The following is a 56,440-nucleotide window of genomic DNA, read 5'->3' on the forward strand; positions in this document are numbered from 1 at the left end:
CCCTACCCGGGCCTGCGCGCGACCTTCTCCACCCCGAACGGCCTCCGCGTCCTGACATGATCCGCCCCGCCCGGGCCGAGGACGCCCCCGCCCTCGCGGCGCTGCTCAATCACTGGATCCTCCACAGCGCCGTCACCTTCAACCCCGTCCCCAGGACGGAGGCCGACATCCGCGCCATGATCGCCGACAAGGCGGCGGGCGACCAGGCCTTCCTGGTCGCCGAGGATGCGGGGCGCCTGATCGGCCAGGCGAGCTATGGCCAGTTTCGCGGCGGCGCGGGCTACCGGACCTGCATGGAACACTCGATCTCGCTTCAACCGGACTGCCGCGGCAAGGGCACGGGCCGCACCCTGCTGACGGCCATCGAGGATCACGCCCGCACCCGCGGTGCGCACCAGATGATCGCCGGCGTCTCAGGCGAGAACCCGGACGGCCAGGCCTTCCACGCCCGGATGGGCTATCGCGTGATCGCCACCGTTCCCGAGGCGGGCCACAAGTTCGGCCGCTTCCTCGACCTTGTGCTGATGCAGAAATTCCTCTGACAAAGGCACCGGCGCGGGATATGGTCGGCCCATGTCGATCTGGACCCGCATCACCGAGGCCCTCGCCGCCCTGGCCAAGGGCGAGCCCTTGTCCGTGGTCTTCGACCGCCTGCGCAGCGCGCCGGCGCCGGAACAGTCCGTCGGCTTCACCATCGCCGTCCTCGCGCTTGGCGCCAAGATGGCCAAGGCCGACGGCACCGTGACCCGCGACGAGGTCACCGCCTTCCGCCGCATCTTCACCTTCCCCGAAGGCGAAGAGGAACACGCCGCCCGCGTGTTCAACCTGGCCCGGCAGGACGTGGCGGGCTTCGATGCCTATGCCCGCAAGATCGCCCGCCTGTTCAACCCGGACGGCCACCGCATCTGCGCCGACGACCATCATGTGCTGGTCGACATCCTCGAGGCCTTGTTCCAGATCGCCATCGCCGACGGCAGCTACCATCCCGGCGAGGACGCCTTCCTGACCCATGTCGCCGAGGAGTTCGGCCTTGACGAGCGCTGCTTCCGCATCGTCCGCTCGCGGCTGGTGGAAGGCGCGCCGCGCGATCCCTATGACGTGCTGGGCCTGCCGCGCGATGCCTCAAAGGAGCAGGCTCGCAAGGCCTGGCGCGATCTGGTCCGCGATACCCACCCCGATGTCCTGCAATCCCGGGGCGTTCCGCCCGAGGCGATGAAGCTGGCCGAACGCCGGCTTCAGCTCATCAACGAGGCCTGGCGCAAGATCTCGGCCAAAGAGGCGGCATGACCGCCCGTCCCCTGCGCCTTGCGACCTACAATGTCGAATGGTTCAACGCGCTGTTCGACGACGCGGGCAGGATGCTGGAGGACCGCGAACCCTCGGCGCGCTACCATGTGACCCGGGCCGAACAGCTGGGCGCGCTGGGAATCGTGTTCACCGCGCTCGACGCCGACGGGATCGTCATCATCGAAGCGCCCGACACCAACGGCCGGCGCTCCACCGTCAGGGCGCTGGAGACCTTCGCCCGCGCCACCGGCCTGCGCGCGCGAAAGGCGATGATCGGCTTTCCCTCGGACACAGAACAGGAAATCGCCTTCCTCTACGACCCCGACCGGCTGACCGCGCGACATGATCCCGTGGGCGAGCCCTCCACCACCTACGGCTCGCAGGACGCACCCCGCTTCGACACCACCTTCCGCTACGACCTCGACACCGACAACGTGACCGAGGCGATCCGCTTTTCCAAACCGCCGCTGGAACTGGCCGTCACCACCGCGAGCGGCACGAAGCTGCGGCTGATCGGGGTGCATGCCAAGTCGAAGAATTCGCACGGGGCGGTCGGGCGCGAGGCGCAGCTGCGGCTGTCGATCGAGAACCGCCGCAAGCAGCTGGCGCAATGCCTATGGATCCGGCAGCGCGTAGATGCCCATCTGAAGACCGGCGACAGCCTGATCGTGCTTGGTGATTTCAATGACGGCCCCGGCATCGACGAATTCGAGAAGCTCTTCGGCCATTCCGGGGTCGAAATCGTGCTCGGCACCTCGTCCGACCCGGCGCTGACCCTGACCGATCCCCATGCCGCCATGGCGCTGCAAAGCCGCGTCGGCTTCGCCCCCACCACGGCGCGCTTCTACCTCGCGCCGCAGAAGCGTTACTTCGAGGCGCTCCTCGACTTCATCATGGTCTCGCCCGACCTTGCGACGAAGGGCCCCGAATGGCGCATCTGGCACCCGTTCAACGACCCCCGGATCATGGAGATCCCCGAACTGCGCGAGGCCTTGCTGCAAGCCTCCGACCATTTCCCGGTGACGATCGACTTTCCCCAGTTGTGATTTGAAATGCGGCCGCGCGATGCCCATATTCCCCGCATGAGACTCGCGCTTGCCCTTTGTCTTGCCGCCGCCCCGGTCCTGGCCGAGGAGCCGCCCGCCGCGCCCAAGGCGACGGAGGAGGGCTTCAGCCTGATGGAAGAGGGCATGAAGCTGGTCCTGCGCGGCATGATGACCGAGATGCAGCCCGCCCTGGACGAGATGGGCAAGGCGCTGGAAGAGGCGGGCCCGGCGCTTCAGGGTCTTGGCGCCGAACTGGGGCCGAAGCTGCGCCAGCTGATCGCGCTGATCGACGACATCAAGAACTACGACGCGCCGGTGATGCTGCCGAACGGCGACATCCTGATCCGGCGCAACGTGCCCCTGGTGCCGAAACTGCCGCCGCTCGACCCCCAGCCCGGCCCGAACGGCGAGATCGAGCTTTAGCCGGCCACCCGCGCAAGCGTCGTCGCAAGATCGCCATAGCCGGTGAAGCGGCGTTCGTAGTCCAGCCCCAACCGCCGTGCGCAGTCCGCAGCCTTCGCGTCCAGCGCGGGATCATCCAGTTGTGCCTGATAGACCAGCTTGCGGTAGTTGCCGAAATACATGTCGCGCAGCTCGGGGTGGCGATCCAGGCCCATCGGCTTCCAGACGAAAGCATCGAACTGCCGCACCAGGAAATCGGTCAGGTAGAAGGCGTCGAACTCTTCCTCGGCTCGGGCGGCGAAGGCGGCGTTACCCTCGAAGAAGGCATAGCAATGCGGACCTTCCACCATCTCGACCCCCAGCCTGTCACAGGCTGCCTTCAGAAGCCCCCCGGTGCCGCAATCGGCATAGACGACGAAAATCGTCTCGTAGTCCCCCCGCGCCTTCTCGACCGCCACCTTGACCGCCGGGACGATCCGGTCGGGCCAGAGATGCAGCTTGGCCGGCAGGCAGTGCAGGTCCATGTGCGACCAGCCGTTCGCCGCCTTCAGGGCCAGGATCTCGTGCGCCAGCGCGCCGCAGGCGATCAAGAGGATGCTGCCCTGACGCGCGGGGGCAAGACCGGTTTCGGACAGGGTGGTGTCATCCATCGCCGGCGCTCAGCGCCCGACCCGGGTCCAGGTCAGGATCAGGCTGGCGGACAGCGTGGCGAACAGAAGGGCCGCGAGAGGGATGCCCGACCAGACCGCCAGCCACAGCGTCAGCCCGGCGGCCAAGATCACCAGCGCGATCAGTCCAAGGAAATGCGTCAAGGGCATGGTCCGTCTCCCTGACTCTCAATCTGCGCCCGCGCCGGCCCGCTTGCAAGGCCCTCGCTCGTCACAGGCCCGTGTCGTCACGGGCCTGTGGCGCAGAGGTCAGCCGTTCAGCTGGTTGTGCTTGCGCGAGACGAACTGCTTGGCGGTTTCCACCGCCACCGCCGCATCCCGGCAATAGGCGTCGGCACCGATCGCCTTGCCGAATTCCTCGTTCAGCGGGGCGCCGCCGACCAGAACGATGTAATCGTCGCGCAGGCCCTTTTCCTTCATCGTGTCGATCACGACCTTCATGTACGGCATGGTCGTGGTCAGCAGCGCCGACATGCCAAGGATGTCGGGCTGTTCCTTTTCCAGCGCCTCGATGTATTTCTCGACGGCGTTGTTGATGCCGAGGTCCACCACCTCGAAGCCCGCGCCCTCCATCATCATCGCGACCAGGTTCTTGCCGATGTCGTGGATGTCGCCCTTCACCGTGCCGATCACCATCTTGCCCATGCGCGGCGCGCCGGTCTCGGCCAGCAAGGGCTTCAGGATCGCCATCCCCGCCTTCATCGCGTTGGCGGCCAGCAGAACCTCGGGCACGAACAGGATGCCGTCGCGGAAGTCGGCCCCGACGATGGTCATGCCGGCGACCAGCGCCTTGGTCAGCACGTCGTAGGGCGCCCAGCCGCGCTCGATCAGGATGTTGACGCCTTCTTCGATCTCTTCCTTCAGACCGTCGTAGAGGTCGTCGTGCATCTGCAGCACAAGCTCGTCGTCCGAAAGTTCGGACAGGATGATCTCGTCATCGTCGGCCATTGCGGGTGCTCCAAGGCGAAAGGGTCTGGTGTGGTGATGGTCGCAAAGCGGCCCGGTCACTATTCGGCAAACGACATGCCCGGGATGAAAGCCGACAGCAAGCGCGAATATGGCGCGTCTGATACGCTTCTGCTACAAGGGTCCTGTTCCAGCAAGAGGTTGCGATGCTGCGCGCGTTCTGCCTGTCTGTCGCTTGCATCGCGCTGGGGATTTGCGCCATCCCGGCCCAGGCCCGGATCGTGGACCGGACGCTCCTGCCGCTGTCGATCTTCGCAGGCGGTCACTGCGACCGCAAGCCCGACGAACTGCTGCCGGCTCCGGGAACCGAGACCGGGACGATCGACCACAACTTCAGCGGCTTCGACTTCGTGACCGAAGGCGACATCCTGGTGCCGGCCATCGGCCTTGGGTTCGGACTCCGCGTCAAGCTTCCCGGCTACGGCCCCGGAACAACCCTGACCATCACCATCAAGGGACCGAACCAGGATCTCAGCACCTGGGACTTCGCCGTTTCGCAGACGGGCTATATCGAGGTCGGCCGCCTGCCGATGCCCGGAAAGTCCCTTCCCGAGGGCCGCTATGTCCTGGGCATCCACGATGGCGACAGGTTGCTCATCGCCTATGACTTCGTCATCGCCGGGATCGACGACGAAGGCCTCTGCTTTCCGCTGGTCTCCTGAGCCCCGGATCCTGAACGGCGATCTGCCGGCAATCCGTGCTTGGCGGTGTTTGCATTTTGTTCTAACCTCGCGGCATGAGCGGCCCCTCCTCCATCCTGCCTGGCCAACGCCTCCGCGCGCGGGGGGCGGACAGCAATGCCAGCGGCCGGTTCGAGGCGACCGCGCGCGTGGCCTTCGACGACGGCTGGGACCTGGCCGAGGAGGACCGCCTTGTCGAAACCGAGGTGCGGCAGGAACGGCCACGCTCCGCGCTGACCTTCAACCGCTCGCCGGATCTGCCCTTCGACCGTTCGATCAACCCCTACCGGGGCTGCGAACACGGCTGCATCTACTGCTATGCCCGGCCCAGCCACGCCTTCCTGAACCTCTCGCCCGGACTGGACTTCGAGACCCGCCTGATCGCCCGCCCCGGCATTGCCGAGGTTCTGGACCGCGAACTCCGCCGCCCCGCCTACAAGGTCGCGCCCATCGCCATCGGCACCAACACCGACCCCTACCAGCCCGTCGAACGCGACCTCGGCATCATGCGCGAGGTGCTCCGGGTCCTGGCCGCCTTCCGCCACCCGGTCTGGATCACCACCCGCGGCACCACCATCGAACGCGACATCGACCTGATCGCGCCGATGGCCGCTCAGGGGCTGGCCGCAGTCTCGATCTCGGTCACCACGCTGGATGCGGACCTCGCCCGGCGGATGGAACCCCGTGCCCCCGCGCCACGACGGCGGTTGCAGATCATCCGCCGCCTGGCAGAGGCCGGGGTGCCGGTGCGTATCCAGGTTTCGCCGCTGATCCCGGCGCTGACAGATCACGAACTGGAATCGGTGATGCAGGCCGGCCGCGACGCGGGCGCGCGTTTCGCCAATTCCATCCCCCTGCGCCTGCCGCTGGAGGTGGCGGGCCTGTTCCGCGACTGGCTGGAAGCAACCTTCCCAGACCGCGCCTCCCGCGTCATGGGCCGGGTGCGCGAGCTGCACGGCGGGCGCGACTACGACCCGGAATTCGGCACCCGCATGCGCGGCCAGGGGCTCTGGGCCGACCTGATCCACCGCCGCGCCGAGCTTGCGCGCAGGCGCCTGGGTCTGGACGAGGGCCTGCCCGCCCTGCGCTGCGACCTGTTCCAGCCGCCGGCACGGACGGGCGACCAGTTGACGTTGTTCTGACCGTTTCGGCCGCGGCACGAATCTTTTCGAAAAGATTCGCGCCCCGGTCCCCCTGTCTCAGCCCCGCCGGCCGCGCCGCTCGCGCCGGCCGGCACCCGCATCGTCGCCCGTTCCGTCCGAGGCCGAAGAGAAGGGGCCCAGCTTCGCCTGGATCGCTTCCAGCGTCGGGCGGTTGCCCCTGGGCCGGCTTTCCAGCGCCACGCGCATCGCGCGCAGGTGTTCGGGCATGGTGCCGCAGCAGCCGCCGATGATCCGCACCCCCGCGTCGCGCGCCATCACGGCATATTCCGCCATCAGTTCGGGCGTGCCGTCATAATGGATATGCCCGTCGTGATACTTCGGGATGCCGGCATTGCCCTTTGCGATGATCGGCCGTTCCGTCCCGGTCGCGGCAAACCCCAGAACGGTCCGCAGCAGGTCAGATGCGCCGACGCCGCAGTTCGCGCCGAAGGCGATCGGCGGGTTGATCAGGCGTTCGACCATTTCGGCCAGTGCCGCCGAGGTCACGCCCATCATCGTCCGCCCCGCGGTGTCAAAGCTCATGGTGCCGCACCAGGGCATGTCGGCGCGCAACGCCGCATCCGCTGCCGCACGATATTCCTCGGGGGCCGAGATCGTCTCGACCCACAGCACATCCACTCCGCCTTCCTTCAGCGCCTCGGCCTGTTCGTGGAAGATTTCCACCGCCAGTTCGTGCGTCAGCGTGCCCATCGGCTCGAAGATCTCGCCCGTCGGGCCCATCGACCCCGCGACGATCACCGTCCGCCCGGCCTTGTCGGCAATCTCGCGGCCGATCTCGGCGCCCACCCGGTTCAGCTCGCGCACGCGGCCTTGCGCATTGTGCAGCTTCAGCCGCGCCGCATTGCCGCCGAAGGTGTTGGTCAGGAACAGGTCCGACCCCGCCGCCACCGCATCGCCGTAAAGCTTGCGGATGTTCTGGGGCTTCTCGACGTTCCACATTTCCGGCGGCTCGCCCGAGGACAGTCCCATGTTGAACAGGTTGGTCCCCGTGGCCCCGTCAGCCATCAGCCAGTCACGCGAGGCAAGCATCCGGGTCAGGGCGTCGGTCATGTCAGATTCCTTCAAGGCTCGCTGGCTTCCCCTCTGCCACGGGTTGCGGGCCGAGGCAATTTCATATTCTGCATGGTGTCTTGCGGTCTGTCTCAAATCGGTCGTTGCCCGGCCGGACCCGTGCCTTGACCCGACCACCCGCATCCGGACAGCAAAAAGGCGCGGCCCCGGAGGTCCGCGCCCGGTCTCAGGCTGGAGGCTCCGGCCTCAGAACTCGCTCATCAGCTGCGCCTTGGCAACCGGCAGGAGTTCCTTCAGCTTTGCGCGGATCTCGTCGGCGCTGGCCTTGCCGGCCAGATCGGCCACGACCTTGCGCACCACGTCCTCCGAGCCCGCCTCCTCGAAGTCCGAGCTGACCACCTCGGCCGCATAGGCGGCCGCCTCGTCGCCGGTCTTGCCCATGAGCTCGGCCGCCCAGAGCCCAAGAAGCTTGTTGCGCCGCGCCTCGGCCCGGAACTGCATCTCGCTGTCATGGGCGAACTTGGCCTCGAAGGCGTTTTCGCGGTCGTCGAACGTGGTCATGGGATCCCCCGACTGTCTGGCGTTTCTTCCCATATGCCCATCCGGCCCGGTCGCCGCAAGCCCCTTCGGCCGGGCTTGCGCGGGTCTGCCCACGGCTCGCGCCTTGCGGGTATCGGCCCCTTGGACTATAGCCCAAGGAAAGCGGCTTGAAGGCGCGATCCTTCCGCCGCGACCCCCGGAAAGAGTGAACCATGGCACGGCGCAAGAAGGTCTACGAAGGCAAGGCCAAGATCCTTTACGAAGGCCCCGAGCCCGGGACTCTGGTGCAGTATTTCAAGGACGACAGCAGTCCGTCGGTGGCCGCCCCCTCGACGCTGGAAGGCAAGGGCGTGCTGAACAACCGGCTGTCGGAATTCTTCATGTCCGGGCTGAACCAGATCGGGGTGCCGACGCATTTCATCCGCCGGCTGAACATGCGCGAACAGCTTGTGCGCATGGCCGAGATCATCCCGCTGGAAGTCGTTGTGCGCAACTTCGCCGCGGGGCCGCTCTCGTCCCGGCTCGGTATCCCGGAAGGTGCGCAACTGCCGCGGCCGATCGTGGAATACTATTACAAGGACGAAAAGCTGAACTCGCCCCTCGTGGCCGAGGAACACATCGTCGCCTTCGGCTGGGCCAACCAGCAGGACCTCGACGACATCGTGGCGCTGGCCCTGCGGGTCAACGACTTCCTGTCGGGCGTGATGATGGGCGTGGGCATCCGGCTGGCGGATTTCAAGATCGAGGTCGGCCGGATCTGGGAAGGCGACTTCATGCGCCTGATCGTCGCCGACGAGATCAGCCCCGACAGCTGCCGTCTCTGGGACATGCGCCAGCCGGAGCGCCCCGACGGCACGATCCCCGACCCGCAACCGCTGGGCGATGTCTATACCGAACTGGCGCGGCGCCTCGGCGTCCTGCCCTCGAACGTTACCCACACGATGAAGCCCACGCTCATCAACTGAGCATACCATACCCACCGCAGCGCCCGACCGCGCGGTGCCGGTCCGCGGGCAGGTCGCGCAAGGACCCGGCATGACGGACTATCTCGCCTTCCTGCGCCGGAACCTCCGCTGGCTTGTCGCGGGGTTCCTGCTGACCTGGGCTTCAAGCTTCGGGCAGACCTTCTTCATCTCGGTCTTCGCTGGCGAGATCCGCGCCGCCTTCGGCCTGTCGCACGGGGAATGGGGCGGGCTCTACGCCGGGGCGACCATGGCCTCGGCGGCGGTGATGGTCTATGCCGGCGGGCTGACCGACCGCTTCCGGGTGCGCCGGATCGGGCCGGTGATCCTGTTCGGTCTGGCGCTGGCCACCTTCCTGATGGCCATGGCCTCGGCTGTCTGGGCGCTGGCCGTCGCGGTGTTCCTGATGCGCCTGATGGGCCAGGGCATGATGAGCCACAGCGCCATGGTCGCCATGTCGCGCTGGTTCGCGGCGCAACGCGGCCGGGCGGTGGCCTTCGCCGGGCTCGGCGTCGCGGCGGGCGAGGCGCTCCTGCCGATCCTCGCGGCAAGCCTGCTTCTGGTCCTCGACTGGCGCAGCCTCTGGCTCTGCGCGGGCCTCCTGCTGGTTGCGCTGGTCCCGGTGCTGAACGCGCTCCTGCGCCAGGAACGCACGCCGCAATCCTTCGCCGCCGAAAGCCGGTCGGCCGGCATGCGGGGCCGCCAGTGGACCCGGGCCGAGGTCCTGCGGCACTGGCTCTTCTGGCTCCTCCTGCCCGCCGTTCTGGGGCCGCCCGCCTGGAACACCGCCTTCTTCTTCCATCAGGTCCACCTGGCCGAGGTTAAGGGCTGGGCGCATGTCACGCTGGTCGCCCTGTTCCCGGTCTTCACCCTGACCGGCATCGCCAGCATGCTGGCCACCGGCTGGGCGGTGGACCGCTTCGGCGCTGCGCGGCTGGTGCCGGTCTATCTCCTGCCGCTCGCTGCGGGCTACCTGGTCCTATCCCAGGCCGCGACGCCGACGACGGGGGCGCTGGCCATGGTGCTGATGGGGTTGTCGGTCGGGGCCAATGCCACGCTGTCCGCGGCGCTCTGGGCGGAATTCTACGGCACCGCGCATCTGGGCCGGATCCGGGCAATGACCGGTGCGGTCATGGTGCTCGGCAGCGCCATCGGCCCCGGCGTCACCGGCGCCCTGATCGACCGCGGCTACGACATGACCGTGCAATCGGTCTGGATCGCCGGCTACTTCCTCCTGGCCGCCGCCCTTGCCGGGGCCGGAGCCCTCGCCGCCCGCCGCGCCCTGCCCGCCCCCGCCTCCGCGCTTGCCCCGGAGCCCGGCCCGGGCTGAGCCCCCCTTGCCCCCTGCCCGCCCCTTCGCTAAGGACGGGCCAGACCAACCCCGGGAGGCCCCGATGAAAGCCCGCGTCACCGTCATGCTGAAATCCGGCGTCCTCGATCCCCAGGGCGAGGCCGTGCGCCACGCGCTCGGCTCGCTGGGCTTCGCCGGGGTCAACGGCGTGCGGCAGGGCAAGGTGATCGAACTCGACCTCGCCGAAACCGATGCCGCCAGGGCCGAAACCGCGGTCAAGGCAATGTGCGAGAAACTTCTCGCCAACACCGTGATCGAAAGCTACCGGGTCGAGCTTCTCTGACCGGGCGCCGCCCCCTCGGCTTTTGCCCTTTCCCAAATACTCCCGCCGGAGGCACCGCGGTTTCCCCGAAGACCGCCGCCGCCCGACCGCGCGCCATTCCCCTACCGCCGCAACGCCCGCAACCAGATCCCGTCCCGCGCCCTGACCGTCAGATGCGCCACGGGCACCGGCACCCGGTCGGGCAGCGCCTCGAACCGGAAGGCGCGCACGAGATGCGCGAGCATCAGCGTGCCCTCCAGCATCGCGAACCCCGCGCCGGGGCAGACCCGGGGGCCCCGCGAGAAGGGCAGATAGCCGCCCTGCGGCACCTCGCCCGCCCAGCGGTCGGGATCGAAGGCATCCGGCCTTTCCCACAGCCTTTCGTGCCGGTGCAGGTGCCAGGGGCTGATGACCACCTGCGCCCCGCGCCGGACCCTGCGGCCCCGGAACTCTTCCGGCCGCAGCGTCTCGCGCACCAGCATCGGCACCGGGGGATAGAGCCGCAGCGCCTCGCGGAAGACATCGCGGGTCAGGCGCAGGGCCCCAAGCGTGCCGAACTCGGGCCGCAAGCTTTCGGCCTCGGCCGTGACCCGCTCCTGCACCTCGGGGTGCGTGGCCAGCAGATAGAGTGACCAGGCCAGGGCCGAGGCGCTGGTCTCGTGCCCTGCCAGAAAGAAGATCGCCACCTGATCGACCATCTCGTCGGTCCCGAACCGCGCGCCCGTCACCGGATCGGGCGTCGTCATGATCTTGGTCGCCAGGTCCGCCGGCGCCGTCCCCGCCGCGATGGCTGCCGCCCTTTCCGCCGTCAGCCCCGCGATCAGCCCCCGGATCTCCCGCGCCGACCGCCGCGTCGCCCCCCGGTGCAGCCGCGGCACCCAGTGTGGCAGTCGCAGGAAGGCGCCGAGGTTCAGGATCGGCGCCGAGCGCTGATAGGCGCGGAATTCGTGGAACACCGCCTGCGCCACCCGGTCCTCGATGGGAATCGAAAACAGCGTGCGGAAGATCACGTCCGCCGCCGCGTGACTGGCCGCAAGCTCCACCTCCACCTCGCCGGTCGCCATCCTGGCCACCGCCGCCTCCGACGCCGCCCATATCGCCGGAAAGGCCTCGCGCAGCCGGCCACCCTCGAAGGCCGGGTCGATGATCCGCCGCTGGCGCAGCCACTCCTCGCCGTTGGTGACAAAGACCGACCGGCCCAGCAGCGGCCGCAGCCCTTCCGTCACCCGGTTCGACTTGGGGAAATCCTGCGGCCTCTCGTCCAGCACCCGGCGGACCAGCGCCGGATCGTTGCAGAGGTAGCTCTCGAAGAAGGGCGTGCGGAACTCGGCCATCCAGGCGCGATAGAGCCGCGCCGGCTGGGCCGACAGGATGTCGCGCCGGAAGGCCCGCAGATGGCCCCAGAGCGAAACCCGGTCCGCCCTGGGCACCGGTTTCGGCGGCAGCGGGGGGGTCACGCGACGCTCCGGTGCGGGCTCAGCGGCCGGGTGATCCGGCTGGCAGAGGGCTTGCGCCCCCGGAACCGCTCCGCCAGCGTCAGCGGCCCGGCCGTGATGCGGAAATAGTCGTAGTCGCCCGGCCGATCGAAGGCGCAAAGATACTGGAAATGCAGCCGGAAATAGCGCCGCCGCAGAGCCCGCCATGTCTCGGGGCGCAACGTCTGGCTGAAGGCGGCCGAGAGCACCAGCGGCCAGCGCTGTCCCTCGGGCGCGACACCTGTGACCGCCACCGGATCGCAGAGCGCAAAGCTGCACCCGTCTCCGGGGGCGGACACATCCACCCAGGTCAGTTCAACCCTTGTCGAAAGATAGGCCAGATCCCCGCGCAGCCGGCCCGCCCTCGGCAGGAACGACACCATCGGCACCACCTGCCCAAGGCTCAGAAACCCCAGGGCCGGGCGCCGCGCCGGCAGGCCCTCGCGGATCAGGTCGGCCAGGATCGACACCGCCAGATGCACGCCCGAGGAATGTCCGACCACCAGCACCTCATCCAGGTCCCGCTCCAGCGCCGCGCGGATGCGGGCCCGGAACTCGGCCATCCGACGCTCCAGTGCCGGCGGGTTCTCCCCCTTCAGCCCGGCGGTGAAGGCATAGTCATGCATCAGGTAATAGGCATAGACCCGGTGATCCATCGCACGGAAACCGCGCAGCGTCAGCCATCCGGCCAACAGCCCGAACAGGATTGCGACCCAGTGACCCGGTGATCCGGGCCCGACCAGCACCAGCCAGGCCCAGGCAACTGCCTTCGCCGCGAGGAAAAGGACCAAGAGGGCAATCACGGCCTGCAGGATGAGGACAGCAATCGGATACAGCGCCGCAATCATCGGCCCCTTGCGCAGCCGCATCAGCCGGTTGAGGGCGCCATGGCCGATATAGGCCCATGCCGTCCGGACCAGCTGCAGATAGGTCGCGGCGATGCCCTGCGCCATGGATTGCTGCACGAGGTCCGACCAGACCAGCACCTCGACCTCGGCCTCGACCTCCCGCCCCTCGATCCGTGCGGCGACCCGCCAGCCATAGGTCTCGCCTGCGCGGGGCTGGATCGCCAGCCGATAGCCCGAGATCGCGGCCTGTGCGGCGCCCTCGCTGCGGTAAAGCTCGCGGTAGCGCCGGGGCGGAAACGGGTCGTAGCCGGGGATGTAAAGGACATGGCGCCGGAAAACGCCCGCCTCTCCCGCGCTGTTGTCCTGTGCCGCCACGACCATCCTGCAAGTCTGTCCGCGCCACCTTAACGCCTCGCAAGGCAGAGGAAAGGCATGCGCGGCGGGATCAGCCCGGCAGGGGCAGGCCCAGCACCTCGTAGGTCTCCAGCATCCAGTAGCTGAAATCGGTGAAGGCCCCGGTCAGGAGCGCCAGCCCGACCACGACCAGAAGCCCGCCCATCAGCCGCTCGATCAGCTTCATGTGACGCTTGAGCCTTGTCATCAAGGCCATTGACTTCTCGATGAAAACTGCCGCCAGCAGGAAGGGCAGGCCCAGCCCGAGCGCATAGACGCCCAACAGAAGCGTCCCGCGCTCCATGCTGCCCTCCTGTGCCGCCAGCGACAGGATCGCGCCCAGCTGCGGGCCGATGCAGGGCGTCCAGCCGAAGGCGAAGGCCAGGCCCAGCACATAGGCGCCAAGCGCCGAACCGCCCCGGTCGCCCGCGTCCATGCGCATCTCGCGGTCGAGGATCGGAATGCGGAACAGGCCCAGGAAATGCAGGCCGAAGACGATGATGAGGACACCTGAAATCCGCGCCAGAAGCAGCTGATTCTGCAAGACGAAACTGCCGAAGGCCGAGGCGGTGAAGCCCAGGAGCAGGAAGATCGTGGACAGCCCCATCACGAAGAACAGCGCCGGCAGGATCACCCGGTGCCGGTCCACCCCGTCGCGCATCTCGCCGACCGAGATCCCGCCCATGTAGGCCAGATAGGGCGGCACGATGGGCAGTACACAAGGCGACAGGAACGACAGCACGCCCGCCACCAACGCGACCAGCATCGCGGGCAGAAGGGCAGCGTCGATGATCTCGATTCCGAGCATGTTCCTCCCCAGATAGCGGCTTTCCCTTGTCCCGTCACCGGGTCAGCCCGTCACATGCGCGTGGCCGGCCTGTAACCTTGCCCGCCCCCGGCGGCACGGTTACACCGCCCCTATGGCCGACTGGGACGAGATCGTGGATTGCGAGGGGCTTCTGTGCCCCCTTCCGGTGCTGCGCGCGCGCAAGCGGCTTCTGGCGCTGGCGCCCGGCCGGGTGCTGTGCGTCCGCGCGACCGATGCCATGGCCGCGATCGACCTGCCGCATTTCTGCGCCGGGGCGGGCCACGCCTACCTCGGCAGCCGGACCGAGGGCTCCGTCACGCTCCACCTGATCCGCCGCGGCTGACCGAAGACTGGTCAATGCCACCCGCACGGCTCGCCGCAGGTTGCACCCAGCGACGAGGAGATGCAGTCGAACGAGGAGCGTTCCTCAGCGGCCCAGAGACCACCAGCCCTTGCGCTTGGGCTTGGCGGGTTCCTCCGGCTCGGGTGCCGGGGCCCCGGCCTCGGCGGGATCGGCGACAACCGTCTCGGCCACCGCCGCCAGTCCCGGATCGGGCGCCAGCGCAGGGGCCGGTTCGGTCGCCGAAACCTCTGGCTCCGCCGCCGCAGGGGCCGGTTCGGCGGCCGCCGTCTCCGGTCCCGCCGCCTTGGCCCGCGACCGTGACTTCGGCTTGGCCGGCTCGTCGGCAACGGGGGTTGCCGCGGTCGGCGCTGCGGCCTTGGCACGGCTCGCCCGCTTTTTCGGCGCAGGTTTCTCCTCCGCCACCGTCTCGGCCACCGCTTCCGCCACGGGCTCGGCCACCACCTCGGCAGCAGCCTCGGCCACCGGTGCCGCGTCCTTCACCTCCGGCTCGGCCTTCGCGCCGCGCGGCCTGCGGGTCCGCTTCGGCCTGGCCGCGGGGGTCTCTTCGGCAACCTCCGCAGCGACCGGAACCACCTCGGGCTCCTCTGCCGGGACGACACCATCCGAGGTCTCGTCCTCGTCCTCCTCGCCGTCCTCCGCAGCCTCGGCCTCTGCGCCTTCGGTCACCGGCCCGCCATTCTCGCGCTGGCCACCACGCCGCCGCCGACGACGACGCCGCTTCTTGCGCCCGGGCTGGCCGTCGCCCTCACCCGCCGGGGCCGGCGCCACGGCAGCCTCTTCGGCGTCCTCGGCCTCCTCCTCGACCAGGTCGTCAAGGATCTCCTCGTCCTCCTCCTCGACTGGCGCGCCCATCAGGCCGGCATGGCCCGAAACGACCGGGGTTTCCGGCACCGCCCGGATCGCGGTCTTGAACTTCTCGATCGCATAGTCGGGGCTGACCATCATCGGATCGGCCTCGATCCGCACGCTCATTCCATAGCGTGCCTCGATCAGCGCCACATGCTCGCGCTTGTGGTTGAACAGGTAGTTCACGATCCCCACGGGCGCCCGCAGCAGAACTTCCTTCGACCTCTTGCGCGTGCCCTCCTCCTCCAGCGCACGCAGCACCGTCAGCGCCATCGAGTCGTCCGACCGGATCAGCCCGGTGCCATGGCAATGCGGGCAGGGCTGGGTCGTCGATTCCAGCATCCCCGGCCGCAGCCGCTGCCGGCTCATCTCCAAGAGGCCGAAGCCGGAAATCCGCCCGACCTGGATCCGCGCGCGGTCGGTCTTCAGCTTGTCCTTCAGGCGCTTCTCGACAGCGGCGTTGTTCTTCCGCTCTTCCATGTCGATGAAGTCGATGACGATCAGGCCCGCCAGGTCGCGCAGGCGCAGCTGGCGCGCGATCTCCTCGGCGGCCTCGAGGTTGGTCTTCAGCGCCGTCTCCTCGATCGAGCCTTCCTTCGTGGCCCGCCCCGAGTTCACGTCGATCGCCACCAGCGCCTCGGTCACCCCGATCACGATGTAGCCGCCGGATTTCAGCTGCACCACCGGGTTGAACATGCCGGCCAGATAGCCCTCGACCTGGTACTTCGCGAACAGCGGTGTCTGGTCCTGGTAGCGAACGACCTGCTTGGCATGGCTCGGCATGATCATCCGCATGAAGTCCTTGGCGGTGCGGTATCCCGCCTCGCCCTCGACCAGCACCTCGTCGATCTCGCGGCTGTAGAGGTCGCGGATCGACCGCTTGATCAGGTCGCCCTCCTCGTAGATCTTCGCCGGAGCGATCGACTTCAGCGTCAGCTCGCGGATCTGCTCCCAGAGCCGCATCAGGTATTCGTAGTCGCGCTTGATCTCGGGCTTGGTGCGCTTGGCCCCGGCCGTGCGCACGATCAGGCCGGCACCTTCCGGCACCTCCAGCTCGCCCGCGATCTCCTTCAGCTTCTTGCGGTCCACCGCATTGGTGATCTTGCGGGAAATCCCGCCGCCGCGCGCGGTGTTCGGCATCAGCACGCAATAGCGGCCCGCGAGGCTCAGATAGGTTGTCAGTGCCGCGCCCTTGTTGCCGCGCTCTTCCTTGACGACCTGGACCAGCATGATCTGCCGGACCTTGATCACTTCCTGGATCTTGTAGCGCCGGGCGCGCGGCCGGCGCGGCTGGGCGATCTCTTCGGCGATGTCCTCCTCGGCGATCGACTCGATCTCCTCGTCGGTGTCGCTGGCATGATCGACCGCGCGGTAGCCTTCCGAGCCGTTCTCGACCGACTCGTTGTGGTGGTCGTGGTCGTGGTCAAGGTCGTGGTGCGGCTCGGCGGCCTCGGCGATTGCGGCCTCGACCAGCGGTCCGTCCTGGGTCTCGTCCTCGCCAAGGTCGACGACATCCATCCCCGCCGGCCCCTCGGTCACGACATCGGCCGGCTTCACCGCTTCGGCCCGGGCCGGCGGACGCGGTCCGCGGCGGCGCGAGCGGCGGTTTTCCTCTTCCTCCTCCGCGCGGGCCATAGCCCGCTCTTCCTCGATCAGCGCCTTCCGGTCGGCGACCGGGATCTGGTAGTAGTCCGGGTGGATCTCGGCGAAGGCGAGGAACCCGTGCCGGTTGCCGCCGTATTCCACGAACGCCGCCTGAAGCGACGGCTCTACGCGCGTCACCTTGGCAAGGTAGATGTTTCCGGCAAGTTGGCGTTTGTTTACGGTCTCGAAGTCGAACTCTTCGACCTTGTTTCCGTCGACCACGACCACCCGGGTTTCCTCGGGATGGGTGGCATCGATAAGCATCTTCTTTGACATGTTGGTCCATTGCGCCCCGGGCGCAACAGGCCCCCTGGCGGACCAGCGGGATGAGTGTGACGGGCGGGGCGGCTTGTCTGGGCGCGGGCAGCGGGCACATGCGCCGATCCTCGACCCGGTGGGCCGAAGGGATCGCCTGGCAAAATGCTCACACGCCTCATCGCGGTTACAATTGAAGGGCCTTTCGGGCCCTCCACCTAAGTCAGCCAACAAATCCAGGGACTTGCGGGCAATGTGCACGACCTTGCGGCCGATCCGGCTCCCCCGGGGCGACACGTTCGGACGCGCCCAGGCCCCAGGGGAGAGAATTCTTCGGGCAGCGAACTGCCTTCAGGCGACCCTAGCGGCAAACTCCGACCAAGGGCAATGACGAATTTCACCGCGCTGTCATCGCCGCGTCATGCGGCGGATCGCGCGGTCAGCGGTCGAGAAGCCAGCGACATTCCGAGTCCGCCTCGCCGATTTCTTCCGGGCAGAGCGCCCGCATCGCGGCCTCCACCCCGGCAGGACCATTGTCGGCAGCCTGCGTGTTGCGCGGGGCCAGCGGGAAGGCCAGCGCGCGGTCCTGCAGGCTCAGGTCCAGATAGTCGGGCCGCAGGGCTGCCAGCGACAGGATGCCCTCGCCTGCCGGCAGGGGGGCCAGAAGCAGGCGCACGGCCTCTCCCGTCCCCATGCCCGCCAGGCCCGGGTTCCGGCGCAAGGCGGCCTCGACCGGTCCCGGCCCGTCCTCGCCGTAAAGCCACGAGGTCACCACCAGATAGTCGATCTTCCCCGCCGCCGCGCGGCGTTCGTCGGGGGTCAGGGCGCGGCGGAAGATCTCGCCCGTCGCGGGATCCTAGGACCAGGTCTCCAGCGGCAGGTCGGCCAGGGCGACCGGGCCGGACAGGTCCATCCCTGTCAGCGCCTCGCCCGGGACGACATAGACCGGCCCCTGGCCGCGCCGGCGCAGGACCTCGCCGCAGACCTCGTCCCGGCAATAGGGGCGCGGCGCGATCAAGAGCGGCTTCCGCTGGGCCAGCGACGGCGGATCGCCGACCACTTCCCGCGCCTCGACCGCCCGCAGCTTCCAGGCCTGCCAGCCCTGCGAGACCGCCGGCGGCCCCAGCGCCAGCAGGACCGAAAGCCCCAGTCCCCACAGCCCCGCCCGCCGCCATTTCGGGCGGATCAGCATGACCAGAAGCACAATCCCGATCAGCGCGTAGACCAGGATCGAGACGAGCGCCGCGAGGAGGTCGTTGGCGCAGGCCCCCAGGCACTCGGCCCGCGCCGGACCCGCCGCCGCAAGCGCCAGCCCCGGACCGATCCATCGCCTGACCGCCATGCGCAATCCCTCCCACCGTGCCTGTACAGCAAGGCACGACAGGACCGGTGGTCGCAAGCCCGGTTCTGCCCGGACCTCCTCGTGCGACTGCGTCTTCTCGTCGGAGGGCGTCGAGCGAGGAGCGACGCAGTCGACGACGAGCGGGTCTGGCCAGGCAAACAGGGTCAACAAACCCTGACTGTCCACGCCCAAGCCCTTGATTTCACATCAGGCCAGGGGCCTGTCCCGCGTGGTCAGACATAATCCCCGCGGCTCAGGCCATACTTGGCCATCTTCTCGTTCAGCGTCCGGCGCGGCAGGCACAGCTCTTCCATCACCGCCACGATCGACCCCTTGTGCCGCCGCATCGTGTTGTCGATCAGCATGCGTTCGAAGGCTTCCACATAGTCCTTCAACGGCTTGCCTTCCGTGGTCAGCGCCGGCCCCGAGGCCTCGTTCTCGGCCATCAGGAGGCTCGCGATCGACCCCGACCCGCGCCGGTTCTGCAACACCGCCCGCTCGGCGATGTTCACGAGCTGCCGCACGTTCCCCGGCCAGGGCGCCTGCAACAGCTGCGCCGCCTCCTGCGCGGTGACCTGCGGCGCCTCGCAGCCGTATTCCTCGGCGAACTGCTCGCTGAGGCGGGTGAACAGTTGCAGGATGTCCTCGCCCCGCGTCCGCAGGGGCGGCAGAAGGATCGTCATCGCCCCCAGCCGGTAGAAAAGGTCCGGCCGCAGCGACTGTTCCAGCGTGGTGTCGGGGGCGTGGCTGTTGCAGATCGCGATGATCCGCGTCTCGGGCGGGGTGCCTTGATCGTTGATGAAGGTGAGAAGCCGCGCCTGCAAGGCGCTCGGCATCGCCTCTATGTCCTCCAGCAGCAGCGTGCCGCCCCGCGCCTCCTCGACCAGCGGCAGCGCCCCGTCCTCGCCCGGACCGAACAGCCGCGCCGCCAGCTTGTCCTCGGACCAGGCCGCGCAGGAGATCGAGAGGAACTTCTTCGAGGCCCTTGGCCCCACCGCATGCAGAGCATGCGCGACCAGGGTCTTGCCCGTCCCCGTCTCGCCGTCGATCAGGACGTGGCTGTCGGCCTGGCCCAGGTCGAGGATATCCTCGCGCAGCCGCTCCATCGCCGGGCTGGACCCGATCAGCTTCTTCATGATGGTCGAGCCGTCGGCCAGTTCCTTGCGCAGCGCGCGGTTGTCCAGCGTCATGCGCCGGGCCTGGGTCGCCTTCTTCGCCAGCTCGGTCATCCGGTCGGGGTTGAAGGGCTTTTCCAGAAAGTCGAAGGCGCCCACCCGCATCGCCTCGACCGCCATCGGCACATCGCCATGGCCGGTGATCATGATGACCGGCAGGCCCGAATCCTGGCCCATCAGCCGCTTGAGGAACGCCATCCCGTCCATCCCCGGCATCTTGATGTCGCTGACGACGACGCCCTGAAAATCCGGTCCGATGACCTTCAAGGCATCCTCGGCGCTGGCATAGGTTTCCGTGTCGAACCCCGACAGCGCCAGCCACTGGCTGATCGACTGCCGCATGTCTGCCTCGTCATCGACGATCGCCACCTTCATTGCGCGGGCCATTGGGACCTCTTCATTCTGCTGCTTCCTGTCTGTTGCCGAGGATCGGCAATTGCATCTCGAACACCGCGCCGCCCCCGTCCCCGTTCCGCGCGGTCAGGCGCCCGCCCAGATCGGTCACGATGCCGCTGGAGATCGCAAGGCCCAGGCCCACGCCCTCGCCCGGCTTCTTCGTCGTGTAGAACGGCTCGAACAGGTTCTCGAGATCGTTTATCCCGTGCCCGTTGTCGCGCACCGTCAGCGTCGCGGTCTCCCCCGCCGACAACAGGATCTCGACATGCGGATCCTTGATGTCCTTCGTCGCGTCCAGGGCGTTGCGCAACAGGTTGATGATGACCTGCTCCAGCCGCAGCCGGTCGGCCATGACCATCACCGGCTGGCGCGGCAGTCCCCGGCTGATCTTGACGACGCGCGCCTTGAGCTGCGGTTCCATCATCGCCAGGGCCGATGAGACGCAGGCGCGAAGATCAACCTCTTCAAAGGCTTCTCCGCCCTTCCTTGCGTAAGACTTCAACTGCCGCGTGATCGCGCCCATCCGCTCGATCAGGTCATCGACCCGCTGAAAGCTGGACAGCGCCTCTTCCACGCGCTTGCGCTGCAACAGAAGCCGCGCGCCGGCGAGGTAGGTCTTCATCGCCGCGAGCGGCTGGTTCAGCTCGTGGCTCACCGCGGCCGACATCTCGCCCAGAGCGGCCAGTTTCGAGGACTGCGCCAGCGTCAGTTCCGCGACCTCAAGGTCCTTCTTCACCTTTTCGCGTTCCGCGATCGCGCGTTGCAGCCGCGCGTTCAGCAGCCGCAGTTCCGCCGATTCCCGCTGATAGGACAGCGACCGCGACCAGGCCCGGCGCGACAGGAGGTAGAAGGTGAAGGCCATCAGGATCGCGAACCCCATGATCTCCAGCGCCAGGATTCCGTTCACCTGCTCACGGACCGACCCATAGGCCGTGAAGGTGGCGATCTTCCAGCCGCGGAACGGCACCCGCGCCTCGGTCCGCATCACCGCCTCGCCGCGGACATAGGCGTCGGGCGGCTCCTGCGCCCATTCAGCCGTGGCCCGCAGCGCACGCGCGATGGCCGAGGGCGGATCCCGCAGCGCCAGTGCCTCGGTCTTGGGCAGGCCACGCCAGCGCGGCTCGGTCGAGAGCATCACCGTGCCCTCGCTGTCGGTGACCATCACCGCGTCCTGAAGGCCCGCCCAGGCGCGTTCGTATTTCATCAGATCGACGGATACGATGATGACACCAAGAACGCGCGAATCGGCGATGATCGCCCGCGAATACAGGAAGTCGAAGCCGCCAGCGTCGCGCTTGACCGGGGTGAAGATCGTCTCCTTGGTGCGCTGCGCCGTCACGAAATAGGCAGCATTGCGGTGGTTCGTGCCCAAGACATTCCGGTTCGTCGCGCCGACGACCCGGCCCGAGGCATCGACCAGCCGGATCGAGGCCACGCCCAGTTCCGTCTGCAGCGCGATCAGCTTGGCCGATGTGCCCGAGAAATTGCCCGCCTTCAGCGCCGAGATCAGGTCGGGGTCGTTCGACAAGAGAAGCGGCACGACCGAGGTCCGCTGCAATTCCGCCATCAGGTTCCCGGTATACAGCGCCAGCCGCACTTCGGCCCGGCCGCGCGTGTCGGCGGTGTAGCGGTCGGTCAATAGCCGGTTCGACACCAGCACCACCACGATAGCCAGCATGACCAGGAAGGCCACGGCCAGCTTTGCGCGCCAGGGCAGGCCCGGCGCGCTGGGTGCGATCGTGCTGGTATCGGTTGCAGTCATTTGGACAGAGTAGGCCCCGCCCGGGGTGGTCTCAAGCCGAAGGGGCTCAGGCCAGCGCCATCCCGCGCATCAGCGAGGCGAACAGACCCTTGCCATCCGCGCTGCCCAGCGCGGCCTCGGTCGCGCGTTCAGGGTGCGGCATCATCCCCAGCACGCGGCGGTTCTCCGACAGGACGCCCGCAATGTCGGCCATGCTGCCGTTGGGGTTCTCGGTGTAGGTAAAGGCGATGCGATCCTCGCCCTTCAACCGCGCCAGACCTTCGGCGTCGATGGTGTAGTTGCCGTCGTGGTGGGCAACGGGGATGCGGATCTCCTGACCCTTCGTGTAGGCGCTGGTGAAGTCGGACTGCACCGTCTCGACCCGCAGCGTCACTGTGCGGCAGACGAATTTCAGCGTGGCGTTGCGCATCAGGACGCCGGGCAGAAGGCCCATCTCGGTGATGACCTGGAACCCGTTGCAGATCCCCAGCACATAGCCGCCGCGTTCGGCATGCGCCCGGATCGCCCCGCCGATCGGCGACTGCGCCGCGATCGCCCCGCAACGCAGATAGTCGCCGAAGCTGAACCCCCCCGGCACCCCCACCACATCGACGCCGGCCGGCAATTCGCTGTCCTTGTGCCAGACCCGCTCCACCTCGAACCCCGCGCCTTCGAAGGCCACGGCCAGATCGCGGTCGCAGTTCGAGCCGGGGAAGGTGACGACGGCGGCTTTCATCGGGGCGACTCCCTGTTCGGACTGCGCGCCTGATAGCGCAGGTCGCCGCAAAGGGCCAGAGCTTGCACCCCGCGCCGCAGGTTCTAGGCTGGGGACATGCTGGATGCCGCCCCCCTCTCTGCCCTGCGCGCGATCTTCGCCGACCGGGCCTCGGTTGCCGAGGCCGTCCTTGCCGAACATGCGCAAAGCGAAAGCCTCGTCTCTGCCGGCCGCCCTGACGCCGTGGTCTTTCCCCGCACAACCGAAGAAGTCTCGGCGCTGGCCCGCTGGGCCACGGCGCATCGCGTGCCGCTGATCGGCTGGGGCGCGGGCACCTCGCTGGAAGGCCACGCGCTGGCCGTCGCCGGCGGGGTGGTGGCGGACTTCCGCGAGATGGCCGCCGTGGTCGAGATCCGGCCCGAGGACCGGCTGGTCCGCGTCCAGCCGGGCCTATCGCGTGAGGCGCTGAACCGCGAACTGCGCACCACCGGCCTGATGTTCCCGGTCGATCCCGGCGCCAATGCCTCGCTGGGCGGCATGGCCGCGACCCGCGCCTCCGGGACGACGGCGGTGCGCTATGGCACGATGCGCGACAATGTGCGGGGACTTGAGGTGGTGCTGGCGGACGGGCGGGTGATCCGCACTGGCACCGCCGCCCCGAAATCCGCCGCCGGCTACGACCTGACCGCGCTCTTCGTCGGCTCCGAGGGCACGCTCGGCCTGATCACCGAGCTGACCCTGCGCCTCCACGGCCAGCCCGAGGCGGTGATGACCGCCGTCGCCGCCTTCCCCTCGGTCGGCGCGGCGGTGGATTGCGTGATGGCCACGATGCAGATGGGCCTTGCCCCGGCGCGGATCGAGTTTCTCGACACCGACACCGTCGCCGCCTGCAACGCCTACTCGGCGCTCTCCCTGCCCCCTGCCCCGCAGCTGCTGGTCGAATTCCACGGCCACCCGCAGGGCCTGGCCGAGGACGTCAGCCGCTTCCGCGACCTTGCCGCCGGGTTCGGCGCGGCGGGCCTCGACTGGGCCGAGCGGGCCGAGGACCGCAGCCGCCTCTGGGCCGCGCGGCATGCGGCCTATCGGGCGATCCTCGCCTCGCGGCCGGGGGCACGGGCGGTGGTGACAGATCTCTGCGTGCCGATCTCGCGGCTGGCCGAGGCGGTGGAGGAAACCCGCGCCGACATCGCCGCCTCGGGCATCCCGGGGCCGATCCTCGGCCATGTCGGCGACGGCAATTTCCACGCGATCCTGATGGTCGATCCGGGGTCCGAGGCCGAGATCGCCACCGCCAAGGCGCTCGCGCAGCGGATGGCCGACCGGGCGCTGCGGCTCGGGGGCACGATCACCGGGGAACACGGGGTGGGCTTTGGCAAACGGCCCCTGATGGCGGCCGAACACGGAGAAGGCTGGGGGATCATGGGCGATCTGAAACGCGCCCTCGATCCCCTCGGGCTGATGAACCCCGGCAAGCTGGTGCCGGGGTAAGGCTCAGAAATAGGGATGCGGCTGGCGGAACAGGCCGCGGTCGATCTCGCGTTCGCGGCGTTCCAGGTCGATCCGCGAGACCGCGCCTTCCAGATAGGCGAGCTCGCGCGCGGTCAGCGCGCCGGGGGCCTGGGCCGGAAACAGGGATTTCAACAGGTTGATCATGGTGCTGCCCTTTCTTCTTTGGTCCGAAGATAGGACGCCGCAGCGCAGCGTTGTAGCGTCAGGGCGGCAATTCCGCCATGCACCTGACGCATAGACCGTTACAAACCTGCCGTATCTCGCGTCAAGCTGCCTGGCCTGCAAGCAAGGCCCGTGCCGCCGCCCGCGCGGCCTCGGTCACCGTGTCGCCGGCCAGCATCCGGGCGATTTCCTCGACCCGCTCCGCCTCGCCAAGGCCGCTGACGGTGGACAGGGTCTGATCCCCCGCCACCCGCTTTTCCACCCGCCAGTGCCGCGTGCCGAAGGCCGCGACCTGCGGGGAATGGGTCACCACCAGCACCTGCGCGCCCGCCGCCAGCGCCTTCAGCCGCCGGCCCACCGCATCCGCCGTGGCCCCGCCCACACCCCGGTCGATCTCGTCGAAGATCAGCGTGACGCCCGGATTGTCGCCGGTCAGGCAGACCTTCAGCGCCAAGAGGAAACGGCTGAGTTCGCCGCCCGAGGCGATCCGGTTCAAGGGCCCCGCCGGCGCACCGGGGTTGGTGGCGACGGTGAAGGTCACGGCGTCCACGCCCTCGGGTCCCGGCTCGCCCGCCGCGATCTCGGTCGCAAAGACCGCACGTTCCATCTTCAGGGGCGCGAGTTCCGCCGCCATCGCGGCATCGAGCCGCGCCGCCGCCGCGCGCCGCGCCGCCGTCACCCGCGCCGCCTCGGTGGCATAGGCCGCCTCGGCCTCGTCCACCGCCTTGCCAAGCCTGGCAAGCCCCGCCGCCCCGCCGTCGATCGCCGCCAGCCGCGCCCGCAGGCCGTCCGCGAACCCGCCCAGATCGTCCGGCAGCACCCCATGCTTGCGCGCCAGCGCCCGGATCGCGAACAGCCGCTCCTCGACCCGCTCCAGCTCTCCGGGATCGAAGTCCAGCGCCTCCAGCGCGCGCTCCACCCCGGACTGCGCCTCGCCCAGTTCGATCAGCGCGCGGTTCAGCGCCTCCAGAGGCGCGTCGAGCCGACCCTCGGCCTTCTCCGCCGCCCCGTCCAGCCAGCGCAGGGCGTCGCGCATCCGGCCCTCGGCGCCTTCTTCCGACAGCGCGGCCAGGGCGCGGGCCACGTCCTCGCGGATCCGCGCCGCGCCCTGCATCAGCCGGCGCCGCGCATCCAGCGCCGCATCCTCGCCCGGCTCGGGGCGCAGCCTGTCCAGTTCTGCCACCGCATGGCGCAGGAACTCCTCTTCCGCCGCCGCCCGCGCCAACGCGCCCTCGGCCTCGGCCAGGGCTGCCCGTGCCGTGCGCTGCCCCGCCCAGGCGGCACGCAGGGGTGCCAGATCAAGGCCCGCATAGGCATCCAGCAGCGCCCGATGCCCGCGCGGGTTCAAGAGGCCCCGGTCATCGTGCTGGCCGTGCAGCTCCACCAGCCGGTCCGACAGGTCGCGCAACACCTCGCCCGAGACGCGGCGGTCGTTGACCCAGGCAGTCTTGCGCCCGTCGGCGCTGTTGACCCGGCGCAGGATCAGCTCCTCTTCCGCCTCGATCCCCGCCTCCTCAAGCACCTCTCGCGCGGGATGGGCGGGGGGCAGGTCAAAGGCCGCCGTCACCTCGCCCTGCGCCGCGCCCTGGCGGACCAGTTCCGCCCGACCCCGCCAGCCCAGCACGAATCCCAGCGCGTCGAGGAGAATCGACTTGCCCGCCCCGGTCTCGCCGGTCAGCACGTTCAGCCCCGGGCCGAGATCGAGGCTCAGCCGGTCGATGATCAGCACATCGCGGATCTCAAGCGCGCGGAGCATGGCCGCCCTCGTAGGGTGCGCTACAGCGCACCATGACTAGAGCCACTCGCCCCGCACCATCTGGCGGTAGATCGTGCGCAACCAGCCTTCGCCCTTGGCTTCCGGCGACAGGCCCCTGCCCTTCAGCAGGCGGAAGCTGTCCTCGTAAAACGGCGAGGACTGGTAGTTGTGCCCCAGGATCGCCGCCGCCGTCTGCGCCTCGTCAGTCAGGCCCAGTGCCAGATAGGCCTCGACCAGCCGGTGCAGCGCCTCAGCCGTGTGCGAGGTGGTCTGGAAGTCGGCGACCACAGTGCGGAAGCGATTGATCGCTGCGGCATAGTGCCTGCGCTTGAGGTAATAGCGCCCGACCTCCATCTCCTTCGCGGCCAGCTGGTCGAAGGCCAGGTCGAACTTCAACATCGCCGAGCGTGCGTACTCGCTGTCGGGATAGGTCTCGATCACGTCGCGCATGCCCTTCAGGGCCTGGAAGGTGACACCCTGGTCGCGGCCGACATCGTCGATCTGGTCGTAGTAGGACAGCGCCATGAGGTAGAGCGCATAGGGCGCGTCCTCGTCGCCAGGGTAGAAATCCAGGAACCGCTGGGCGGCGTCTCGGGCCTCCGGGTATTGCTTGGCCTTGTGGTGGGTGAAGGCCTGCATGATCAGCGCGCGCTTGGCGTATTCCGTATAGGGATACAGCCGCTCGACTTCCTGGAAGTAGATCAGTGCGTCCTTAGGGCGCTTGCTGGTCTCAAGCTCCAGCTCGCCCTTCTTGTAGATCTCTTCCGCAGTATAGTTTTCCAGCCGGAGCTGGTTGCTGCCGCCGCCTGCACAGCCGCTCAGCAGGGCAACCAGAAGCGCCGTCTTGAGGAACCCCGCGCCGAGCCTTCTGCCTGACATTCTTCGCCTATCCAACCTCAGCCCGGGCAGTTTGCCCTGTTCTTGGCTCGTGTGTTCGGCCCGTCCTAGCACAGAAAAATCCGGCGCGCAAAACGCCTTTGTCGTGTGGACGAAGGTTCAGCTGACGGCGTTGCGCGCGGGCAAATCGCCCGGATGCACCCCGACGCCCGGCAGTTTGCCCAGCGTTCCCGGCCCGCAATCGACGATCTCATAGGCCGCGGGATTCGCAAACACCGCCCGCAACAGGCGGTTGGTCAGGGCATGGCCCGCCCGCTCGCCGACGTAACGGCCCAGGATAGGCCCTCCTGCAAGCGACAAATCGCCGACCGCATCAAGCATCTTGTGGCGCACCGGCTCGTCCGCGTGGCGCAAGCCGCCCGGAGACAGAACCCGGTCGCCCGAGAACACCACCGCATTCTCCAGCGTTCCACCCAGCGCCAGGCCACGGGCGCGCATCGCGTCCACGTCAGACTGGCGGCAGAAGGTGCGGCTGTCGGACAGTTCGCGCACGAAGGCACCGTTGGCCATGTTCAGCCGACGCTCCTGGACCCCGATCGCCTGCTCCTCGAAGTCGATGCGGAAGTCGATCTCCAGCATCTCTGCCGGTTCCAGCCGCGCCACGGCCTCGCCCTCGCGCACCTCGACCGGGGCAAGGATCCGCACCGCGCGGACCGGCAGGTCCTGTTTCTCCAGTCCGGCGGCCATGAAGCCTTCAATGAACGGGGCGGCCGAACCATCGAGGATCGGCACTTCCGGCGCGTCGATCTCGATCAACGCATTGCTGATCGCCATCCCCGCCAGCGCCGCCATCAGGTGTTCGATCGTCGACACCGAAACGCCGTCGCCATTCTCGATCACCGTGCACAGCCGCGAGGGGGTGACCGCGTCCCACCGTGCCGGAATCATCACATCGCGGTCGGCGGCCACATCGGTGCGGCGGAACCAGATCCCGTGATCCGCGGCGGCGGGATGCACGACCATCCGCACCGGCGCGCCGCCATGCAGACCAAAGCCGGCAAAAGCCGCAGGGGATTTCAGGGTGTACTGCACGTCTCGCTTGACCTCGGATTGCGACGGGTAGGCTCCCCGCCTGCGCTTGACCGTTAGCTAGTCGTTAAGGTCTCCGATCTCAACTCACTCTTTGTGACGGTATGTGTCAGACGTGAAATGTTCGGCAACGCCTTGCCGCAAAACGGAAAAGGCCCGGTTTCCCGGGCCAGTCTCCAAAAGTCTGCCGCGTTCTTCTCAGTTGGCCTGGCGGCGCAGGAAGGCGGGAATCTCGATCCGGTCCTGATCCGACCCCATGTCGTGATCGTCATCGTACGAGGTCACCGGAGGCTGGGTCCGGCCCGCCGGCGAGGCGGCGCTGCCGGCCTCGAGGTGGCCCGCCATCCGGTTGATCAGCGACCCGATGCCGAAGCGGGGCTTCGACGCTGCGGCGGCTGCCGCGGGGGCGGCGGGGGCGGGCGCGGCGGCGACCGGCGTCGGACGGCCAAGCTTGGCCGCCGCGCTTGCGGGACGGTTGACCGCAGCCTGCAACCGGGCCAGCGCCTCGGGCGAGGGCTGTCCCGCCACCCGCGGACGCGGGGCGACGAAGGCGCCCGGATCGGCTTCGATCGCGGCGGGGGTGGAGCGCACCAGCGTCGGCTGCGCCGGGGCCTGCGGACGATAGGCCGGCGGCGGCAGGTCGTCCTCGACCGCCATCTCGTCGGCTTCCATGTCGGCCCTCGAGGCCGCCGCATCGAAAGCGGCGTCCGCGACCGAGGCGATATCGTCCTCGAACACGTTGCGGTCATCCATCATAGGCTCGGCAACCGGCGCCTGGACCGGGGCGACCGCACGCGGCGCCTCCGGCTCATGGGTGGGGGCCAGCGTGAGGGGCCGCTCCATCGAACGGCGCGCGACCGGCGTCTCGGCCTTGTTCGCGGCCGAGGCGTCGATTCCCGTCGCCACGACCGAGACACGGATCCGGCCTTCCATCGCGGTATCGAGCGTGGAGCCGACGATGATGTTGGCCTCGGGGTCCACCTTCTCGCGGATGATGTTCGCGGCCTCGTCCAGCTCGAACAGGGTCAGGTCATGGCCGCCGGTGATGTTGATGAGAACACCCTTGGCGCCGTTCAGGCTGATCTCGTCCAGAAGCGGGTTGGCGATGGCCTTCTCGGCCGCCTGCACCGCGCGGTCCTCGCCGGTGGCCTCGCCTGTGCCCATCATGGCCTTGCCCATCTCGTCCATCACCGCGCGGACGTCGGCGAAATCGAGGTTGATGAGGCCCGGACGCACCATCAGGTCGGTCACGCCCTTCACGCCCTGGTACAGCACGTCGTCGGCCATGGCGAAGGCTTCGGTGAAGGTGGTGCGTTCATTCGCCAGCCGGAACAGGTTCTGGTTCGGGATGATGATAAGGGTATCGACGACCTTCTGAAGCGCCTCGATCCCTTCCTCGGCCTGGCGCATCCGCTTGGCGCCCTCGAACTGGAAGGGCTTGGTCACGACGCCCACGGTCAGCACGCCCAGCTCGCGCGCGGCCTGGGCGATGATCGGGGCCGCGCCGGTTCCGGTGCCACCGCCCATGCCGGCCGTGATGAAGCACATGTGCGCGCCCGCCAGGTGGTCGACGATTTCCTCGATCGTCTCTTCCGCCGCAGCGGCCCCGACAGAGGGCCGCGCCCCCGCGCCAAGACCTTCCGTCGCCTTGACCCCCATCTGGATCCGCGACCCCGCCCGGCTTTGCTGCAAGGCCTGCGCATCGGTGTTGGCCACGACGAATTCGACGCCTTCCAGCGCCTTCTCGATCATGTTGTTCACCGCGTTGCCGCCCGCGCCGCCAACACCGAACACGGTGATGCGCGGCTTCAGCTCTTCACGCTCCGAAGTCATCGTCAGATTGAGTGCCATTGGGTTTGCCCGTCCGTTTGTCCGCCGCCTGTTTTATCGGGCCTTTCTCGCGCAATTCCCCTGCGGAAGGCCGACTTATCCTCGATTCTATCCACAAGACAGGCAAAGGTCACGCGAAAACTCGTGACGAACCACGAAATCTGGGGGTCAACCTCCCGATATCAGCGGCATTTCGCCCTTCTCTCGTGGATATTGTGGTCACCAGTTGTCCTTGAACCATTTCACGGCCCGCCGCAGCGATCTGGCTGGGTAGCGCTCGGCCGGAATCTCGAAGTCCCACCATTCGTCCTGCGGGTGTGCCGCAAAGAGGCAAAGGCCCACGGCGCTGGCAAAGGCCGCACCGGTTGCCGCCTGCGGCAGGCCCTGCACCCGCAGCGGGCGGCCCAGGCGCACGCGCTGGCCAAGGATGCGCGTCGCGATCCCGTCAAGTCCGGGGATCTGGCTGCCACCGCCGGTCAGCACGATCTGCTGGCTGGGCAAGGTGTCGAAACCGGCGGCATCCAGCGTGGCGCGCACTTCCTCCAGGATTTCCTCGACGCGCGGGCGCATGATGCCGATCAGTTCGGTCCGGCTGATCCGGCGCCGGTCCTTTTCCCAGTCGCCGCTGTCGCCGCCGATGTCGATCATCTCGCGGTCGTCCATGCCGGTCGCATAAAGCCCGCCATGGCGCGTCTTGATCTTCTCGGCCGTGGCCATCGGGATCTGCAGGCCCTTGGAGATGTCCGAGGTCACATGATCGCCGCCCATCCGGACGCTGTCGGCATAGATCATGTGCTTCTTCATGAAGATCGAGATGCCGGTCGCGCCGCCGCCCATGTCGATGCAGGCCGCGCCCAGTTCCTGTTCGTCCTCCACGAGGCTCGAGATGCCCGAGACATAGGCCGACGAGGCCAGCCCCGCCAGTTCCAGGTCGCAGCGCTTGATGCAGTAAAGCAGGTTCTGCACCACGTCGCCATCGACCGACAGAAGGTGCATGTCCACCGCCAGCCGGTGCCCGATCTGCCCGCGCGGATCGGCAAGGCCGGTGCGATGGTCCAGCGCGAAGTTCACTGGCTGGGCGTGCAGCACCTCGCGGCCGGGGCCGAGGTCGGGCACGTCGCAGGCGGCCAGCACGCGGCTCACGTCCTGCTCGCTGACCACGCTGTCGTGCAGGTCAAGCTCGCCCGCCAGGCCATAGCTGCGCGGCTCCGCGCCCGAGAAGCAGGCGATGACGTGATCGACCCGCACGTTGGCCATCTTCTGCGCCGCCTGTACCGCGGTGCGGATCGCGCGTTCGGTCTCGTTCATCACCGCGATCTCGCCGAAGCGCACGCCGCGGCTGCGCGTCGTGGCCGCGCCGATCACGCGGAACTGGCTTTGCCCGGCCATCGGCCCGACGCCATCCTGCTCACGCAGCCGGTCCGGCCCGTCGAACCGCAGGATCAGGCAGGCGATCTTCGACGTGCCCACGTCGAGGATGGCGATGACGCCGCGCTGCATGGCAGCCCGACGCATGTTCCGCATGGCACGCTGGGAGGTATAGAGATCGGTCACAGTTCGTTCTCCACGGTTTCAAGTCCTTGCGCGCGGCGCACCTCGGCAAGGGCATTGGGGGTCAGGCGAAGGGTGGGTCGGCGGTCCGACCGCAGGTCCACGGTCAGGATGTCGCGGTTCATCAGGTCCTGGGCATGGTCCAGCGCCAGGAGGCGTTCCAGCGCCTGAACCGGGTTGGCCTCGGGCAGAAGGATGCGCTGGTCGCGGTCCAGCACGATGTCCCAGCGCCGCTCGCCCATCCGCACCAGGCCCCGGATGCGCGGAGTCAGCGGCCCGGCGGCCGCAATCAGTTCCAGCGCCTCGGGCGTGGCGACATCAGCCCCCTCGCCCGCGATCAGCGGCAGGTCGGCCCGGTCGGCCCGCGCCAGAAGGCCCGCGACGCGATGCCCGGTCTCGTCCACCAGGGTCAGCCCCTCCTCCGTGCGCCAGACGGCCACGGGCACGCGCTCGGTGATCGTCACCTGCAACACGCCGCCGGACCGGACCCGCAGATCGGCGCGCAGCACCGCATCCAGCGCCTCGACTCGCGCCCGCGCGGCATCCAGATCGATGTCGAAGGACGACATAGGCAACGGCAGCGCCAGCTTTGCGCGCACCGCCTCGGCCAGATCCGGCGATGCGCCCTCGATCCGGGCCAGCGAGACCCGGAACTCCGGCCGCGCCTCGAATTCCTGCCGCAGGTGGGTCAGCTGACCGATCACTGCCTGCCGGTTCGGCTCGTGGCTGAACCACATCGCTCCCGCGCCCAGCAGCACCAGCGTCGGCAGGCCCTTCCAGACGAAGCCGCGCACATAGGGCGTCAGCATCCAGCGCTGGACCCGGTAGGCCCATTTCGACGGTGCGGGGTCCCGTCGGACCCGCGCGGCGGGGCGGCGGGCGATCAGCGATTGCATGAGGCGTCCTCCACCATCCAGGCGCAGAACTCCGGGAAGGAAATCCCCCGCATCGCCGCCTGTTCGGGGGCAAGCGAGGTGGGCGTCATCCCCGGCTGGGTGTTCGTCTCCAAAAGGATCAGCCCGTCCAGCCCCCGCGCCTCGTCCCAGCGGAAATCGGTGCGGCTGACGCCCCGGCAGCCCAGCGCCTTGTGGGCGCGCAACGCATAGTCGAGGCACGCCGCCTCGATCTCGGCCGGGATCTTCGCCGGGCATTCGTGCCGGCTGCCGCCCGGCTTGTATTTCGCGTCGTAATCATACCAGCCGTCGGTGATGATGTCGGTGACGCCCAGCGCCCGGTCGCCCATCACCGTCGTCGTCAGCTCCCGCCCCGGCACATAGGCCTCGACCATCACCACCGCCGGCATCGAGGCCGCCAGCCGCATTGCATTCGACCCCTCGCGGACGATATAGACCCCGACCGACGACCCCTCGTTGTAGGGCTTCACCACATAGGGCGCGGGCAGCACATGCCCCGCCTCCACCTCTTCCTTCGTGGCCAGGACGCTTTCCACCACCGGCAGACCTGCGGCCTTGTAGACCTCCTTGGTCTTGACCTTGTCCATCGCAAGGGCCGAGGCCAGCACGCCGGAATGGGTGTAGGGGATCTTCAGCCATTCCAGGATGCCCTGGACGCAGCCATCCTCGCCCCAGCGGCCATGCAGCGCGTTGAAACAGACGGCGGGTTTCAGCTCGGCCAGGCGCGCAGGCAGGTCGGGGCCGCAATCGACCTCGATCATCTTGTATCCAGCCTCCCGCAGGGCCTTGGCGCACTCGCGCCCAGAGACAAGCGACACTTCCCGCTCAGCGGAAAGCCCACCCATCAGAACCGCCACTTCGGGGGCCATCCTGCTCGATGCGCCCGCCATACACTGCCTCATCCGGGTCTGTTGCCGACCCGTGATCCGTTATTCGCGCGGGTATTCTCCGACCCGCATGATTTCCCATTCTAGCGTGATGCCGCTTGATTGGAAAACCTTTTTTCGCACTTCCTCGCCCAGATTTTCCAGATCGGCGGCCGTCGCCCCTCCGGCGTTGATCAGAAAGTTCGAATGCATCACCGACATCTGCGCGCCGCCGAGGCGCGCGCCGCGCATCCCGGCGTCGTCGATCACCTTCCAGGCCTTCAGTTCATGCGTGTCGTCGGCCCTGCCGGTTGAGGAAAACCCCGCCGGATTGCGGAAGGTCGATCCCGCACTCCGCTCCTTGGTGGGCTGCGAGCCATCGCGCTTGGCGATCTGCTCGGCCATTCGCGCCTCCAGCGCCGCGGGATCACCCTTCGCCGCCCGGAAGCTGGCCGAGACGATCACCGCGCCCTCGGGCAGGTCGCTTTGCCGATAGCGCAGGTTCAGCGCCGAGGCGGGCAACACCTCGACCCGCCCGTCGCGCGTCACGACCCTGATTTCCTCAAGCACATCCGCGACATAGGACCCATAGCATCCCGCGTTCATCCGCACCGCCCCGCCGATCGACCCCGGAATGGTGCGCAGGAAGGTCAGGTCCCGCCCGGCCTCCGCCGCGCGGCGCGCGACATGGGCGTCCAGCGCCGCCGCCCCGGCGATCACCCGGTCGCCCTGAACCTCGATCGCGTTGAACCCGCGCCCCAGCCGGATCACCACCGCCCGTATGCCGCCGTCGCGCACGATCAGGTTCGACCCGACCCCCATCGGAAAGACCGGGATCGCCGGATCCAGCGCGGCCAGGAACTGCGCCAGGTCCGCCTCGTCCGCGGGCTGGAACAGCCAGTCCGCCGGCCCGCCGACGCGCAGCCAGGTCAGGTCGGCCAGCGGCCGGTTGGGCGTCAGCACGCCGCGCGTTTCGGGAAGTCCGCTCATGTCCGCCTTCTGCGGCGCTTTGGCGCGCGGCGCAAGCCCTCAGCCCCGCCAGCGCCGGGCGAGGAGGATCCCGACCAGCGTGCCCAGGAGAACCGGGGCGGCAAAGACCAGCGCCTCGCGCAGAAGGGCGAGGCCCCCGCGCAGGTCAAGCCCGCCCTCCTGCCAGGTCATCGCCAGCATCGCCGCCAGCGCCGCAACCGGCAGCGCCAGCGCCGCGCCCCAGCCATAGCGGCGGGTCACGAAAAAGCTGATCACCCCCGCGAACAGCACCATCGCCCCGCCGACCGCCCAGAGGAACCCGTGCATCGTCCTACCCCAGTTGCCGGCGCAGCCAGCGCCAGAGGAAGATCACCGGCCAGCGCAGGACCGAGGCCCCTGCGGCCAGGAGCAGAAGCCCCGCCACCGGCCCGGCGACCCAGGTCACCCAGCCCAGCAGCGGCACTCCGACCGCGATCAGCACATAGGCCGCGCGCCAGTGGCGATCGCGCGAGGGGAACATGGCGATCACATTGGCCAGGATCAGCCACAGCATGCTCAGCACCAGCGGCCAGTAATCGGGATCGGCGCCAAGGTTGCCGATCATGCGCCCAGCCTCCCGGGATTTGGAAATGACAGCTCCTGCGGCCTCATTTCTCCAGCTCCTTCGGCAGGGGCGCCGGCCGTCCCAGGGCGCGGCGCAGGAAATAGATCAGCGGATTGCGGAACATCGAGACGAAGGCGAAGGTGCCGACCAGCACCCAGACCCAGCCATGGACCCAGCCGATCCAGCCCAGCAGGAACGGCGCCACGATCAGCAGGGCCAGGCCCGGCAGCATCTGCCGCTTCATCGGCAGCATGGCGACGATGGCGGCACAGAGGATCCAGAGGCAACCGAAGAACAGGGGCGAGACATAACCCCAGATCATGCGGCGATGCCCCCGGCGCGATGCGATGTCATGCCGCCGCTCCCATCAGCCTTGCGGGCAGCGCATTGGCCCAGGCGCTGATCGTGCCCGCGCCAAGGCAGACCACCATGTCTCCCGGCCGCGCCTGTTCCCTGACCAGGCGTGCAAGGTCGGCCTCGTCCAGAAGCGCGCGGGCATGGCGGTGGCCATGCGCGATCAGGCCCGCCACCAGGTCGTCGCGGCTGGCGCCGGGGATCGGCTCCTCTCCGGCGGCATAGACCTCGGCGATAGCCACCACGTCGGCCTCGTTGAAACAGGTGCAGAACTCCTCGAACAGGTTCGAGAGGCGGGTATAGCGGTGCGGCTGGTGGATCGCGATGATCCGGCCCTTCGTCGCCTGCCGCGCAGCCTTGAGCACGGCGGCGATCTCGACCGGGTGGTGGCCGTAGTCGTCGATGATGGTGACGCCGTTCACCTCGCCCACCCTGGTAAAGCGGCGGTTGACGCCCGCGAAACCCGCCAGCGCCTCGCGGATCTCGTCCTTCTTCATTCCCAGATGCCGCGCGACTGCCACCGCCGCCAGCGCATTGCTGACGTTGTGGTCGCCCGGCATCGGCAGGGTGCAGCCCTCGATGCTGCCCCCTTCGGACTGCAACAGGATGTCGAAATGCGCCGTGCCGTTTTCATAGGCAAGGTTCACCGCCCGCACATCGGCCTGCGCGTTGAAGCCGAAGGTCACGACCCGACGGTCGGTCACACGGCCGACCAGCGCCTGCACCTCGGGGTGATCCGTGCAGCAGACCGCAAGGCCATAAAACGGGATGTTCGAGACGAAATCCAGGAACCCCTTGCGCAGATTGTCGAAGGTCCCCCAGTGCTCCATGTGCTCGGGGTCGATGTTCGTCACGATGGCGATGGTCGCGGGCAGGCGGTTGAAGCTGCCGTCGCTCTCGTCGGCCTCGACGACCATCCACTCCCCCGCCCCGGCCCGCGCGTTCGAGCCATAGGCATGGATCACACCGCCGTTGATGACCGTCGGGTCAAAGCCGCCCCGGTCCAAGAGAGTCGCGACCATCGTCGTCGTCGTCGTCTTGCCATGGGTCCCGGCAATGGCGATGTTCGACTTCAGCCGCATCAGTTCCGCCAGCATCTCCGCCCGGCGCACCACCGGCAGCTTGCGGCGGCGTGCCTCTTCCAGTTCCGGGTTGCCCTTCTTGATCGCCGACGAGATCACCACGACCGAGACGCCATCGCCGATGTTCTCGGCCCGCTGCCCCTCGAAGACCGTCGCGCCCAGCGTCACCAGCCGGTCGGTGATCTTCGAGGCCTTCGCATCCGACCCCTGCACCCGGTAGCCCAGCGTCATCAGCACCTCGGCGATGCCGCTCATCCCGATCCCGCCGATGCCGACGAAATGGATCGGCCCCAGCTCCAGCGGCAGTTTCGTCGCAGCTGCATTCATGTCGCGTCTCCCGCCAGTTCTTCCACCAGAGCCACCAGCCGCGCCGTAGCGTCCGGCTTGCCCTCGCCCAGGGCCGCGTGCGCCATGGTCTCGGCGCGGTGCGGGTCCTCCAGGATCGCGGCGATGTGGCCCGCAAGGCCGGCCGCGTCAAGCGCGTTTTCCCGGATCACCACCGCCGCCGCCGCGTCCGCCAGCCCCTTCGCGTTCGCCGCCTGGTGGTCGCCCGTCGCCGCCGCATAGGGCACCAGGATCGACGGCCGCCCGATCACGCTGATGTCGGCCACCGACGAGGCGCCCGAGCGGCTGACCACCAGCTGCGCCTCGGACAGGCGCCGCGCGATGTCGGGGAAGAACGGCGCCACCTCGGCCCGCACCCCCGCCGCCTCATAGGCCGTCACAGCGCGCGCGGCATCCTCGTCGCGGGCCTGATGCGCCACCCGCAGGTTGGCGCGCAGCGCCTCGGGCAGTTGCGCCACCGCCGCCGGCACCACCTCGGACAGGATGCGCGCGCCCTGGCTGCCGCCGATCACCAGAAGGCTCATCGGATAGTCACCCGGCGGGATATAGGGCGCCGCCGCCCGGTCCAGCACCGCCTGCCGCACCGGATTGCCGACCGGAACGCCCGCCACCCCGGCGGGCAGGTCGGTCGGCCAGGTGCCGCAGGCCACCTTGTCCACCCGGCGGGCAAAGACCCGGTTCACCCGGCCCAGCACGCCGTTCTGTTCGTGGATCATCCGCGGCCGCCGCAACAGCCAGGCCGCCGCCAGCGCCGGGATCGAGGGATAGCCGCCGAACCCCACCACCACCGCCGGCCGGTCGCGGAGCTGCGACCACAGCGCCCCCAGCACCCCGCCCGCGATGCGGAAGGGCGCCGCCAGCTTCGCCGCCGCGCCCCCGCGCGAAAAGGTCGCGCTCGACACCCGCTGCACCGCGACCTCGGCCGGGAACCCGCCCGCATAGCGCGCCCCGCGCTCGTCGGTGGACAGGACCACCCGCCAGCCGCGCGCCAGCATCGCCTCGGCCAGGGCCTGGGCGGGGAACATGTGCCCCCCCGTGCCCCCCGCCGCGATGAGAAGGAGTTTGCCCGTCATCCCGCCGACCCCTTGCCGGAGCCGGCCGCGCCACCGCACCCCATCCCTCCCGCACGGAGGGGGGAGGGAGGCGCGAACCCTGCGCCTTCCGCGCTGAAGACCACCGGCGAAGGACCGGGCGCCTCCCCTCCCCCCGGTGGGGAGGGGATGGGGGTGGGGGGCCGGTCGGAGCTGCGCGTCACCGCCATCACCGCCCCCGCCGGAACACGTCGCTCATCTGCCCGCGCGGGCGTTCCCGGGTCAGTGCTAGAAGCATCCCCATGGTGATCCCCGCCGCGATCACCGACGACCCGCCGTAACTCACGAAGGGCAGCGTCATCCCCTTGGCCGGCAGCAGCCGCACCGCGACGCCCATGTTGATCATCGCCTGCACGCCGAAGATGCAGGCCAGCCCCGCGCCCGCCAGCCGCGCGAAAGGGTCGCGCTCGGGCAGAAGCCGCCACAGCGACCGCACCACGATCAGGCCATAGAGGCCCAGGATGAACAGCACCAGGATCAGCCCGTATTCCTCGGCCGCCACCGCGATGATGAAATCGGTATGCGCATCCGGCAGCGACCATTTCACCTGCCCGCTGCCCACGCCCACGCCGAAGAAGCCGCCCTCCTGGATCGCGTTCGCCGCATAGCCAAGCTGGGTGCGCGGGTCCACGTCGGGCGACAGGAACCCGTCGATCCGGCGCGCGAAATGCTCGCTGCTTTCATAGAACACCAGCCCGGCCGAGGCGACGATGCCGCCTACGATGCCGATCAGCATCATCGGCGCGCCGCCGACGAAATAGACCACGCCCCAGGCGAACAGCACCAGCGCCGACTGCCCGAAATCGGGCTGCATGGCGAGGAAGCCGACAACCACCAGCGTCAACGCGAAGGAAATCGTCTTGCCCGGCGGCCCCGCCAGGTCCTGACTGGCCGCGATCAGCCAGGCCACCACCACCACGAATCCGGGCTTCAGGAACTCGGACGGCTGCACGCTGGCAAAGCCGAAGGAAAACCAGCGCACCGCGCCCTTGCCGAAATCGGTGCCGAAGACCGGCAAGAGCATCAGGGCCAGCATCGACACGGCGAACCCCAGCACCCCCAGCCGCCGCACCATGTCGGGCGGCATCATCGACACCAGGATCATCACCACCAGCGCGACCCCGCCGAAGAAGGCCTGCCGCTGCACATAGTAGAACGGCTCCAGCCCGTTGCGCGTCGCCAGCGGCACGCTGGCCGCCAGCCCCAGGAGAAGCCCGATCCCGAACAGGACGAAGACCGCCGTCAACGTCCACTTGTCGATCGTGCGCCACCACCTCGGGAGCACCGGCTCGGACACCCGTACGGGATTCGAGCCATAGACCATTTCAGTCATGGATAACCGCCTGTCGCCTGCTCTGCCGCTTGCGCCCGGATGTATCCCCCGGGTCGTCATCGTTCAGACTAGCGCCAATCGGCGGGCAAGGCCAGCACCAATAGGGCCCGCGGAGGCGGGACTTCTAGCCGTTGCGGATCACATGATCCGCCGCGACGGATCCGTCGCGCACCCAGCGCCCGTTCGGCAGGTCGTTCTCCTCCAGCTTGGCCACGATCTCGGCCTCGCCCAGGCCCAGCCGCTCCCACCGGCCCCGCAGCCGGGCACGCAGGACATGTTCGGGCACCTCGACCATCACCGTGATATCGAACATCGGCCGCAGCCGGTCCCAGGGTGCCTGGTTCAGAAGCAGCCAGTTGCCCTCGACCACGATCACCCCGGTCTCCCTCGGGATCAGCCGGGCACCGGCGCGGGCGATCTCGATCTTGCGGTCGAAGACGGGGACGGCGACCTCGGCCTCGTCGCGCGCGCGCAGCCGCTTCAGCGTGTGATAAAGCCCGCCCACGTCGAAGGTCATCGGCGCGCCCTTCCGGGGACGCAGGCCCGCCGGCACCAGGTAAAGATCGTCGTAATGATACCCGTCCATCGGCAGGACCGCCGCGAGGCCCGGCTGACGGGCATTCAGCTTGCCCACCAGCTTCTCGGCCAGCGTCGATTTCCCCGACCCGGGAGCCCCCGCCAAGGCCGCGATCACCCGGTCCCCGCCCGCCGCCCGCGCCTCAAGCAGATCGGCTATCCGTGTCACCTCGACCGAGTCCGCCATGCCCTCTCCCCCCGCCTTCCCGTCACCATGCCGCGCCGGGCGGGGTGGACGCAAGACCCGATGGCCCCTTCCGGCCCGATTCGGATCGGGGTTAAGAAACCCCTAACGTCCGCGACCAAGTCATTGAAAGTAAGACAGTATCAGAGATTGTCCACCGTGGACACATCCGCTCAGAACGGGACATCGTCCACCTGATCGGCCGGGATCACCCAGCGCGCGACGACCTTTTTCGACCCGGCGTGATCGAACTCCACGTCCAGCTTGTCGCCCTCGATCCCCATGATCTCGCCGTAGCCGAACTTCTGGTGGAAGACCCGGTCCCCGATCACATAGGGCGAGGCTGCCTCGAGGTCGATCACCACATGCCGCGCCTCCTGCGGCTGCCGCATCGGGCGCGAGGACTGGTTCTCCTGCAAGCGCCGCCAGCCGGGGGAATTGTAGACGTCGGCCTTGGACACCCGCTCCTCCAGGCTCGACCCGAACCCGACGGACGCCGCCGCCCCGAAGCCCCCGCCATAGAGACCCGGCGCGGTCAGCACCTCGACATGCTCCCCCGGCAACTCGTCGATGAACCGGCTCGGCAGCTGCGACTGCCACTGGCCATAGACCCGCCGGTTCGAGGCAAAGCTGATCGTCGCCAGCCGCTCGGCCCGGGTGATCCCGACATAGGCCAGCCGCCGTTCCTCCTCCAGCCCCTTCAGCCCGCTCTCGTCCATGCTGCGCTGGCTGGGGAACAGCCCGTCCTCCCAGCCCGGCAGGAAGACCACGGGAAACTCCAGCCCCTTGGCCGCGTGAAGCGTCATGATCGTGACCTTCTCCTCCGCGCCTTCCGTCTCATTGTCCATGATGAGGCTGACGTGTTCCAGGAACCCTTGCAGGTTGTCGAACTGCTCCAGCGCCTTGACCAGTTCCTTCAGGTTGTCGAGCCGTCCCGGAGCCTCGGGCGTCTTGTCGTTCAGCCACATCTCGGTGTAGCCGGACTCCTCGAGGATCGTCTCGGCCAGCCGGATATGGTCGTATTCGGGGTGCAGCGTGGCCGCATGCCAGCGGTCCACCCCCTCGACGAAGGCCCGCAGCTGCGCCGCGCCCTTGCCCGGGATCACCCCCTTCGCCAAAGCCTCCCGCGCACCATCCAGCAAGGACACACCAGCAGCCCGCGCCAGCACGTTGATCTTCGCCTGCGCCGTGTCGCCAAGACCCCGCTTCGGCAGGTTCACCACGCGCTCGAAAGCAAGGTCATCCTCGGGCGAGACCGCCAGCCGGAAATAGGCCATCGCATCGCGGATTTCCTGCCGTTCATAGAACCGCGGCCCGCCGATCACGCGGTAGGGCAGCCCGATGGTCAGGAACCGGTCCTCGAAGGCCCGCATCTGATGGGAGGCACGCACCAGGATCGCCTGCCGGTTCAGGTCCACCGGGTCCATCCCCCGCGTGCCCCGCTGGATCGCCTCGATCTCCTCGCCGATCCAGCGCGCCTCTTCCTCGCCGTCCCAGTGGCCGATCAGGCGCACCTTCTCGCCCAGCGCCCCCGCCGTCCACAGGGTCTTGCCCAGCCGACCCGCATTCTTCGCGATGATGCCCGAGGCCGCGCCGAGGATATGCCCGGTCGAGCGGTAGTTCTGCTCCAGCCGGATCACCTGCGCGCCCGGAAAATCCTTCTCGAAGCGCAGGATGTTGCCGACCTCGGCCCCGCGCCAGCCATAGATCGACTGATCGTCGTCGCCCACGCAGCAGATGTTCCGGTGCCCCTGCGCCAGAAGCCGCAGCCAGAGATACTGGGCGACGTTCGTATCCTGATATTCGTCCACCAGGATATAACGGATCCAGCGCTGGTATTGCTCCAGCACGTCCGGATGCGTCTGGAAGATCGTAACACAGTGCAGCAGAAGATCGCCGAAATCCACTGCGTTCAGGGTTTTCAGTCGGTCCTGATAGGCCGCGTAAAGCTCGGTCCCCCGGTTGTTGTAGGCCCCGGCTTCCGAGGACGGCACCTTCTCCGGCAGCCAGGCGCGGTTCTTCCAGCCGTCGATCAGCGACGCCAGCAACCGCGCGGGCCAGCGCTTTTCGTCGATGTTCGCGGCCAGCACCAACTGCTTCAACAGCCGCAACTGGTCGTCCGTATCAAGGATGGTGAAGTTCGGCTTCAGTCCCACCAGTTCGGCATGCCGCCGCAGGATCTTGACCGACAGCGAGTGGAAGGTGCCCATCCAGGGCATCCCCTCGGCCACCTCGCCCAGAAGCCGCCCCACCCTCTCCTTCATCTCGCGCGCGGCCTTGTTGGTGAAGGTCACGGCCAGGATCTCGTTCGGGCGCGCCCGCCGCTGGTGCAGAAGATGCACGATCCGCGCCGTCAGCGCCTTGGTCTTGCCCGTCCCTGCCCCGGCCAGCATCAGCACCGGGCCATCCAGCGCCTCGACCGCCGCCCGTTGCGCCGGGTTCAGGTCGTCGAGATAGGGCATGTGCCGCGCCGCCATCGCGCGTTGCGAAAGGGGCACGGGCGCGGCGGCGGCCTCGAAGGCCTGGTCTTCGTCCCATCCTGTCATGTCCCGCAGTATAGCGGTTGAGGCGGGCGGGGAAAGGCCCTGCGTTCGCGCATTGTTCATGGATTTTCGGCACCCCATGGCATACCCCGGCATACCGTCGCATTTCTGTCAGGAAACGGCGCCATTCCCTCTTGCGCCGCACCGCAGCGCCCCTAAGGTGCATAGGCCTTGCCGCACCCTGGGGAGCTGTCGCCGATGCCCGAATTCAAGAAGATCCTGGTTGCCAACCGCGGCGAGATCGCGATCCGCGTCATGCGGGCGGCGAACGAGATGGGCAAGAAGACCGTCGCGGTCTATGCCGAGGAGGACAAGCTTTCCCTCCACCGCTTCAAGGCCGACGAAGCCTACCGGATCGGCGAGGGGCTGTCGCCGGTGGGCGCCTACCTCTCGATCCCGGAAATCATCCGGGTGGCGCGGATGTCGGGGGCGGATGCGATCCATCCGGGCTATGGCCTTCTGTCCGAGAACCCGGATTTCGTCGAGGCCTGCGACAAGGCCGGGATCACCTTCATCGGTCCTAGGGCCGAAACGATGCGCGCCTTGGGCGACAAGGCCAGCGCCCGCCGCGTCGCGATCGAGGCCGGCGTGCCGGTCATCCCGGCGACCGAGGTTCTGGGCGATGACATCGCCCTCATCAAGAAGCAGGCCAAGGAGATCGGCTATCCCCTGATGCTCAAGGCCTCCTGGGGCGGCGGTGGCCGGGGCATGCGGCCGATCCTGTCCGAGGACGAGCTGGAATCTAAGGTCCGCGAGGGCCGGCGCGAGGCCGAGGCCGCCTTCGGCAACGGCGAAGGGTATCTGGAAAAGATGATCCAGCGCGCCCGCCACGTCGAGGTGCAGATACTGGGCGACAAGCAGGGCAACTGCTGGCATCTGTGGGAACGCGACTGCACCGTCCAGCGCCGCAACCAGAAGGTCGTCGAACGCGCCCCCGCCCCCTACCTCACGCAAGCCCAGCGCGAGGAAGTCTGCGAGATGGCCAAGCGCATCTGCGGCCATGTCGCCTACGAATGCGCCGGCACCGTCGAGTTCCTGATGGATATGGACTCGGGCAAGTTCTATTTCATCGAAGTGAACCCCCGCGTCCAGGTCGAACACACCGTCACCGAGGAGGTTACCGGCATCGACATCGTCCAGGCCCAGATCCTGATCGAGGAAGGCAAGTCGCTGCCCGAGGCGACCGGGGTGGCCAGCCAGGCCGACGTCAAGCTGAACGGCCACGCGCTGCAATGCCGGGTGACGACGGAAGACCCGCTGAACAACTTCATCCCGGACTACGGGCGGCTCACCGCTTATCGGAGCGCCACCGGCAACGGTATCCGCCTCGATGGCGGCACGGCCTATGCGGGATCGGTCATCACCCGCCATTACGACTCGCTGCTGGTCAAGGTCACAGCCCACGCCCAGACACCCGAAAAGGCCATTGCCCGGATGGACCGCGCGCTGCGCGAATTCCGTATTCGTGGGGTGGCGACGAACATTGAGTTCGTCATCAACCTTCTGAAGCACCCGACCTTCCTGAACGACACCTACACGACCAAGTTCATCGACACGACGCCCGAGCTTTTCGCCTTCAAGAAGCGCCGCGACCGGGCGACGAAGATCCTGCTTTACATCGCCGACATCACGGTGAATGGCCACCCCGAGACGGCGGGCCGCCCGAAGCCCCCGGCCGAGGCCAAGCCGCCGAAGGCCCCGCTGCCCAAGGCCGACCCGGCGATGGGGACCCGGAACCTTCTGGAACAGAAAGGTCCGCAGGCCGTCGCCGACTGGATGAAGGCGCAGACCAAGGTCCTCTTGACCGACACCACGATGCGCGACGGGCACCAGTCGCTCTTGGCCACCCGGATGCGGTCGATCGACATGATCAAGGTCGCGCCCGCCTATGCCGCGAACCTGCCGCAACTGTTCAGCGTCGAATGCTGGGGCGGGGCGACCTTCGACGTGGCCTACCGCTTCCTCCAGGAATGTCCCTGGCAGCGGCTCCGCGACCTGCGCGCCGCGATGCCGAACCTGATGACGCAGATGCTGCTGCGCGCCTCGAACGGCGTGGGCTACACGAACTATCCCGACAACGTGGTGCGCAGCTTCGTGTTGCAGGCCGCGAAAACCGGGGTGGACGTGTTCCGGGTGTTCGACAGCCTGAACTGGGTCGAGAACATGCGCGTCGCGATGGACGCGGTGCTCGAAGCGAACAAGGTCTGCGAGGGCACGATCTGCTATACCGGCGACCTTCTGGACCCGGCCCGGTCGAAGTATGACCTGAAATACTACCTCGACCGCGCGAAGGAGCTGAAATCGGCCGGCGCGCATGTGCTGGGACTGAAGGACATGGCGGGCCTGCTGAAACCCGCCTCGGCCAAGGTGCTCATCAAGGCGCTGAAGCAGGAAATCGGCCTGCCGGTCCATTTCCACACCCACGACACCTCCGGCGCGGCGGCGGCCACGGTGCTCGCGGCCTGCGACGCGGGCGTGGACGCGGTCGACGCGGCGATGGATGCCTTCTCGGGCGGCACCTCGCAGCCCTGCCTCGGCTCGATCGTCGAGGCGCTGCGCAACACCGACCGCGACACCGGCATCGACATCGCGGCGGTGCGGCAGATCTCCGACTACTGGGAGGCCGTCCGCAAGCAGTATGCAGCCTTCGAGAGCGGCCTCCAGGCCCCGGCCTCGGAGGTCTACCTGCACGAGATGCCCGGCGGGCAGTTCACCAACCTGAAGGCCCAGGCCCGCTCGCTGGGGCTGGAAGAACGCTGGCACGAGGTCGCCCAGGCCTATGCCGACGCGAACCAGATGTTCGGCGACATCGTGAAGGTCACGCCTTCGTCGAAGGTCGTGGGCGACATGGCGCTGATGATGGTGGCCCAGGGGCTGACGCGCGCGCAGGTCGAGGATCCGAACGTCGACGTGGCCTTCCCCGACAGCGTGGTGGACATGCTGAAGGGCAACCTCGGGCAACCGCATGGCGGCTGGCCGGAAGGGATCCTGAAGAAGGTCCTCAAGGGCGAGAAGCCGCTCACCGACCGCCCCGGCAAGACCCTGCCGCCGGTCGATCTGGAGGCAACGCGCAAGAAGATCTCGGCCGAGATGAACGGGATCACCGTCGATGACGAGGACCTGAACGGCTACCTGATGTATCCCAAGGTCTTCCTCGACTACATGGGCCGCCACAAGATCTATGGCCCGGTCCGCACCCTGCCGACGCCGGTCTTCTTCTACGGCATGCAGCCCGGCGACGAGGTGTCGGTCGAGATCGACCCCGGCAAGACGCTGGAGATCCGGTTGCAGGCGGTGGGCGAGACGAGCGAGGACGGCGAGGTCAAGGTCTTCTTCGAACTGAACGGCCAGCCGCGCGTGATCCGCGTCCCGAACCGGGCGGTGAAAGCCAAGACGGCGGCCAAGCCCAAGGCGCAGGAGGGCAACCCCGCCCATATCGGCGCGCCGATGCCTGGGGCGGTGGCCTCGATCGCGGTGACGGTCGGCCAGAAGGTGCGGGCGGGCGACCTGCTTCTCAACATCGAGGCGATGAAGATGGAGACGGGCCTGCACTGCGACCGCGAGGCGGTAGTGAAGGCGATCCATGTCCATCCGGGCAGCCAGATCGAGGCAAAGGACCTGCTGATCGAGCTGGAATAGACGGGTCGATCATGCGGCCTGTCCACCGTGGACAGGCCTGTCACCCGAACGGAATCAATGGCTTGCGCGCGGAGATCAACCGTCTGGCAACCATTGGCCCCTGCGGGTTGGGTGGGCGCTGATGCCCACCCGGGGATTGCGGATCAGTAGCGCGAGAAGAAGTCGTCAACCTCGCGCTGGGCTTCTTCCTTGGTCTTGCCGTAACGCTCCTGGATCTTGCCGGCCAGCTTGTCCTTGTGGCCCTCTGCGATGTCCAGTTCGTCGTCGGTGAGCTTGCCCCACATGATCTTGGCCTCGCCTTTCAGCTGCTTCCACTTGCCGGCGATCTGGTCGTTGTTCATCGGTCTTCTCCTCTTGACTGGCCGCGCATCCGGCGCAGCCTTCACGGGGAGAGAACGGGCAAGTCGCGATCCGGTTCCGCTCCCGATGCGGGACCGGCAGAAAGCCGCGAAATGAAAGGGCCGCCCCGAAGGACGGCCCACCGTCAGTGGCTGACGCCTGGCGATCACTCGGCCTTGAAGGCGCCCGAGTCGACTGCGGCCTTCAGTTCGTCGGCCGACAGTTCGCCCGAGCCGTCGGTGTCGGCGGCCTTGAAGGCCTCTTCGGTCACGGCCTTGTAGACGGCCTGGACTTCGGCGAGCGAGAAGCTGCCGTTCGCATCAGTGTCGACAACTTCCGGCGCCGCGGCGTCTTCGGCCAGAACAGCCGTGGCCGACAGGGCGGTGGCAGCGAGAACAAGTGCGATTTTCTTCATTTCCACTCTCCAGTTTGCGGCAACGCAGCATCGGCGGCCGCGCAAGAAGGCGACTCTGCCTTCGCCGCGCAACTTACTCAAATGATTGCGCTTTCCAAGACGGACTCTGCACAGCTGGCGCAACCATCACGGGAAATTGACAGCGTTGCAACGCCCCTTGCGCTGCACCTGCATCCGCGGCAGCGCGCCGTCTTTCGCCAGGATTCGCCGGCCGCAAGCGCCCATCCGCACAAATTTTTCACGACGCTTCACTTTCCCCTTGCAGCCGCCCGCAGGTCTTTATAAATCCCCGCTCGTCCAGACGGCGCGGGCGTAGCTCAGGGGTAGAGCATAACCTTGCCAAGGTTAGGGTCGTGAGTTCGAATCTCATCGCCCGCTCCATCGGGACAAGCCAGAAGGGCCCCTCGCGGGGCCCTTTGTCGTTTGCGGCTGTGGGGGGCGGAGACCGGCCTATTCGGGATAGGCCACGGCACCTTCCTTTTCGGGATAGCGGCACTTGTTCAGCACCACGCCCAACACCTGCGTGCGCTTGGCCAGGTCCTTGCCGCAGCGGTCCACTTCGGCGACCGTGGTCTCGTCCGCCGCCGCGATCATCAGCGCGCAGTCCACCTGGTCGAGGAAGGAAATCGCGTCGTCATTCACCAGCATCGGCGACATGTCGAACAGGATGACATCCGGCCGCAGCCGGGTCTCGATCTCGTCGATCAGGTCGGCCGTCCGCGTCGCGGACAACAGCTCGGCCGGGCTGGCGATGGGAGTGCTGCTGACCGCGAAGGCCAGGTTCGGCGCGCAGCGGCGGATCTGCCGCAGGTCCAGCACCCCCGAGGCCAGCATGCCGCCGAATTCCGGCCCCGGCTCCAGCCCCATGATCGACAGCAGCGAGGGATGCCGCAGATCCAGCTCGATCAGCAGGACCCGGGTGTCGGCCATTCGCGACAGGCTGAAGGCGAGGTTCAGCGCGATCGTGGACTTGCCGCAGGCCGGAGTGGGCGAGGTGATCGCAACCCTCGTCCAACCGTTCGTCCGCAGCGTCCGGATCATGTTTGTCCGCATCAGGTCGAAGCTGGCGGCGCTCTGGCCGGGGTGCATCGCCACGATACGGTTCTGTTCCAGCCGCCTCGGATCAAGCACCACTTCCGCAAGGTCGTGCCAGGGTCCGCTTTCGATCCGCGCCGGGGCGCCGGGCTTCGACCCCTGCATCTTGCGGTCGCGCGCGGCCCGGGCCTTCGCGAGTGCCGATTGTATCCGTTCCATGTCGTCCTACTCGGTCGTGCCAGAGGCCGCCGGCGCGGCGACCTCGTTGAGATCTGGTGTCTGGGTCGCCTGCCCGAAGAGCGAGTTGATCGGCATGATGTAGATGTGCACGACCAGGATCAGGATCGGGATGTTTATCAACAACACCGCCAGCAGCGCCAGGTTGCCCGAGAAGGCCGACCGATGTGGGCGGGCGCCCTCGATCACACCGACCGTCCCGAAAGCCGGGGCTCCGATCACCTTGGCCAATTCGGAAGGCCGCCGGATCGTCTGGTTCATCACCTCGAGCAGAAAGAGAAGGGCGCCCGACAGGATGACCCCTGCCCCGAAGGCTGCGATCGAAATGCGCTTGCGATTCGGTTCGGCCCGGAAGGCCGGGGGAACGGCCTTCTCGATCATGGTAATGCGCTGGCCGCGATCCGTCGCCTCGATCCGGTTGCCCATGCGGGCCTCGGACAGGCTGGCGACCGCCTGTTCGTACTGGACGCGCAAGGTCTCGTAGTTGCTGCGCAATTCGGCCAGCTTGATCGAGTTGCCGGGGGTCGCCTGGATGCTGCGTTCAAGATCGGCCACCTCCTGTTCGACCTGGGCCTTCTGCTCGGCCAGGAACTGGATCTGCCCGTCGATGTCCAGCATCTGCACCTGGAAGGGTGTCAGCCGCCCGCCGCCGATGGCATCCCGCTGTTCCTTGACGGCCTCTTCCAGCGCGCTGACCTCGTTCTGCAGGGCCCTGACGCGCGGGTTCGTGGGCGACAGCACGACCAGCGCCGAGGCCAGTTCCTGCCGGGCACGTTCCAGGCGTTCCTCTTCGGGCGTGCGGGCGTCGGCGGTGGCAACCACCCGACCCGTGCGGTCGTAAAGCTCGGTCAGTCGCTGGCGCCTGTCGCGCAGGCCGGCAAGTTCGCGGTCCAGCTGCAACAGACGCTCCTGCTGGGCTGCCTGCCGGGTGCGGCGGAATTCCAGGCTTTCGGGCAGGGCATCACGATTGGCCTGCTCGAACTCCAGGATACGGGCATTCTGCTGGCCCAGCTCGTCGGTCAGCCGCTCGACTTCCTGGGTGAAGAAATCCAGCGTGCTGGCAGAGGCTCCGGTGCGCAGTTCCGTGCTCCACTGCACGATCTGCTCGGCGATCTCGTTGGTGACGCTTGCCGAAAGCTCGGGTTCCGAGGCGCCGAAGGAGACGGTCACGACCCCGGTATTGCCCTGGGTGTTCGGCATGTAGATCGACACGCGACTGACCATGTCGACCAGCTTCTGTTCGGCCGTCATCTTCGTGGCACCGGCGAACAGGTCGTGCCGGTCGGCGATCGCCAGAAGGTTGTCGCGGGTCATGATCCGCTGCCGGATCGCCAGCAGGATCTCGTCCGCGGTCGATCGCACCGTCGAGGCGGCCAGTTCATCCGGGATCTGGGCATTCTCGATCAGAAGCCGCGCCTCTGCGCGGAACACCGGCGGCAGCGATACGGCATAGAGAATCCCCGCCGTCGTCGCCGTGAAGATGATCGCGGCGATGATCGGAAGCCGACGCAGGATCAGGGAAAGGTAGAAACGCAAATCAAGCGTCATTCAGGTCTTCTCACTTGTATCGCGTGGGGCAGATGCAGAAAAGAACACGCCGTCATCCAGCACCTGCTGCAGAATGGCCGGAGTTACCAGTTGCCGCCCCTTGGTAAAGGCATAGACCAGCGCCAGGTCGCAGAACTGATTGACCAGCCGGGGCACGCCCTTGGTCTGCTCGTAGATCATCGCTATGGCAGGTCCGGTAAATATCCGCCGGTCGCAGCCTGCCACGCTCAGACGGTGCGGGATATAGCCTCGCAGCGTCTTGAGGTCCATCGCCCCCAGGTGATAGCTGGCCGCCACGCGCTGCGCGAACTGCCGCATTTCGGGCCGCGAGACCATCTCTCGCAACTCGGGCTGGCCGATCAGCACAAGTTGCAGCACCTCGTCCTTGCCCGAGTTGATGTTGATGAACATCCGCAGTTCTTCCAGAGCCTCGGGCGACAGGTTCTGCGCCTCGTCGAAGATCAGGACGACGCTGCGCCCGGCGGCATATTCCGACAACAGAAAGTTCTGGAACCGCGAGAACAGGTCGACATAGCTTTCCTCGATCTCGGCCGGCTGTTCCAGCGCGTGAAGCACCCAGCGCAGAAGCTCGGCCCGCGAGCCGTGCGGGTTCGACACCAGCCCGACCCGCAGCTCGGACCCCAGCGAGCGCACGAGGTGCAGCAAAAGCGTCGTCTTGCCGGCGCCGACCTCGCCGGTGATCAACGTGATCGGGGCATGGGCGCGCACGCCGTATTCCAGCATCGTGTAGGCCCGTTGATGCGACGGCGGCCAGAACAGGAAATCCGGGTCCGGCGTCAGGGCGAAGGGCCGCACCTTCAGGCCGAAATGTTCGGTGTAGAGATCCGGCGTGGACACGACGGGCGGCTCGTTCGGCAAGAGCCGCGAGCGAACCCGCGTCACCGCGGGACGAGGTGATTCGACGAACGACGGCGGAGGGGTCGAGACCAAGCTCCGATCCTGGTAGGTCGGGATGTCCGGTACCGTGTCTGCGGCAGATTCCGCCGTTTCCGGCACCGTATCCGGCGCGTTTCCGGCATCCGGATCGAACCACAGGATGCGGGATAACAACTTCCGGGACCTGCTGCGCGTCATTCACTCACCCTTAAGCAATTTCCCGGGGCCTCCGGTCTCTTGCACCCCTGTCTTAATCATACTTCAACGGCATGGCGACGGCTTCCACTCTACTGATGCCATTGCGGCAACAAAGTAGGGAAATCATCGCTGTAGGGTCTGGTTTCCCCCCGAAATGGCCATTTTCTCTCCCAATATCCGTGCGTATCTAGCCGGAGTCATGTAGGAAAGCTCAAGGAAATTTTGACGGCGCGCGAATCGTTGATGGTCCCGGTCAGTCCCCGGTTTTCGGGCAGGTGTGGAGTGGTTTTGATTGTGCAGTTTGGTCCCGGGGCCGGTGCCGGTCGCGGGACGGCGGGTCGCAGGCGGCCCCTGGGGCAGGCCATGCGCCGGGCGGCGGGTGCCACGAAAGGCAAGTCGAGAGGGTGATGGCATGAGGGACACGATGCAGGACCTTCCGGCAGATACGGATATCGCCATCGTCGGCATGGCCGCGCATCTGCCCGGGGCAGCGGATATCGCCGCCTACTGGGAGAACCTGCGCGAGGGCCGCAGCGCCGTCCGCCGTCTGACCGAAGAGGAAATCCTCGCCTCGGGCGAAAGCCCGGCGCTCTTGCGCAATCCGAACTACGTCCCCGCCGCCGCGCTTCTGGAAGGCTACGACCGCTTCGATGCCGAGTTCTTCGGCTTTTCCCCCAAGGAAGCCGCGATCCTCGATCCCCAGCACCGCCAGTTCCTGGAAGTTGCCTGGGAGGCGCTGGAAAACGCGGGCCACACGCCGGAAGGCTTCAAGGGCCGGATCGGCGTCTTCGCGGGCTGCGGCATGGGCAGCTATTTCTACTTCAACCTCTGCTCGAACCCGGCGCTGGTGGAAAGCACCGGCATGTTCCTTCTCCGCCATACCGGCAATGACAAGGATTTCCTGTCCACCCGCGTCAGCCACGTCTTCGACCTGAAGGGGCCGAGCCTCGGGTTGCAGACCGCCTGTTCCACCTCGTTGGTCGCGACGCATTACGCGATCCAGGCGCTGCTGAACGGCGAATGCGACATGGCGCTGGCGGGCGGTGTCACCATCGACATGCCCCAGGGCCGCGGCTACCTCTACAAGGAGGGCGAGGTCCTGTCGCCCGACGGCGTCTGCCATGCCTTCGACCACCGGGCGCAGGGCACCGTCTTCGGGTCGGGCGCGGGCACCGTCCTGTTGCGACGGCTGGAGGACGCGCTGGCCGATGGCGACCACATCTGGGGCGTCATCAAGGGGTCCGCCGTCAACAACGACGGGGCCGCGAAGGCCGGGTATCTGGCACCGTCCGTGGAAGGCCAATCCGCCTGCGTCGCCACCGCCCTGGCCGTCGCGGGGACACCTGCCGAAACCATCGACTATGTCGAATGCCACGGCACCGGCACCTATCTTGGCGACCCGATCGAGGTCGCCGCCCTGACCGAGGCCTTCCGCCGCACCACCAATGCTACGGGCTTTGCCCGGATCGGGTCGGTGAAAACCAACATCGGCCATCTCGATACGGCCGCCGGGGTCGCAAGCCTCATCAAGACCACTCTCGCACTTTACCACGGCCAGATGCCGCCCAGCCTCAACTTCGAGGCCCCGAACCCCGCCATCGACTTCGACAACAGCCCCTTCCGGGTGAACGACAGGCTGTCGGACTGGCCCCGCCGCATGGGCCCCCGCCGCGCCGGCGTGAACTCGCTTGGCGTCGGCGGCACCAATGCATTCGTCATCGTGCAGGAACCCCCTGCCGTGGCAGCCTCCGAACCCTCGGACTGGCCGTTCCAGCTTTTCACCCTCTCGGCCCGCAGCCAGTCGGCTTTGGGCGAGGCGTCCCAACGCCTTGCCGCGCACCTGCGCGCGCATCCTGAACAGGACCTGGCCGATGTCGCCTGGACGCTGAAGGAAGGCCGCCGCGCCTTCGAACACCGGCGCGTGCTGGTCGCAGGCTCCCACGAGGAAGCCGCGAAGATGCTCGAGGCCGGCGATCCCCGCCGCGTCTTCACCCAACGTCGCCTGGGCGACCGCCCCGATGTCGTGTTCATGTTCCCCGGCGGCGGCGCGCAATACCCCAACATGGCGCGCGACCTCTACGAGACCGAACCTGTCTTTGCCGAATGGATGGACCGGGGCCTTGCCGCGCTGGGCGAGGCCGAGGCCGAGGCCGAGGCCGAGGCCGAGACGCGGGCACTCTGGCTTCCCGCGCCGGGTCAAGAAGCCGCAGCAGCCGAGGCCCTGCGCCAGCCGTCGAAGCAGCTGCCGCTGATCCTGATCGTCGAAGTCGCCCTGGCGAAGCTGTGGGAAAGCTGGGGCGTGAAGCCTGCAATGCTGATCGGGCACAGCATGGGAGAGAACGCCGCCGCCTGCGTGGCCGGCGTGATGACGCTGGAGGCCGCCGTGGGCCTCGTCCGCCTGCGCGGTCAGCTTTTCGACACCGTGCCTGCGGGGGGCATGCTGTCGGTCCCGCTGTCGGAAGCGGCCCTGAAGCCCTATCTGGGCGATCTCGACATTGCCTCGGTCAACGCACCGGAACTGACCGTGGTCTCCGGCCCGGATGCAGGCCTGAAGGATCTGGCCGAGCGTCTGAAGGCCGACGGCATCGACACGACCCGCATCGCCATCGACATCGCGGCTCATTCCAGGATGCTGGAAGGCATCCTGCCCGCCTTCCGCGCGCATCTGGCGGGCATGCATCTCTCGCCGCCGCAGATCCCGATCATCTCGAACCGGACCGGCCAAGTCCTGACGGATGCCGAGGCCACCAGCCCCGACTACTGGGTCGCGCATCTGCGCAACACCGTCCGTTTCGCCGACGGCATGGCGACGCTGCGGCAAAAGGCCGACCGCGTGTATCTTGAGGTCGGCCCCGGCCGCGCGATGGCGTCGCTCGCGCAGGCGAACGGCGCGATGGGCGGCCAGCCGGTCCCGGCCAGCCTGCGGCACCCCGACGACACCGTCAGCGACGACCGCCACTTCATCGCCACGCTCGGTCGGCTCTGGGCCTGCGGGGCGGAGCCGGATTTCACGCAACTCTGGGGCGAGGCGAAACGCCGTCGCGTGCCCCTGCCGACCTACCCCTTCCAGCGCAGCCGCTATTTCGTCGAACGCGGGACACCCGCCGTGGTGACCGAGGCCGACCTGACCCCGGCCCGCCACGACAGCGTCACCGACTTCGGATACAAGATCGGCTGGCGCGTGATGCCCGCCGACTGCCCGGTGGACGTGGAAACCGAACTCGGCGCCCCCCTGACCTGGCTTGTCTTCGCCGATGAGGCCGGCCTTTCCCGCGCCGCCGTCCAGCGCCTGCGTGCGGGCGGTCACCGCGTCATCACCGTCCACGCCGGCGACGCCTTCGCCCGGACCTCGGACGACACCTACACGCTGGCCCCCGAACACGGGCGCGAGGGCTATGACGCGCTTCTCGCCGACCTCGCCCAGCGCGACCTGTCGCCCGCCCGGATCGCCCATTTCTGGCTGGTGACCGAGAAGGAAGCCTTCCGCCCCGGCTCCTCCTTCTTCCAGCGCAACTTGGAGCAGGGCTTCTGGAGCCTGTTCTTCCTCGGCCAGGCAATGGGCGAGATCGGCCTCAAGCCCCTGCCCCACCTGACCGTCGTGACCTCGGGGGCGGCGCAGGTCCGCACGGAAGACCTGCCCTACCCTGAGAAGGCCACCGTCGCCGGTCCCGTCCGCGTGATGCCGCGCGAACTTCCCGGCCTGACCGCCAGCCTCCTCGATGTGACGCTCGACAAGAAGACGATCCCGGCGGAAACCGTCTCCGCCGTCCTCGAAGAAATGCTGGCGACCCCCGCGAACACCGTCGCCGCGATCCGGGGCAGTCGGAGACTGGAAACCCGCCTTGTCCCGGCCAAACTGCCCGAACCGGCCGAGGTCCCCGAAGGCTCGGTCTGGGCCATCACCGGCGGGTTCGGCGGGATCGGTGTCACCGTGGCCGAACGCCTGATGCGCGACCGCCACGCCAAGGTTGCGCTCATCGGCCGCCACGTCCCCGAACCGGGATCGGTCCGCGCCGGGGTCCTGTCGCGCCTGGAACGCCTTGGCCGCGTGATGGCCGTCGCCGCCGATGTCTGCAACCCAGAGGACATGCGCGCCGCCTTCGACCGCGTCCGGGCCGAGTTCGGCCCGATCTACGGCGTCGTCCATGCCGCGGGCACCGTCGATGATGCCCCCCTCCTAGGCAAGGACCCCGGCAGCGCCGACGCGGTCCTGTCGCCCAAGGTCCATGGGACGAAACTGCTCGACACGCTTCTCCCCGATGGCTCGGTGGACCGGATCGTGCTGTTCAGTTCCACCTCCACCGTCCTGACCCCGGCGGGCCAGGCCGACTATGTGGCGGCGAACGAATACCTGAACGCCTTCGCCAAGTCCCGTGCGGGCGGGCTGACCAAGGTCACCTCGGTCAACTGGGGCATCTGGTCCGGCATCGGCATGGCCGCCGACGCCGACGCCCGCCGCCAAGGCAAGGACGCAGGCGCGCCGCTGCCCGGGCAACTGGTCCTTGAACGGATGCAGAAGGGTGAGGATGAAACCCGTTTTCACGCCACGCTGACCAAGGACCATTGGGTGATGGACGACCACCGGCTCCTGGACGGCACGGCGGTCCTGCCCGGCTCGGCCTACCCCGAGATCGCCAGCGAGGCGCTGATGGCCGCAGGTCTGAAGGGCGGCCTGCACCTGACCGACCTTACCGTCTTCCGCCCGCTGCGGCTGGAGGCGGACCTGCCGCGGGACCTGCGCGTCAGCCTCACCCGCGCCCGCGACGGCAGCCAGCGCCTGCAAGCCCGCGCGCTGGAGCCGCAGGGCTGGGCCCTGACCGCCGAGATGGGCGTGGCCCCCCAGACGACGCAACCGGAAACGCTCGACCTCGCCGCCATCGCCGCGCGCTGCCCCGACAAGGCCACGGCTCCGGGGGGCGAGAACCTGCCCTCGGCGCAGGAAGACCGGATCGCCTTCGGCCCACGCTGGCAGGTGCTGAAAGCGACCGCCCTGGGCAACCGTGAAGGGCTGGCAACGCTGGCGCTTCCGACCCAGGCCGTGCAGGACACCGCCACCTGCACCATCCACCCCGCGCTTTACGACATCGGCACCGGCTGGGGCATCGCGCTTCTGCCGAAGGTGCAGGAAGGCTTCGTCTGGGCGCCGGTGATGACCACCGCGATCCGGGTCCATGGCCCGCTCCCCGCCGAAATCCGCAGCTGGGTCCGCCTGTCGGGCACGCCCGCCGAGGACACCGCCAGCTTCGATGTTACCCTGACCGACCCCTCGGGCCGCGTGCTGGTCGAGGTCGAGGGCATCACCTTCCGCAAGGTCGCCTTCGAGGAGGCGCTTGCCAAGCCGCAGCCGCCCAACCCGCGCGACGTGATCCGCGACGACGAAGGGCGCGGCCAGTCCCCCGCCGAACAGCGCCTCGCCCAGGCCCTTGCGGGCGGCATCCGCCCGGCGGAGGGCGCCGAGGCCTTCCTGCGCGCCATCGCGGCGGACGGCGCGCAGGTGCTTGTCTCCTCGCTCGACCTCGACGCGCTGGTGAAACAGGCCAACGCCCCGGTTGCGACGGAAACCGAAGGCCCCGGCTTTGCACGGCCCGAACTGGAAAGCGCCTATGTCGCGCCCCGGAACAGCGTCGAACGCACCCTCGCCGGTTTCTGGGCCGAGCTTCTGGGCGTCGCCGAAGTGGGGGTCGAGGATGACTTTTTCGCGCTCGGCGGTCACTCCCTGATCGCCGTGCGCCTCTTTGCGATGATCCGGCGGCAGTGGAAGGTGGACTTCCCGATCTCGGTCCTGTTCGAGGCCCCGACCATCGCCCGCTGCGCCGCCCTCATCATCGACCGCATCGGCCCGCAGGACGACAGCGCCCCGGCGCCGACCGCGCTTGCCGATCCGGCGGGGCCGAAGTTCACCCACCTCGTCGCCATGCACCGGGGCGAGGGGGGGCCCAAGACCCCGTTCTTCCTCGTCGCCGGCATGTTCGGCAACGTCTTGAACCTGCGCCACCTTGCCAGCCTTCTGGGCACCGACCGGCCGTTCTACGGCCTTCAGGCCAAGGGTCTGTTCGGCGACGACAAGCCGCACATGACCATCGAGGAGGCCGCGGCCTCCTGCCTTGCCGAGATCCGGCAGGTCCAGCCCAAGGGGCCTTACCTTCTGGGCGGCTTCTCTGGCGGGGGCCTCACGGCCTGGGAGATCGGCCAGATGC

Annotated in this window: 50 protein-coding genes and 1 tRNA gene (2 of these 51 running past the window's edge); 15 read left to right on the top strand and 36 right to left on the bottom strand. The window is 68.0% G+C overall.

Going from position 1 to position 56,440, the window contains the following annotated elements; genetic code table 11:
* The 5 genes in view from ACK4IU_RS03780 to ACK4IU_RS03800 are tightly spaced (at most 36 nt apart) and all read left to right on the top strand, a layout consistent with a single transcriptional unit that may run on beyond the window.
* On the top strand, positions 1-60 hold the final stretch of the coding sequence (locus ACK4IU_RS03780) for a VOC family protein (protein ID WP_409731924.1). It extends 552 nt beyond the left edge of the window; only the last 60 of its 612 coding nucleotides appear in the window; its start codon lies beyond the left edge, outside the window; it ends in the stop codon at positions 58-60.
* Positions 57-542, top strand: a complete 486-nt coding sequence (locus ACK4IU_RS03785) for an N-acetyltransferase family protein (RefSeq protein ID WP_409731830.1) — start codon at positions 57-59, stop codon at positions 540-542. The genes ACK4IU_RS03780 and ACK4IU_RS03785 overlap by 4 nt, the downstream gene beginning before the upstream one ends.
* Before the next feature lie 31 nt (positions 543-573).
* Complete coding sequence (locus ACK4IU_RS03790; RefSeq protein ID WP_409731832.1) at positions 574-1,287, top strand: TerB family tellurite resistance protein; 714 nt, start codon at positions 574-576, stop codon at positions 1,285-1,287.
* Entirely contained in the window at positions 1,284-2,333 is a 1,050-nt protein-coding gene (locus tag ACK4IU_RS03795) for an endonuclease/exonuclease/phosphatase family protein (protein WP_409731834.1), read from the top strand. The genes ACK4IU_RS03790 and ACK4IU_RS03795 overlap by 4 nt, the downstream gene beginning before the upstream one ends.
* A 36-nt stretch (positions 2,334-2,369) precedes the next feature.
* Entirely contained in the window at positions 2,370-2,756 is a 387-nt protein-coding gene (locus ACK4IU_RS03800; RefSeq protein WP_235019390.1) for an AAA+ family ATPase, read from the top strand.
* Here the strand turns inward: ACK4IU_RS03800 and ACK4IU_RS03805 are convergent.
* The 3 genes from ACK4IU_RS03805 to ACK4IU_RS03815 all read right to left on the bottom strand — a co-directional run bounded on the left by ACK4IU_RS03805 (position 2,753) and on the right by ACK4IU_RS03815 (position 4,351).
* The gene (locus ACK4IU_RS03805) at positions 2,753-3,385 is read right to left on the bottom strand and encodes a DUF1638 domain-containing protein (protein WP_409731836.1); all 633 of its coding nucleotides are present in this window, start codon (positions 3,383-3,385) and stop codon (positions 2,753-2,755) included. The two genes, ACK4IU_RS03800 and ACK4IU_RS03805, sit on opposite strands and share 4 nt — an antisense overlap.
* A 9-nt stretch (positions 3,386-3,394) precedes the next feature.
* Positions 3,395-3,553: a hypothetical protein gene (locus ACK4IU_RS03810; RefSeq protein ID WP_200833939.1), complete on the bottom strand. Its 159-nt coding sequence runs from the start codon at positions 3,551-3,553 to the stop codon at positions 3,395-3,397.
* Positions 3,554-3,652: 99 nt separating this feature from the next.
* Positions 3,653-4,351 (bottom strand): corrinoid protein, encoded by a 699-nt coding sequence (locus ACK4IU_RS03815; RefSeq protein WP_409731838.1) that lies wholly within the window; start codon positions 4,349-4,351, stop codon positions 3,653-3,655.
* Between the two features lie 164 nt (positions 4,352-4,515).
* On the opposite strand from ACK4IU_RS03815, the gene ACK4IU_RS03820 reads away from it, so the two are divergent.
* Together ACK4IU_RS03820 and ACK4IU_RS03825 are read left to right on the top strand one after the other, a co-directional pair.
* Complete coding sequence (locus ACK4IU_RS03820) at positions 4,516-5,031, top strand: hypothetical protein (protein ID WP_409731841.1); 516 nt, start codon at positions 4,516-4,518, stop codon at positions 5,029-5,031.
* 74 nt (positions 5,032-5,105) lie between these two features.
* A complete protein-coding gene (locus ACK4IU_RS03825) occupies positions 5,106-6,191 on the top strand; it encodes a PA0069 family radical SAM protein (RefSeq protein ID WP_409731843.1) in 1,086 nt (361 codons plus the stop codon).
* Between the two features lie 57 nt (positions 6,192-6,248).
* Here the strand turns inward: ACK4IU_RS03825 and bmt are convergent, their stop codons facing one another.
* Together bmt and ACK4IU_RS03835 are read right to left on the bottom strand one after the other, a co-directional pair.
* Complete coding sequence (bmt, locus tag ACK4IU_RS03830; RefSeq protein WP_409731845.1) at positions 6,249-7,262, bottom strand: betaine--homocysteine S-methyltransferase; 1,014 nt, start codon at positions 7,260-7,262, stop codon at positions 6,249-6,251.
* Between the two features lie 207 nt (positions 7,263-7,469).
* Positions 7,470-7,784 (bottom strand): DUF1476 domain-containing protein, encoded by a 315-nt coding sequence (locus ACK4IU_RS03835; RefSeq protein WP_409731847.1) that lies wholly within the window; start codon positions 7,782-7,784, stop codon positions 7,470-7,472.
* 191 nt (positions 7,785-7,975) lie between these two features.
* Between ACK4IU_RS03835 and ACK4IU_RS03840 the strand changes: the two genes are divergently transcribed.
* From ACK4IU_RS03840 to purS, 3 genes are all read left to right on the top strand, one after another.
* Positions 7,976-8,728: a phosphoribosylaminoimidazolesuccinocarboxamide synthase gene (locus ACK4IU_RS03840; protein WP_409731849.1), complete on the top strand. Its 753-nt coding sequence runs from the start codon at positions 7,976-7,978 to the stop codon at positions 8,726-8,728.
* A 70-nt stretch (positions 8,729-8,798) separates the two neighbouring features.
* Positions 8,799-10,055, top strand: coding sequence for an MFS transporter (locus tag ACK4IU_RS03845; RefSeq protein WP_409731851.1), 1,257 nt, complete (start codon positions 8,799-8,801; stop codon positions 10,053-10,055).
* A gap of 64 nt (positions 10,056-10,119) precedes the next feature.
* Complete coding sequence (gene purS, locus ACK4IU_RS03850; protein ID WP_409731853.1) at positions 10,120-10,359, top strand: phosphoribosylformylglycinamidine synthase subunit PurS; 240 nt, start codon at positions 10,120-10,122, stop codon at positions 10,357-10,359.
* A 101-nt stretch (positions 10,360-10,460) separates the two neighbouring features.
* On the opposite strand, the gene ACK4IU_RS03855 is transcribed toward purS, so the two are convergent.
* The 3 genes from ACK4IU_RS03855 to ACK4IU_RS03865 all read right to left on the bottom strand — a co-directional run bounded on the left by ACK4IU_RS03855 (position 10,461) and on the right by ACK4IU_RS03865 (position 13,862).
* On the bottom strand, positions 10,461-11,795 hold the full coding sequence (locus tag ACK4IU_RS03855) for a cytochrome P450 (RefSeq protein WP_409731855.1): 1,335 nt from the start codon (positions 11,793-11,795) through the stop codon (positions 10,461-10,463).
* A complete protein-coding gene (locus ACK4IU_RS03860; protein WP_409731857.1) occupies positions 11,792-13,042 on the bottom strand; it encodes a hypothetical protein in 1,251 nt (416 codons plus the stop codon). The genes ACK4IU_RS03855 and ACK4IU_RS03860 overlap by 4 nt, the downstream gene beginning before the upstream one ends.
* Before the next feature lie 64 nt (positions 13,043-13,106).
* The gene (locus ACK4IU_RS03865; protein ID WP_409731859.1) at positions 13,107-13,862 is read right to left on the bottom strand and encodes a cytochrome c biogenesis CcdA family protein; all 756 of its coding nucleotides are present in this window, start codon (positions 13,860-13,862) and stop codon (positions 13,107-13,109) included.
* 112 nt (positions 13,863-13,974) lie between these two features.
* Between ACK4IU_RS03865 and ACK4IU_RS03870 the strand changes: the two genes are divergently transcribed.
* Positions 13,975-14,205, top strand: a complete 231-nt coding sequence (locus ACK4IU_RS03870; protein ID WP_409731861.1) for a sulfurtransferase TusA family protein — start codon at positions 13,975-13,977, stop codon at positions 14,203-14,205.
* Positions 14,206-14,289: 84 nt separating this feature from the next.
* Here the strand turns inward: ACK4IU_RS03870 and ACK4IU_RS03875 are convergent, their stop codons facing one another.
* The 6 genes from ACK4IU_RS03875 to purQ form a co-directional block, all read right to left on the bottom strand.
* Positions 14,290-16,992 carry a ribonuclease E/G gene (locus ACK4IU_RS03875; RefSeq protein ID WP_409731863.1) on the bottom strand — a complete coding sequence of 901 codons (2,703 nt, stop codon included), beginning with the start codon at positions 16,990-16,992 and terminating at the stop codon, positions 14,290-14,292.
* 418 nt (positions 16,993-17,410) lie between these two features.
* A complete protein-coding gene (locus ACK4IU_RS03880) occupies positions 17,411-17,746 on the bottom strand; it encodes a hypothetical protein (protein WP_409731865.1) in 336 nt (111 codons plus the stop codon).
* Between the two features lie 81 nt (positions 17,747-17,827).
* Positions 17,828-18,313 carry a hypothetical protein gene (locus tag ACK4IU_RS03885; RefSeq protein ID WP_409731867.1) on the bottom strand — a complete coding sequence of 162 codons (486 nt, stop codon included), beginning with the start codon at positions 18,311-18,313 and terminating at the stop codon, positions 17,828-17,830.
* A gap of 233 nt (positions 18,314-18,546) precedes the next feature.
* Positions 18,547-19,875: a sigma-54-dependent transcriptional regulator gene (locus ACK4IU_RS03890; RefSeq protein ID WP_409731869.1), complete on the bottom strand. Its 1,329-nt coding sequence runs from the start codon at positions 19,873-19,875 to the stop codon at positions 18,547-18,549.
* A 10-nt stretch (positions 19,876-19,885) separates the two neighbouring features.
* A complete protein-coding gene (locus ACK4IU_RS03895) occupies positions 19,886-21,646 on the bottom strand; it encodes an ATP-binding protein (RefSeq protein ID WP_409731871.1) in 1,761 nt (586 codons plus the stop codon).
* 46 nt (positions 21,647-21,692) lie between these two features.
* Positions 21,693-22,361 (bottom strand): phosphoribosylformylglycinamidine synthase subunit PurQ, encoded by a 669-nt coding sequence (purQ, locus tag ACK4IU_RS03900; RefSeq protein ID WP_409731872.1) that lies wholly within the window; start codon positions 22,359-22,361, stop codon positions 21,693-21,695.
* A gap of 96 nt (positions 22,362-22,457) precedes the next feature.
* Here purQ and ACK4IU_RS03905 point away from each other — a divergent pair, with 96 nt between their 5' ends.
* Positions 22,458-23,828: an FAD-binding oxidoreductase gene (locus tag ACK4IU_RS03905; protein ID WP_409731874.1), complete on the top strand. Its 1,371-nt coding sequence runs from the start codon at positions 22,458-22,460 to the stop codon at positions 23,826-23,828.
* A 3-nt stretch (positions 23,829-23,831) separates the two neighbouring features.
* Here the strand turns inward: ACK4IU_RS03905 and ACK4IU_RS03910 are convergent, their stop codons facing one another.
* The 17 genes from ACK4IU_RS03910 to ACK4IU_RS03990 all read right to left on the bottom strand — a co-directional run bounded on the left by ACK4IU_RS03910 (position 23,832) and on the right by ACK4IU_RS03990 (position 41,938).
* On the bottom strand, positions 23,832-23,993 hold the full coding sequence (locus ACK4IU_RS03910) for a DUF3563 family protein (RefSeq protein ID WP_149588802.1): 162 nt from the start codon (positions 23,991-23,993) through the stop codon (positions 23,832-23,834).
* A 121-nt stretch (positions 23,994-24,114) separates the two neighbouring features.
* Positions 24,115-25,767: a DNA repair protein RecN gene (recN, locus tag ACK4IU_RS03915; RefSeq protein ID WP_409731876.1), complete on the bottom strand. Its 1,653-nt coding sequence runs from the start codon at positions 25,765-25,767 to the stop codon at positions 24,115-24,117.
* 36 nt (positions 25,768-25,803) lie between these two features.
* Complete coding sequence (locus ACK4IU_RS03920) at positions 25,804-26,646, bottom strand: outer membrane protein assembly factor BamD (protein ID WP_409731878.1); 843 nt, start codon at positions 26,644-26,646, stop codon at positions 25,804-25,806.
* Between the two features lie 117 nt (positions 26,647-26,763).
* Positions 26,764-27,696, bottom strand: a complete 933-nt coding sequence (gene lpxC / locus ACK4IU_RS03925; protein ID WP_409731880.1) for a UDP-3-O-acyl-N-acetylglucosamine deacetylase — start codon at positions 27,694-27,696, stop codon at positions 26,764-26,766.
* Positions 27,697-27,891: 195 nt separating this feature from the next.
* Positions 27,892-29,544 (bottom strand): cell division protein FtsZ, encoded by a 1,653-nt coding sequence (ftsZ, locus tag ACK4IU_RS03930; RefSeq protein WP_409731882.1) that lies wholly within the window; start codon positions 29,542-29,544, stop codon positions 27,892-27,894.
* Between the two features lie 198 nt (positions 29,545-29,742).
* Complete coding sequence (gene ftsA, locus ACK4IU_RS03935) at positions 29,743-31,077, bottom strand: cell division protein FtsA (protein WP_409731884.1); 1,335 nt, start codon at positions 31,075-31,077, stop codon at positions 29,743-29,745.
* Positions 31,074-31,970 carry a cell division protein FtsQ/DivIB gene (locus ACK4IU_RS03940; RefSeq protein ID WP_409731886.1) on the bottom strand — a complete coding sequence of 299 codons (897 nt, stop codon included), beginning with the start codon at positions 31,968-31,970 and terminating at the stop codon, positions 31,074-31,076. Before ACK4IU_RS03940 ends, ftsA begins: the two co-directional genes overlap by 4 nt.
* Positions 31,958-32,878, bottom strand: a complete 921-nt coding sequence (locus ACK4IU_RS03945; RefSeq protein WP_409731889.1) for a D-alanine--D-alanine ligase — start codon at positions 32,876-32,878, stop codon at positions 31,958-31,960. Before ACK4IU_RS03945 ends, ACK4IU_RS03940 begins: the two co-directional genes overlap by 13 nt.
* A 39-nt stretch (positions 32,879-32,917) precedes the next feature.
* Positions 32,918-33,844, bottom strand: coding sequence for a UDP-N-acetylmuramate dehydrogenase (murB, locus tag ACK4IU_RS03950; RefSeq protein ID WP_409731891.1), 927 nt, complete (start codon positions 33,842-33,844; stop codon positions 32,918-32,920).
* Between the two features lie 39 nt (positions 33,845-33,883).
* Complete coding sequence (locus ACK4IU_RS03955) at positions 33,884-34,150, bottom strand: hypothetical protein (protein WP_409731893.1); 267 nt, start codon at positions 34,148-34,150, stop codon at positions 33,884-33,886.
* Between the two features lie 4 nt (positions 34,151-34,154).
* Positions 34,155-34,427 carry a DUF2484 family protein gene (locus ACK4IU_RS03960; protein ID WP_409731895.1) on the bottom strand — a complete coding sequence of 91 codons (273 nt, stop codon included), beginning with the start codon at positions 34,425-34,427 and terminating at the stop codon, positions 34,155-34,157.
* 43 nt (positions 34,428-34,470) lie between these two features.
* Positions 34,471-34,749, bottom strand: a complete 279-nt coding sequence (locus ACK4IU_RS03965) for a DUF2484 family protein (protein ID WP_149588792.1) — start codon at positions 34,747-34,749, stop codon at positions 34,471-34,473.
* A 28-nt stretch (positions 34,750-34,777) separates the two neighbouring features.
* The gene (murC, locus tag ACK4IU_RS03970) at positions 34,778-36,190 is read right to left on the bottom strand and encodes a UDP-N-acetylmuramate--L-alanine ligase (RefSeq protein ID WP_409731897.1); all 1,413 of its coding nucleotides are present in this window, start codon (positions 36,188-36,190) and stop codon (positions 34,778-34,780) included.
* Positions 36,187-37,281, bottom strand: a complete 1,095-nt coding sequence (locus ACK4IU_RS03975) for a UDP-N-acetylglucosamine--N-acetylmuramyl-(pentapeptide) pyrophosphoryl-undecaprenol N-acetylglucosamine transferase (protein ID WP_409731899.1) — start codon at positions 37,279-37,281, stop codon at positions 36,187-36,189. The genes murC and ACK4IU_RS03975 overlap by 4 nt, the downstream gene beginning before the upstream one ends.
* 187 nt (positions 37,282-37,468) lie before the next feature.
* Complete coding sequence (locus ACK4IU_RS03980; protein WP_409731901.1) at positions 37,469-38,632, bottom strand: putative peptidoglycan glycosyltransferase FtsW; 1,164 nt, start codon at positions 38,630-38,632, stop codon at positions 37,469-37,471.
* 124 nt (positions 38,633-38,756) lie between these two features.
* Positions 38,757-39,395 carry a nucleoside/nucleotide kinase family protein gene (locus tag ACK4IU_RS03985; protein ID WP_149588788.1) on the bottom strand — a complete coding sequence of 213 codons (639 nt, stop codon included), beginning with the start codon at positions 39,393-39,395 and terminating at the stop codon, positions 38,757-38,759.
* A gap of 170 nt (positions 39,396-39,565) precedes the next feature.
* Positions 39,566-41,938: an ATP-dependent helicase gene (locus ACK4IU_RS03990; RefSeq protein ID WP_409731904.1), complete on the bottom strand. Its 2,373-nt coding sequence runs from the start codon at positions 41,936-41,938 to the stop codon at positions 39,566-39,568.
* Positions 41,939-42,133: 195 nt separating this feature from the next.
* Here ACK4IU_RS03990 and ACK4IU_RS03995 point away from each other — a divergent pair, with 195 nt between their 5' ends.
* Positions 42,134-45,574 (top strand): pyruvate carboxylase, encoded by a 3,441-nt coding sequence (locus ACK4IU_RS03995; RefSeq protein WP_409731906.1) that lies wholly within the window; start codon positions 42,134-42,136, stop codon positions 45,572-45,574.
* A gap of 143 nt (positions 45,575-45,717) precedes the next feature.
* Here ACK4IU_RS03995 and ACK4IU_RS04000 read toward each other — a convergent pair whose 3' ends face one another.
* A complete protein-coding gene (locus ACK4IU_RS04000) occupies positions 45,718-45,915 on the bottom strand; it encodes a CsbD family protein (protein ID WP_409731908.1) in 198 nt (65 codons plus the stop codon).
* 164 nt (positions 45,916-46,079) lie between these two features.
* A complete protein-coding gene (locus ACK4IU_RS04005; protein ID WP_409731910.1) occupies positions 46,080-46,328 on the bottom strand; it encodes a hypothetical protein in 249 nt (82 codons plus the stop codon).
* Between the two features lie 306 nt (positions 46,329-46,634).
* On the opposite strand from ACK4IU_RS04005, the gene ACK4IU_RS04010 reads away from it, so the two are divergent.
* Positions 46,635-46,709, top strand: a tRNA-Gly gene (locus ACK4IU_RS04010).
* 69 nt (positions 46,710-46,778) lie between these two features.
* On the opposite strand, the gene ACK4IU_RS04015 is transcribed toward ACK4IU_RS04010, so the two are convergent.
* The 3 genes from ACK4IU_RS04015 to ACK4IU_RS04025 are packed head-to-tail and all read right to left on the bottom strand — an operon-like array spanning position 46,779 to position 50,051.
* The gene (locus ACK4IU_RS04015) at positions 46,779-47,582 is read right to left on the bottom strand and encodes a CpsD/CapB family tyrosine-protein kinase (protein ID WP_409731912.1); all 804 of its coding nucleotides are present in this window, start codon (positions 47,580-47,582) and stop codon (positions 46,779-46,781) included.
* Between the two features lie 6 nt (positions 47,583-47,588).
* Complete coding sequence (locus ACK4IU_RS04020) at positions 47,589-49,148, bottom strand: GumC family protein (protein ID WP_409731914.1); 1,560 nt, start codon at positions 49,146-49,148, stop codon at positions 47,589-47,591.
* On the bottom strand, positions 49,149-50,051 hold the full coding sequence (locus ACK4IU_RS04025) for an ExeA family protein (protein WP_409731916.1): 903 nt from the start codon (positions 50,049-50,051) through the stop codon (positions 49,149-49,151). It abuts the gene before it with no gap.
* A gap of 604 nt (positions 50,052-50,655) precedes the next feature.
* Here ACK4IU_RS04025 and ACK4IU_RS04030 point away from each other — a divergent pair.
* Positions 50,656-56,440, top strand: the 5' portion of a protein-coding gene (locus tag ACK4IU_RS04030; protein WP_409731918.1) for a type I polyketide synthase. 560 nt of this gene lie beyond the right edge of the window; only the first 5,785 of its 6,345 coding nucleotides appear in the window; it begins with the start codon at positions 50,656-50,658; the stop codon falls past the right edge of the window.

This window comes from Tabrizicola flagellatus (genome assembly GCF_046295235.1).
Classification (GTDB): Bacteria; Pseudomonadota; Alphaproteobacteria; order Rhodobacterales; family Rhodobacteraceae; genus Tabrizicola; species Tabrizicola flagellata_A.

Bases quoted from the DNA above. Each gene is read 5' to 3' on its own strand.
- ACK4IU_RS03890 (WP_409731869.1), bottom strand. From the start codon at position 19,875: ATGGCCCGCGCAATGAAGGTGGCGATCGTCGATGACGAGGCAGACATG.
- ACK4IU_RS03805 (WP_409731836.1), bottom strand. From the start codon at position 3,385: ATGGATGACACCACCCTGTCCGAAACCGGTCTTGCCCCCGCGCGTCAG.
- murB (WP_409731891.1), bottom strand. From the start codon at position 33,844: ATGAGCGGACTTCCCGAAACGCGCGGCGTGCTGACGCCCAACCGGCCG.
- ACK4IU_RS03800 (WP_235019390.1), top strand. From the start codon at position 2,370: ATGAGACTCGCGCTTGCCCTTTGTCTTGCCGCCGCCCCGGTCCTGGCC.
- ACK4IU_RS03985 (WP_149588788.1), bottom strand. From the start codon at position 39,395: ATGGCGGACTCGGTCGAGGTGACACGGATAGCCGATCTGCTTGAGGCG.
- purQ (WP_409731872.1), bottom strand. From the start codon at position 22,361: ATGAAAGCCGCCGTCGTCACCTTCCCCGGCTCGAACTGCGACCGCGAT.
- ACK4IU_RS03905 (WP_409731874.1), top strand. From the start codon at position 22,458: ATGCTGGATGCCGCCCCCCTCTCTGCCCTGCGCGCGATCTTCGCCGAC.
- ACK4IU_RS03990 (WP_409731904.1), bottom strand. From the start codon at position 41,938: ATGACAGGATGGGACGAAGACCAGGCCTTCGAGGCCGCCGCCGCGCCC.
- ACK4IU_RS03920 (WP_409731878.1), bottom strand. From the start codon at position 26,646: ATGTCAGGCAGAAGGCTCGGCGCGGGGTTCCTCAAGACGGCGCTTCTG.
- ACK4IU_RS03940 (WP_409731886.1), bottom strand. From the start codon at position 31,970: ATGCAATCGCTGATCGCCCGCCGCCCCGCCGCGCGGGTCCGACGGGAC.
- ACK4IU_RS03835 (WP_409731847.1), bottom strand. From the start codon at position 7,784: ATGACCACGTTCGACGACCGCGAAAACGCCTTCGAGGCCAAGTTCGCC.
- ACK4IU_RS03790 (WP_409731832.1), top strand. From the start codon at position 574: ATGTCGATCTGGACCCGCATCACCGAGGCCCTCGCCGCCCTGGCCAAG.
- ACK4IU_RS03975 (WP_409731899.1), bottom strand. From the start codon at position 37,281: ATGACGGGCAAACTCCTTCTCATCGCGGCGGGGGGCACGGGGGGGCAC.
- ACK4IU_RS03865 (WP_409731859.1), bottom strand. From the start codon at position 13,862: ATGCTCGGAATCGAGATCATCGACGCTGCCCTTCTGCCCGCGATGCTG.
- ACK4IU_RS04015 (WP_409731912.1), bottom strand. From the start codon at position 47,582: ATGGAACGGATACAATCGGCACTCGCGAAGGCCCGGGCCGCGCGCGAC.
- ftsZ (WP_409731882.1), bottom strand. From the start codon at position 29,544: ATGGCACTCAATCTGACGATGACTTCGGAGCGTGAAGAGCTGAAGCCG.
- ACK4IU_RS03895 (WP_409731871.1), bottom strand. From the start codon at position 21,646: ATGACTGCAACCGATACCAGCACGATCGCACCCAGCGCGCCGGGCCTG.
- ACK4IU_RS03785 (WP_409731830.1), top strand. From the start codon at position 57: ATGATCCGCCCCGCCCGGGCCGAGGACGCCCCCGCCCTCGCGGCGCTG.
- ACK4IU_RS03815 (WP_409731838.1), bottom strand. From the start codon at position 4,351: ATGGCCGACGATGACGAGATCATCCTGTCCGAACTTTCGGACGACGAG.
- ACK4IU_RS03820 (WP_409731841.1), top strand. From the start codon at position 4,516: ATGCTGCGCGCGTTCTGCCTGTCTGTCGCTTGCATCGCGCTGGGGATT.
- bmt (WP_409731845.1), bottom strand. From the start codon at position 7,262: ATGACCGACGCCCTGACCCGGATGCTTGCCTCGCGTGACTGGCTGATG.
- purS (WP_409731853.1), top strand. From the start codon at position 10,120: ATGAAAGCCCGCGTCACCGTCATGCTGAAATCCGGCGTCCTCGATCCC.
- murC (WP_409731897.1), bottom strand. From the start codon at position 36,190: ATGAATGCAGCTGCGACGAAACTGCCGCTGGAGCTGGGGCCGATCCAT.
- ACK4IU_RS03825 (WP_409731843.1), top strand. From the start codon at position 5,106: ATGAGCGGCCCCTCCTCCATCCTGCCTGGCCAACGCCTCCGCGCGCGG.
- ACK4IU_RS04005 (WP_409731910.1), bottom strand. From the start codon at position 46,328: ATGAAGAAAATCGCACTTGTTCTCGCTGCCACCGCCCTGTCGGCCACG.
- ACK4IU_RS03875 (WP_409731863.1), bottom strand. From the start codon at position 16,992: ATGTCAAAGAAGATGCTTATCGATGCCACCCATCCCGAGGAAACCCGG.
- ACK4IU_RS03870 (WP_409731861.1), top strand. From the start codon at position 13,975: ATGGCCGACTGGGACGAGATCGTGGATTGCGAGGGGCTTCTGTGCCCC.
- ACK4IU_RS03885 (WP_409731867.1), bottom strand. From the start codon at position 18,313: ATGGCGGTCAGGCGATGGATCGGTCCGGGGCTGGCGCTTGCGGCGGCG.
- ACK4IU_RS03955 (WP_409731893.1), bottom strand. From the start codon at position 34,150: ATGCACGGGTTCCTCTGGGCGGTCGGCGGGGCGATGGTGCTGTTCGCG.
- ACK4IU_RS03840 (WP_409731849.1), top strand. From the start codon at position 7,976: ATGGCACGGCGCAAGAAGGTCTACGAAGGCAAGGCCAAGATCCTTTAC.
- ACK4IU_RS04000 (WP_409731908.1), bottom strand. From the start codon at position 45,915: ATGAACAACGACCAGATCGCCGGCAAGTGGAAGCAGCTGAAAGGCGAG.
- ACK4IU_RS04020 (WP_409731914.1), bottom strand. From the start codon at position 49,148: ATGACGCTTGATTTGCGTTTCTACCTTTCCCTGATCCTGCGTCGGCTT.
- ACK4IU_RS03995 (WP_409731906.1), top strand. From the start codon at position 42,134: ATGCCCGAATTCAAGAAGATCCTGGTTGCCAACCGCGGCGAGATCGCG.
- ACK4IU_RS03810 (WP_200833939.1), bottom strand. From the start codon at position 3,553: ATGCCCTTGACGCATTTCCTTGGACTGATCGCGCTGGTGATCTTGGCC.
- ACK4IU_RS03945 (WP_409731889.1), bottom strand. From the start codon at position 32,878: ATGGCGGGCGCATCGAGCAGGATGGCCCCCGAAGTGGCGGTTCTGATG.
- ACK4IU_RS03860 (WP_409731857.1), bottom strand. From the start codon at position 13,042: ATGGTCGTGGCGGCACAGGACAACAGCGCGGGAGAGGCGGGCGTTTTC.
- ACK4IU_RS03910 (WP_149588802.1), bottom strand. From the start codon at position 23,993: ATGATCAACCTGTTGAAATCCCTGTTTCCGGCCCAGGCCCCCGGCGCG.
- recN (WP_409731876.1), bottom strand. From the start codon at position 25,767: ATGCTCCGCGCGCTTGAGATCCGCGATGTGCTGATCATCGACCGGCTG.
- ACK4IU_RS03795 (WP_409731834.1), top strand. From the start codon at position 1,284: ATGACCGCCCGTCCCCTGCGCCTTGCGACCTACAATGTCGAATGGTTC.
- ACK4IU_RS03965 (WP_149588792.1), bottom strand. From the start codon at position 34,749: ATGATCTGGGGTTATGTCTCGCCCCTGTTCTTCGGTTGCCTCTGGATC.
- ACK4IU_RS03960 (WP_409731895.1), bottom strand. From the start codon at position 34,427: ATGATCGGCAACCTTGGCGCCGATCCCGATTACTGGCCGCTGGTGCTG.
- ACK4IU_RS03980 (WP_409731901.1), bottom strand. From the start codon at position 38,632: ATGACTGAAATGGTCTATGGCTCGAATCCCGTACGGGTGTCCGAGCCG.
- ACK4IU_RS03845 (WP_409731851.1), top strand. From the start codon at position 8,799: ATGACGGACTATCTCGCCTTCCTGCGCCGGAACCTCCGCTGGCTTGTC.